Consider the following 57671-nt stretch of genomic DNA (forward strand, 5'->3'; position numbering starts at 1 on the left):
GGCCGGACATATGGACGCAAGCGATCGAAAACGACGCAAAACAACCGTTGCAGGCAGGGCGCCGTCCACATATGGATCCTAGGGTCTCCGCTACGGACGTAGCGGAGACCCTAGGATCCATGCCGTTACCGTGGCCGTGGAGTGCAGCGATCCAGGATTGCTTGCGCGCCCTCATCTCCGGCTCACCCCGCGCTGCTCTGCGGATAACAGATGATCGACAAATACCGCATCGGCAGGACGCTCAGCACTTCCGGTCCGTGCGGCGCATCGGCGTCGAAGAACAGGCTGTCGCCAGGCCTCATCGGGTAGAGATTGCTGCCGTGCCGGTAAACCACCTCGCCCTCGAGCATATAGAGGAATTCCATGCCTTCATGCTGGAAGGTCGGGAACACGTCGGAATCCTCGGTCAGCGTGATCAGATAGGGTTCGACGACGACGCCGCTGGTGTTGGAGCCGATATGGCCGAGCAGATTGTACTGGTGGCCGGCGCGCGTGCCGCGGCGTTCGACGTCGAGGCCTTCGCCGGCCTTGACGAAGACGGCACTGCGCTCTTCCTCGAAGCGGCGGAAGAAGGCGGTGACGGGAACGCCGAGCGCCCGCGACAGCGCCTGCAACGTGGTCAGCGATGGCGAGGTGATGCCGTTCTCGATCTTCGACAGCATGCCAAGCGAAATGTCGGTGGCGGCAGCCAGATCGGCGACGGTGATGCCGAGCTTCTTGCGGAAGGCCCGCACCTCGCGGCCGATCGCGACCTCCAGGACTTTTTCGCGGGTGTCGCGAATGGCGTGCGGGTTCTGGGTGAGCGGCGCGCGTATCTTGCGCGGATCGATTGCAGCGACCGACGGCTTGGCCTTGGCGGCGACGACGGCCGCAGCGGGCTTTAGACTGGATGCTTTTTTCGCCATGTTGCCACCCCGGACCTTGCCGATTCATTTCACTCACGGTGAACATATTCGGTGCCGATACAGAAGCGCAACTGCCACGGCAAGCCACCCGTGTCGAATTGCGCAATGTCTGGATTTCGCCCGAGCTACTGCGTCGCTTGGAAATCCAGCTGGGCGAAACGCGGTTTCGCGACAAGCCCTGTTGACAGCATCGAAGGGGCAATTACTGTCCTGTCAGTGAAATTTGTTTCGTTAGGGAAATGAGATCGGGAGGCCCGCAATGAAAGATCGTGTTGCCGTCATCGGAGCCGGGCCGTCCGGCATGGCTCAGCTCAGGGCCTTCAAGTCGGCTGCCGACAAGGGCGCCGACATTCCCGAGATCGTCTGCTTCGAAAAGCAGTCCGACTGGGGCGGCCTGTGGAACTACACCTGGCGCACCGGCCTCGACGAGCACGGCGACCCGGTGCACGGCTCGATGTACCGTTACCTCTGGTCGAACGGCCCGAAGGAATGCCTCGAATTCGCCGACTACACCTTCGAGGAGCATTTCGGCCGGCCGATCGGCTCCTATCCGCCGCGCGCCGTGCTGTGGGACTACATCAAGGGCCGCGTCGAAAAATCCGGCGTGCGCCAATGGGTGCGCTTCAACAGCCCGGTGCGCATGGTCACCTTCTCCGAAACGACAAAAAAATTCACCGTCACCGCGCATGACCGCACCAGCGACGTCACCTACTCGGAAGAGTTCGACCATGTCGTCGTCGCCTCGGGCCATTTCTCCGTGCCCAACGTTCCCTATTTCGAGGGCTTTTCGACCTTCAACGGCCGTATCCTGCACAGCCACGATTTCCGCGACGCCATGGAATTCAAGGGCAAGGACATTTTGATAATCGGCCGCTCCTATTCAGCCGAGGACATCGGCTCGCAATGCTACAAATACGGCGCCAGATCGATCACCTCCAGCTACCGCTCGAAGCCGATGGGCTTCAAATGGCCGGAGAACTGGAAGGAAGTGCCGCTTCTGCAGAAGGTCGTCGGCAAGACGGCGCATTTCAAGGACGGCAGCACCAAAGACGTCGACGCCATCATCCTGTGCACCGGCTACCTCCATTCCTTCCCGTTCCTCACCGAGGATTTGAAGCTGAAGACCGCCAACCGCATGTGGCCGGACGGACTCTACGAGGGCGTCGTCTGGGAGAAAAACCCGAAGCTGTCCTATATCGGCATGCAGGACCAGTTCTACACCTTCAACATGTTCGACGCGCAGGCCTGGTTCGCCCGCGACGTCATCATGGGCCGCATCAATCTGCCCTCGGCCGAAGCCATGGCCGAGCACGGCCGGAAATGGCGGGCACGCGAGGAAACGCTTGAAGACGCCGAGCAGATGATCTGGTTCCAGGGCGACTACACCAGGGAGCTGATGGAGCAGACCGACTATCCCGGCTTCGATGTCGAGGCTGTCAATCAGACCTTCATGGAGTGGGAGCACCACAAGGCGCAAGACATTATGGGCTTCCGCGACCATGCCTACCGCTCGCTGATGACCGGCACGATGGCGCCGCTGCATCATACGCCCTGGCTGCAGGCGATGGACGATTCGATGGAAAGCTATCTCGAGATGAAGGGCGTGGCGGCGGAGTAGCAGTCCGAACGGCGATTGACTTGCCTCAGACAACTTCCCGCGCCGGGTCGGCCGCCAGCGCCAGGGAATTTGCGACGTGCTCGAGGTGCTCCTCGTCCAGAATGCTGGTCGCGACGCGGACAGCGTTCGTTTTTCCGGTCGAAAACTTCGCCCCGGCATGGACCGCGATGCCGTGGGCGGCCAGCGTGACCATCGCGTAAGGTTCCGAAGCAACCGGAATGAGGACGCTGAGACCGTGTCCGGCGTCGATATCGACATTGCGTTTGGCCAGTTCGCCGGCGAGCCGTTCGCGACGGCCGCGGTATACCTCCTTCGCCTGCTCCACCAGGGCGGCCGTGGCCGGGTCGTGCAGCAGCCAGGCGGTGGCCGCCTGCAGGATGCGGCTGGTCCATCCCGAGCTGAAGCTGCGGTAGGACTGGATCTGCTCGACGATCGTCGCCGATCCGGACAGCACGGCGAGCCGCAAATCCGGGCCGTGGGTCTTGGAATAGGACAGGATATGGACGACGCGATCGGGAAAACGCCGGCCAAGCGAAATGCGCGGCGCCGAGGCAATATCGCCGACGCCGTCATCTTCGACAATCAGCACGTCGGTGCCGGCGAGCAGGTCGCCGATGACTTCCAGCCGCGCCGACGACATGCAGGCGCCGGTAACCGAATGGACGCGCGGCTGGAACAGGAGCGCGACGGGCCGCTGCCGCAGAGCGTTGGCAAGTGCATCCGGCAAGGGACCGTCGCTGTCGCAGTCTACCGGGATGATCGGCACATCGAGGTCCTCGAGGATGTCGAGCAGGCGAAGCGCCGTCGGGTTCTCGATGGCCACCGGCGCCCCCGGCGGGACCAGCGCATGCAGCAAGGTGTAGATGGCGTTGTAACCGCCATTGGTGGCCAGGAACGCGCCGGGATCGTACGGCCATGACGGGCGCACTGCCGCCTCCAGCTCGGGCAGGATGCGCACCCGCTCGTAGCTGTTGAGCTTTTCGGCGCGCGCACCATGCGCCAGCGCGATGTCGAGCGGCGGCAAGAGCATCACATCGGGCTCCGCGATCGCCAGGTTCAGAACATCCTGTCCGTAATTGCCACCGCTCATGTGGCGCTCGGGCCGGGCGGCAAAGCGGTTGCCCATGATCCAGGTGCCGTTGCGTCCGCGGCCGCCGATGATCTTGTAGCGCCGCAACTCGCTCCACGCCTGCGAGACCGTCGCCGGGCTGACGCCAAGCACATAGGCCAGATCGCGCACCGGCGGAAGCTTTGCGCCGACAGGCAGCGCGCCGCTTCTGATCAGCGCACTGGTCTCGCGCGCGATGCCGCGCATCGTGCGGTCGCCAAGGCGATCGGCGAACCATCCTGCATCGAAATCCATCGGCACCCGCGACCATTAAAGCTAATGTTCAATAACATAATAACATTTGATCGGCCAAAAATAAACATTTACCAATCGCCGGTCAAACATAGCTTTGAAGTTCATGCCGATGCCCGTCTCCATCACTATAGCCACCCGCGATTGGGACTATCTCACCCCTTTGGTGCTGGGTGACGTCACTTCGAGCCGCTTGTCGGTGAAGGTTGACCGCGTCGCCACGCTCATTCCGGATCTCGGCACCGATCCGAACTACGATGCGGCGGAGGTCTCATTCAGCCGTTATGTGTCGGCCATGGCTTCGGGCAGGGATACGGTGGTTGGAATACCGTGCTTCATCATGCGCGGCTTTCGCCATCGCTGCATCATAACGGTCGAGGCCAGCCCGTTGGAACGGCTTTCCGACCTTGCCGGCAAACGCATCGGCGTGACCGGCTGGCGCGATTCCGGCAACACATGGACGCGCGCGGCGCTTCGCCGGGAAGGCGTCGGCGTCGAGGATGCCTATTGGTTCGCCGGCAGGCTGACATCGGAGCACCCGATCGCCGACCGCCTCGACGGATTCGGCAGGCCGGGGCGCATCGAAGCAGCACCAGGCGAGCGCCCGATGATGGAGCTGCTGTCGCAAGGCGAGCTCGACGCCGTTTTCACGCCCTTCATGCCGGACGGCTTTTTCGGCCCGGCTTCCGGCTTCCGGCAAGTGCTGCGCGATTTTCGCGCGGCCGAACGCGCCTATTTCGCCGACGTCGGTTATGTCCCGGGCATGCATCTGGTCGCCGTCAAGGCCGCAGTGGCCAGGGAGCACCCCTGGCTGCCGCAGGAACTCGCCAGGCTGATCAACGAAAGCCAGCGCGTCTGGACGGCAAAGCGCCGAAAATACGCCGATACCTCGCCCTGGATCCTCGAGGAGCTGCTTCATGCGGGGCGCGACCTGCCTGCCTCCTGGAACGCCAGCGGCCTGCCGGCCAACCGGCGCATGATCGAGGATTTCGTCACCGAGCTCCATGCCCAGGGCATTCTGGCGGAACCGATTTCCGCCGAAGCCTTGTTTCCTTTCGAGGCCAGATCGCGGGCCACCGCAGCCTGACAACGTGCAACGAAGAACACGAAGGAGAATGCCATGAGGACAATCAGCTTCATATTCGCCTCGCTCGTCACCATGCTGGCGCAGGCCAGCTTTGCCCAGGATATCCAGAAGCAATCGGTGAACGAGGATTTGCGGGCCCGGCTGCCGGAAGAGATCCGCACGGCGGGAAAGATCACAGCCGTCAACAACGGCTCGTTCCCGCCCTATGAGATCGTCACCGGCACCGAACTGTCGGGGGCGACCAGGGACATTTCCGACGCCATCGGCCAGCTGCTCGGTGTCGAGATCGATCATGCCTCGGTCGCCGGCCTGCCGGCTTTGCTGAGCGGCATCAATGCCGGCCGTTATCAGTTCGCGATGGGGCCTGTCGGCGACTATCCCGACCGGCAGAAATCCAACGACTTCATCGATTGGGTGCGCGAATACGTCGTCTTCGCCGTCGAGAAGGGCAACCCGCAAGGCATCACCTCGCTCGACACCGCGTGCGGCAAGCGCATCGCGGTCATGTCGGGTGGCTCGGCCGAAAAGGTCATCAAGCAGCAGGCGCAGAAATGCACCGAGGGGGGCAAGTCGGTCGTCGAGGTGCAATCCTTCACCGACCAGCCGAGCTCGATACTGGCCGTCCGGTCGAAACGCTCCGACGCATTCTTCTCCTCGCAGGCGCCGCTGACCTATTTCGTCGAGCAGGCGAAGGGCCAGCTGGAACTCGCCGGTGTCGGCCAGGCCAACGGCTTCAAGGACATCTATCAAGGCGCCGTCGTCAAGAAGGGCTCGCCGCTGGGCGGCGTGCTGCTCGACGCCTTCAATATCCTGATGAAGAACGGCACCTACGCCGCGGTCATGAAGAAGTGGGGCCTCGAGAAGAACATGATCGACGCGCCAGGCATCAACCAGGGCCAGTAGAGGCTGCCATGACCGACGCCACCGCTGCCTACGCGGCCGGGCTGCCGCGACGTCCCGGCGACGCGCTGCGCGACGTCAAACGAGCCCACCGGCCGTTTCCGCTCGTCCGGCTGGCGCTCTGGGCGTTCACCGTCGCCGTGGCGGCCGGCTTCGCCTATATCGTCGCGGTCAACCCGAATTTCGGCTGGCCGGTGGTCGCCCAGTATTTCTTCGATCCGACGGTCATGCAGGGGCTTTCGGTGACGCTCGGCCTGACCGTCGTGGCTATGATCCTGGGCATCGTGCTCGGCCTGCTGCTCGCCATCGCGCGCATGTCGAGCGACAGGCTGGCATCCCTTCTCTCCGGCCTGTTCATCTGGTTCTTCCGGGGAACGCCGCTGCTGGTGCAATTGATCCTGTGGTACAACCTTTCGACGCTGTTTCCGCGCATTTCCATCGGCTTCGCCAGCTGGAACACCAACGACCTGATCACGCCGTTGACCGCCGCCGTTCTTGGTCTAGCGCTGAACGAGGCCGCCTACATGGCCGAGATCATCCGTGGCGGGCTGCTGTCGGTGGACAAGGGACAGGCCGAAACGGCTGAAGCCTTCGGCATGACCCGCGCGCGGGCTTTGCGGCGCATCATCATCCCGCAGGCGATGCGGTCGATCGTGCCGCCGACCGGCAATCAGCTGATCAGCATGATCAAGGCAACGTCGCTTGTCAGCGTCATCGCCATGGCCGACCTGCTCTACTCGGTGCAGTCGATCTACAACCGCACCTTCGAAATCATTCCGCTGCTGATGGTTGCAGTGCTGTGGTACCTGCTGATCACCTCGGTCCTCAATGTCGCGCAAGGCGCGATCGAGCGCCACTACAGCCGCGGCGACCGCGGCGCGCGCGAGAAGACGGCGACCGCCACCCTGGAGGCCGCCAATGAGCGCGCATGACACGCCCCTGGTCCGGACGCGCAACGTTCACAAGGCCTTCGGCCCGCTCGAGGTGCTGAAGGGCATTGATCTGGACGTCGCGCCTGGCGAGGTGGTGGTCATTCTCGGACCGTCCGGCTCCGGAAAGTCGACCTTCCTGCGATGCATCAATCATCTCGAGGCGATCGACCAGGGGTCGATCGAGGTGGACGGCGAGCAGATCGGTTACCGGTTGCACGACGGCCGCCTCGACAAACTTTCCGACCGCGCGATCGCCGCGCAGCGGCGCAAGATCGGCATGGTGTTCCAGCAGTTCAATCTCTATCCGCACATGACGACCCTGCAGAACGTCATCGAGGCTCCGGTCGGCGTTCACCGGGAGAACCGCAAGGAGGCGATCGGCTACGCCCGCGAACTGCTGACCCGTGTCGGTCTTGCCGACAAGATCGACGCCTATCCGCGCCAGCTTTCAGGCGGCCAGCAGCAGCGCGTCGCCATCGCGCGTGCGCTCGCCATCCGCCCGAAATTGATGCTCTTCGACGAGCCGACCTCGGCGCTCGATCCGGAGCTGGTCGGCGAGGTGCTCGCCACCATGCGCGATCTCGCCAGGCAGGGCTTGACCATGATCGTGGTCACGCATGAGATCGGCTTCGCCCGCGAAGCGGCGGATCGGGTGGTGTTCATGGACGACGGTAATGTGATCGAGGCCGGGCCTCCGGACGAGGTTCTCGCCAAACCCAGGCACCCGCGCACGCGGGCTTTCTTGAGCCGTTTCATCTAAAAGCAAAGCCGGCGCGGCACCTGCTCGGCCGGCAAAGGACCTTCCATGCCAAAGACCTCCAACCAGTTCGCCGATATTTCCGACTTCGCCGACAAGGCCGCCGAGCTTGCAGCGGCCCGCCAGCACCTGCACGCGCATCCCGAGCTTTCATTCCAGGAGCACGAAACGGCTGCATACGTTGCCGAACGGCTCGAAAGCTGGGGCTATGAGGTGACGCGCAATGTCGGCGGGCTCGGTGTCGTCGGTCGCCTGCGCCAGGGCAGCGGCCGCAGCATCGCCATCCGTGCCGACATGGACGCCCTGCCGATCACCGAAGCTACCAATCTCCCTTATGGCAGCCAGGCCAGCGGCAAGATGCACGCCTGCGGTCATGACGGCCACACCACGATGCTGCTCGGCGCCGCCGAATACCTGGCGCGCACACGGCATTTCAACGGCACGGTGAACCTCATCTTCCAGCCGGCCGAGGAAGCCGGCAAGGGAAGCGGGGCGCAGGCGATGATCGCCGACGGCCTGTTCGAGCGCTTTCCCTGCGATGCGATATTCGGGCTGCACAACCACCCGGGCGCGCCGACGGGTTCGTTCCTGATGCGCGCCGGGCCGCTGATGGCGGCGAGCGATACCGTCACCATCAGGATCGCCGGGCGTGGCGGCCACGCCTCGCGTCCGCACCTGACGGTCGACCCGATCGTCGCTGCCGCCAACATCGTCATGACCCTGCAGACGGTTGTGTCGCGCAACGTCAACCCGATCGAGACCGCTGTCGTCACCGTCGGCACGATTCACGGAGGCACGGCCTCCAACGTCATTCCGGAACACGCCGAAATCACGTTGAGCGTCCGCTCCTTCTCGGCCGAGATCCGCGACACGCTCGAGCAGCGTATTCGCAATATCGCAGCACTTGTGGCGCAGGCGCATGGCGCAACGGTCGAGATCGATTACGAGCGCGGCTACCCGGTGGTGGTCAATTCCGAGCGCGAGACGTCCTTTGCGACAGACATCGCTGTCGAACTCGTCGGTCAGGACAAGGTGTCCGTCTGCCCGTTGATCCCCGGCAGCGAAGACTTTTCTTATTTCCTCGAACACAAACCCGGTTGCTTTCTGCGCCTCGGAAACGGCGAGGATTCAGCCATCCTGCACAGCTCGAAATATGATTTCAACGACGGCAATCTGACCGTCGGCGCAGCGCTCTGGGCTCGTTTGACCGAGAGATTCCTGGCCGCCTGATCCATGACTGCGGCTTGGATTGTCGATCGGCCGGTCGAGCATTATTGGGGCGACCGGCCGCGCGACGATGCTCAACGAATTCTCACGCATTCCCCCTCTTCGAATGCGATAAGAGCTTCGCTTTCAGACAAACAAAAAGTCACCCGTCGTCAGCGGGCTTGTAAAGTTTGCGAGAGTAACTTGATCGACTCCTGCGGTAATGATGGTGTCGGTTCCACTTTGCGCAATTGTGAGATCATCGAACGATTGCACGCCCTCCACGCCACTAAATACAATGGTGTCGTCTTGGGTCTGGCTGAAATCGTAGATGGTGTTTTGGGTTCCGACCGTCATTGAAACATCGTCCTTGAATATGAATTGATCTCTGCCGCCCTGAGCCAGTTCGCTCAGTTGCCCGTCACCCCACATGTCGTTGATGACGGTGCAGCCGGGTGCCGCGGTCCCGGCGTACAGGGTATCGTTTCCGCCCCTGGCCGAACCGGACATCTGCAGAGCGTCGCCGCACAGGAAATTACGGACCTGGCCGCTTCCGCTGTTGAGGCCACCGGTAAGAATATCGTTGCCGCCCGCGGCGGACCCGGACATAGCGAATGTGTCGCCATACAACTCGCTTTGAACATCAGGACCAGAGCTCTTATTGCCGCCGGTTAGGATATCATTGCCGCCCACAGCATTGCCGGCCATCGCGCCAGCGTCGCCATAGGCGAAATTATGGGTGCCTTGCAGCACGGCCACGTCATCGCCCCCGCTAGCAGAGTCGGACATGATGCCGGCCGCGTCACCATAGAAACTTATCACGAACCCACCCACGCTCGTGAAGGTGTCGTCGCCGCCCTTAGCAAAGTCGGACATATGTAGGCTCGCGTCGCCAAAGAAGGTTTTGGTCTGAATCGTGCCACCAAAGTCTGTGTAATGGTCGTCGCCACCCTGAGCATGGCCAGACATGCTGCGACCGGCATCACCGTAGAAAATAGTGTTGGCGTCACTAGCGCCATTGAAAGTGTCGTTGCCGCCCTTGCTGTAGTCCGACATATCGCCGCTGGTGTCCCCGTAGAAAGCGTTGCTGGAGTCGCTCCTGGCCGTGAAACGGTCGTCGCCACCTTGAGCATGGCCAGACATGTTGTTCCCGGCGTCGCCAAAGAAAATGTTGACGGCCACGCTGGTGCCCTCGAAGGTGTCATTGCCACCCTTGCTGTGGTCGGACATATCGACGCCGGCGTCACCGTAGAAAGTGTTGAAGGAGTTGGGAAAGGCCGTGAAACGGTCGTCGCCGCCCTGAGCATGGCCGATCATGTTGCCGCCGGCGTCGCCGAAGAAAATGTTGCTGGCTTGCGCGGCGCCCGTGAAAGTGTCGTTGCCGCCCTTGCTGTGGTCCGACATATCGTCGCCCGCGTCACCGTAAGCAGTGGTGGTGGAGGAGCTCGACACCGTGAAGGTATCGTCACCGCCCCGAGCAAAATTGAACAAGCTCCGAGCCGCGTCGCCGTAGAAGGTGTAGGTCGACGGTGCGGTTTCCGTAAAGGTGTCGTTGCCGCCTCTTGAGAAATCGAGCAGGCTGCCGCCAGCGTCGCCAGTCAAGATATTGGTATTCGGATCGCCTGTGAGGGCGTCATCGATACCCCGCTGATGATCTGCTAGATCACCGGTAGTAAAGGGAACGCGTTTAGACATTATCCGCTCTCCTGTTGAGCCTGCCCGTCCCATGGCAGCCGTACGATGTGAGGCAAAAACGAGCAATAATCCCGAATGGCTATGTCTTTAGGCGTAGGGATCGGTGCCTCGTTAACGGCGCGCTTGGCGGCAGCTTCCTGAGGCCGTCCAATTCCGGACTATCCCAGCCTTGCCCGAGCCTTCGCCGTCCAGGCGTTGAACAGCCGGTCTGCGACAATGCCGATGAAGGCGATGGCCAGGCCGGCGACGATGCCGCGGCCGGAATCGGCCTTGGACAGGGCGATGAACACCTCCTGGCCGAGATCGCGCGTGCCGACCATGGCGCAGATGATGATCATCGCCAGCGCCATCAGGATGGTCTGGTTGACGCCGAGCATGATCTCGGGCAACGCCAGCGGCAGCTGCACGCGAAAGAAGGTCTGGCGCCTGGTGCAGCCCGAAACCTTCGCCGCCTCGATCAGCGCCGGCGGCACCTGCCGGATGCCGTGATTGGTGTAGCGGATCGCCGGCACCACGGCGAAGGCGACGGTGGCGATCATCGCGGTGACGTCGCCGACCCTGAACAGCATCACCACCGGAATGATGAAGCAGAACGACGGCAGCACCTGCAGCGTGTCGATGACCGGCGTGACGGTCTTTTCGAAGCGGTCGCTGCGCGATGCCATCAGCCCGATCGGGATGCCGATCAGGCAGGCGATAAAGGCCGAGATTCCACACAAATAGACGGTCGCCATGGTCTTTTCCCAAAGTCCGGTGACGGCGCAGAACGCTGTCAAAGCCGCGACCAGGGCGGCGAGGCGCAAGCCGCCGAGCTGGTAGCCGGCAAGGCCGAGGAGACACACCGCGCCCAGCCACGGAAAACCCTCGCAGAAGGCGCGCACCGGGTTCAGCACGTTGAGGATAAGCGCCACGCGGAACGCTTCGATAGTGTCGAAGAAGTTGATGGTGATCCAGTTCACCGCCGCCTTCCACAAAGGCGCGGTGGTGAAGGTGATCGCTTTCGGCACCGCGGCGAACGCCGGCACGAACAGGCCGAGCAGCGTGGCGACGGCGAGGATGGCAACAGCCAGCGCCAGATTGGGATAGCGCCGCCAGAAACTGGTGCTGGCCTGGTGGCGGACATTGCCCTTGGCGTGATTGTGCGCGATCGCCTGGCTCAGCCGGTCGAGTGCAATTGCCAGTGCGACAATGGCGAGGCCAGCTTCCATCGCCTCGCCGACCTTGAGTGCGCGCAACGCCAAAAGCACGTCATAACCGAGCCCACCGGCACCGATCATCGAGGCGATGATCACCATGTTGAGCGCCAGCATGATGACTTGGTTGACGCCGACCATCAATGTCGGCCGCGCCGACGGCAACAGCACCCGCCACAGCTTCTGCCGTGCCGTGCAGCCGGCCATCTCGCTGAAATCGTCGATCTCCGACGGCACCCGCGACAGGCCGAGCATCGTCGCCCTCACCATTGGCGGCGTCGCGAAAATTGCCGTCGCGATCATTGCCGAGACCGGGCTGTTGCCGAACAGAAGCAGCATCGGGATCAGATAGGCGAAGGTCGGGATCGTCTGCATCAGATCGAGGGCAGGGGAGATCAACAACCTCTCCGCCCAAGGCTTGCGCCATGCCCAGATGCCGGCGAACAGCCCGGTGACAATGCAAAACGGCACGGCGATCGAGATCAAGCCCAGCGTCAGCATGGCGCTGGTCCACTGCCCGAACAGCGCGATGTAGAGAAAACAGCCGCCGGCCAGCGCACCCAGCTTCCAGCCGCCGGCGGCGCGTCCGGCAAGGTAGGCGGCAGCGCAGACGCCGACCCAGGACAGGCGCGGCAAGACGATCATATCCGCGCCATGGCCGATCTTGAAATTCTTGGCCAGAAGACCGAGCGCGAAATCGAGCGGCACGCCAAGCACCGCGGTGATCGAGCGGGTCAGCCAGGAGAAGTTCGACTTCACCCAGTTCATCAGCGCACCGACCCAGTCAGCGACAGGAACGATCGCGCCGGCCGGGTAATTGACCGCCCAGGGCAGGCTTTCCTGCAGCAGAAAGACAATAAGCACGGCGGCGAGCGCACAGGCCCAGATCGCCAGCCAGGTTTGAACCGGCCGGGGCCTCGCTGCGCTGGCGCTTGCCGTGACGGTCATCCGCCGGCCCCACGACGCTCGATGCCGGCGAGAAGATCGATCACCGCCTGCGGCGTGACTTCGCCGATCGGCTTGCCGGTGCCGTTGACCACCGCGAAGGGCTTGCCGGCAGAGACGATATCTGCCGAAAAACTTGATATCTTGGCATCCGGCGCGACCGTGCCGCCGTACTCGGCGCCGTCGCAGGCGCGCATCAGGCGGCGCGCCGAGATCACCTTGGCGCGATCGACATCGCGGGTGAATTCGGCGACATAGTCGGTCGCCGGGTTGACCACCAGCTCTTCCGGCGTGCCGATCTGGATGACCTCGCCGTCCTTCATGATGGCGATCCGGTCGGCCAGCCGGATGGCCTCGTCGAAATCATGGGTGATGAAGACGATGGTCTTGTGCAGCATGGTCTGCAGCCGCATCAGCTCGTCCTGCATCTCACGGCGGATCAGCGGATCGAGAGCCGAGAACGGCTCGTCGAGGAACCAGATTTCCGGCTTCGTGGCGAGGCTGCGGGCGATGCCGACACGCTGCTGCTGTCCGCCGGAAAGCTCGCGCGGATAGAAATGCTCGCGGCCGCGCAAGCCAACCAGCTCGATGACTTCACGGGCCCGCTTCTCGCGCGTCGGCCGGTCCTGCCCCTGGATGCCCAAGGGAAAGGCGATGTTCTCCAGTACGTTGAGATGCGGCAGCAAGGCAAAATTCTGGAACACCATGCCCATGCGATGGCGTCGCAGTTCGATCAGCGCGGCATCGGAAATCTTGAGCAGGTCCTTGCCTTCAAACTCGACCTTGCCGTGGGTCGGCTCGATCAGCCGCGACATGCAGCGCACCAGCGTCGACTTGCCTGACCCCGAAAGTCCCATGATGATGAAGATCTCGCCCTGGCGGATTTCGAGATCGACGGCGCGCACCGCGCCAACCAGTCCGGCAGCGGCGATGTCCGCCAGGCTGGCCTTGCCGTCGCGCCGGCGGATGAAATTGGCCGCGTCCGCCCCGAACAGCTTCCAGACATTGCGACAGGCAAGCTTTATCGGGCGGGCATCCTTGCCCGTTGCTTTCACCGCCTGTTCAATCGTATCGCTCATGCAATCGTCCTTCTGGAATAGGGGATCGAGACCCGGCCCTGAATGGCCGGGCCGTCGCGTTTCCAGTCAGACGGTCACTCGGCCCAGGCTTTCCAGTCGGCTTCGTGGGCGGCGATCCAGGCGGCGGCGACGTCTTCCGGCGTCTTGCCTTCGAGATCGATCTCGCCGCTCATCTTGTTGAGCTCGTCGGTATCGACCGTGTAGTTTTTCGCGACCTTGTAGGCGACCGGCCATTTGTCCTTCATGCCGGCCCAGGAATATTTCCAGATCTCGCCATGCGGCTTGCCGCAGTCATATTTCGCATCGGGGTTCACACCCCATTTCGGGTCGGTGTAGCACTCGGTCGTATAGTCGGGGAATTCGACCCATTCGCCCTTGTATTTGGCTGGCGCCCAATGCGGCGAATAGATCCACAGCATGATCGGCGCCTTGCGCTGATAGGCCGAGTCCAGTTCGGCGAACATCGCCGCATCGGTACCGGCATGGATGACGGTGAAGGGCAGTTTCAGCGCCTCGACGCGTTCATCGTCAAAACCTTCCCATGTCACTGGTCCGCCGAGATAACGCCCCTTCGGCGCGGTTTCGGCCGTCGAGAACGCCTCGGCGCATTTCGGGTCTTTCAGCGCTTCCCAGTTCGGCAGGCCGGGGCATTTCTCTTTCATATATTCGGGAAACCACCATTCTTCCTTGGCCTTGGGTCCGAGCTTGCCGAGGCGTTCGGTCTGGCCCGTCGCGTCCGAGGCCTTCATCGCCTCGCCGGCAGTCGTGTCCCAGAATTCCAGGCCGACATCGATGTCGCCATTGGTCAGGCCGGTGGTCAGGCTGGAGAGATAGTCGGCGGTCGGATACTCGACGGTATAGCCGAGCTTTTCGAGGATGCCGCCGAGGATCTTGGCGTTCAGATTGACGCTGGTCCAATCGAACAGTGCGATCTTGATCGGGTCGTTGGATTCCGGCGCTGCCGCATAGGCCGAAGATGTCAGTGCGGCTGCGGCAAGTGTTAAGGCTCCCATTGAGAAATTCGAAATCATGCTCCGAAGTGACATGCTTGTTCTCCTGTCAAGCTCTGGTGGAATTATCGTTAGTTCCCTTCTTGCGTCTTTTTGATTGTGTTGGAAAAGCTGGTCGTTGCGCAAGGCCGTAGGCGCCACAATGCTGCCGAAGCGGATGCCGGCGCAAACGGGGGTGGTGCCCAAATTGGTGAAGATGTGGCGGGACCGGCCGCGTCATGACTGCCGAAGGATTGCTGCCAAAGCAGTCATCCACGGATCGATCGCCGGTCTTGAGGGGCAAACCATCAAAGTCCCATGATCTCGGCTGTTGGCTCGGCAACTCGCCCAGAGCCACTTTCATGAGATGAAATTATATATACCAACGGTCATGTCGCGCAACGAATAACGCCGGTGCCAATTTCACGGCCCGTCTTTTTACATGGACCCGCAGATCGGTTCGAAAAAAGCCAAGGTTGCCGATCATCCCGTATGCGAGCCGCAAGATAGGGTACCGATACAATGCAGCAGACCTCTTCCTTGAACAGACTGCGCATCGCCGTGCTCTTTGGCGGACGTTCCGCCGAGCATGACGTTTCGGTGCTTTCAGCAACCAATGTCATGCGTGCGCTGCTGCCCGCCAAATACGATGCCGTCCCAATCTTCGTCACGCGCGAAGGGCAGTGGCTGCTGAGCAGCTTCCAGGATGGTACGCTCGCAAAGCCTGCGGGCGGTTTGGAAGTTTGCCTGGTTCCGGGCGGGCACGGACGGATGATGGCGATCCCGGCCGACGGCACGCCCTATGACCTGCCGCAGATCGACATCCTGTTTCCGGTCCTGCACGGCCTCCACGGGGAAGACGGCTCGGTGCAGGGGATGGCCGAGGTGGCTCGGGTGCCGCTCGCCGGCTGCGGCATCCTGGGTTCGGCAACCGCGCTGGACAAGGACATCGCCAAACGGCTCCTGGAAGCGGCGGGGCTGCCAATCGCGCGCTCAGTGACGATCCATGAAGGTGCGGCGCCCGCCCTCGCCACACTGGAAGGCGAGCTCGGCCTGCCGTTCTTCATCAAACCGGCGCGTCAGGGATCGTCTGTCGGCGTCGGAAAAGTCCATGCCAGCCAGGAATTCGATGGAGCGCTTGCTGAAGCCTTCCGGCACGATTGCAAGCTGTTGGCCGAGGAATTCATTCGTGGGCGCGAGATCGAATATAGCGTGTTGGAGGACCCGGCAGGCGACCTGTTCGTCTCGCGGCCAGGCGAGATCGTGCCGGCCGAAAGCCATGATTTCTATAGCTACGATGCCAAATACATCGACGAGAACGGCGCGGCGCTAAGAGTGCCGGCCGAACTGCCGCCGGAGGTCGAGGCAGCCATGCGGGACGTGGTCGCAAGGGCTTTCAGAGCCGTCGGCTGTGACGGGATGGCGCGCGTCGACTTTTTCCTGACACCGGACATGCAGTTCTTGGTCAATGAAATCAACACCATCCCCGGCTTCACCGATATCAGCATGTATTCCAAGGCAATGGCGGCGAGCGGCGTCAGCTATTCCGAAATCATCGACCGGCTCGTGGAGCATGGATTGGCACGGGCCGGCCGACCAGTCTGAACGCAGCGAAGCGGGCTTTCAGATCCCGGTGGATGGTACGTTGGCCCGCGCCGCCGCTCACGACATGATCAGGCCGCCATCGACATTGATGGTCTGGCCGGTGATATAGGCTGCATCGTCGCTGGCCAGAAAGCTGACCAGGCCGGAGACATCCTCGCCGCTGCCGGCGCGGCCCATCGGGATGTTCTTCACCCATTCGGCCATCAGCTCGCCGGGCTTGTAGTCGCCCATCAACTTGCCCCATGCGGCGTCGTTATAGGCCCACATATCGGTGTCGATGATGCCGGGGCAGATCGCGTTGACGGTGATCTTCTCCTTGGCCACTTCCTTGGCCAGGCTCTGGGTGACGCCGACGACGCCGAATTTCGAGGCCGCATAATGCGGCGTGTAGATAAAGCCCTGCCGCGCCTGGCCGGATGCGGTGTTGATCAGCCGGCCGCCGTCGCCATGCTTGCGAATGCGCGCGATCGCCTCCTGGCAGCACAGGAACACGCCCTTGGTGTTGACCGCCATCACCTTGTCCCATTCGGCCTCGGTCATCGCCTCTATCCTGGCGATTGTGATGACACCGGCATTCTGCACGGAGATGTCGACGCGGCCGAACTGTTGCTCGGCCAGGTCATAGAGGGCGACGACTTCGTCCTTCTTCGTCACGTCCATGCGCAGCGATGCGACCCTGGCGCCCATAGCCTTGAGATCGGCGGCGACCTCTTCGACGCGCGCGTCGATGGCGCTGACGACGACCGCGGCACCTTCCGCCGCGAAGCGCCTGGCTATTGCCGCACCAATGCCGCCGCTGGCGCCGGTGATGACCGCCGTTTTTCCCAGGAATCGCTTCTGCATCTTTTCTCCTACCAGCAGACAAAGCCGCCATCGACGATCAGGTCGATGCCGGTGACGAAACTCGCGGCGCGGCTGGCCAGGAACACGGTCGGGCCGACCATCTCTTCCGGCGCCGCCATGCGGCCCATCGGCGTGTCGCGCTCAAAGATCCTGACCTGGTCGGCGACCTCCGGCCGCTTGTTCATCGGCGTCAGCGTGTAGCCGGGGCTGACGACATTGACGCGCAGGCCGCGATCGGCCCATTCCATGGCGAGGCTCTTCGACATGTGGATCACCGCGGCCTTCGACGAATTGTAATGCGCCTGGGTCAGGCCGCGATTGACGATCGAGCCCGACATCGACGCGATGTTGATGATCGAGCCCTTGCGCCGCGTCAGCATGGCACGGGCCTCGGCCTGGCAGGACAGGAACACGCCGCTGACATTGACGTCATAGAGCTTCTGCCATTTTTCCAGCGACAGCGTCTCTGCCGGCTCAGCTCCGGCGACGCCGGCATTGTTGACGGCGATGGTCAACGCGCCGAGTTCCATCTCCGTACGCTCTATCGCGGCCGCGAGATCGGTCTCTGAAGTCACTGTGCCGTTCAGCACCAGCGCCTTGCGGCCGAGTGCCGTGATCCGGTGCGCGGTCTCCTCCAGCCCGCCTTTCGAGGCGTGGCCGAAGCAGGCTATGTCGGCGCCGGCCTCGGCCAGCCCAATGGCGATTGCCTGCCCGATGCCGCTGCCGGCGCCTGTCACAAGTGCCACGTCACCATGAAGGTCGAATAATTTCATCGTCGGTCCCTCTGCTCCAACCGCCGTCCTCCGGAAATAAAGGGGCGCCAACTCTGTTGCTGGCGCCCCGCGCGGTCTGGTGCCCGGGAGGATACCACCTGCTGAGCTTTGTTTCGATGGGCGTCCTAGCTCGTGGCTAGTTCCATCACGGCGATATTGCTTGCTTCGCTGCGGTCGAGAATGCCGCGTTGCCGGCCGCGGCTCAGCACCAGCACGCGATGTGACAGGCCGAGCACTTCCTCGAGGTCGGAGCTCACCACCACCACCGCCATGCCGGAGCGGGCAAGGTCGGCAATGACATCATAGATCGCGGCGCGTGCACCGACGTCGATGCCGCGCGTCGGCTCGTCCAGGATGAACACCTTGGGCGGGCGCGACACCCATTTGGCGATGATCACCTTCTGCTGGTTGCCGCCTGAAAGCTTGCTGATCGCCTGGTTCGGCCGGCCCTTGACGCCAAGCCGGCGAATGCCGGCCTCGGCGAATTTCTGCACTGCCTTCGGAAACACCCAGCCATTCGGCGCCACATGGTCGAAATTGCCGATCGCCAGGTTCTCGCCGATCGTCTGGTCGAGCACCACGCCCTGCGCCTTGCGGTCTTCCGGTACCAGGACGACGCCGGCCTTGATCGCCGCCGCCGGGCCATTGAGATGCACCGGCTTGCCGGCGACGCGCACCGATCCCGATGAGATCGGATCGGCACCGGCGATCGCCCGCACCAGCTCCGTGCGTCCGGCGCCGATCAGCCCGGCAATGCCGAGGATTTCGCCGGCCCGCACTGAAAAGCTGACATTTTGAAAGCTGCGTTCCGGCGAGGACAGGTTCTCGACCTCGAGCAGCGTGTCGTTGCCCGGCGCCGATATCGTAGGGAACATCCGCTCGACACTGCGGCCGACCATTTGCTCGACGACGGTGCGCACCGGAATGTCGGCGCGCTCGTGCCGGGCGACGATGCGCCCGTCGCGCATCACCACCACGCGATCGGCGATCTGGGCGATCTCGTCCAGCCGGTGGCTGATATAGATGAAGGACATGCCTTCCGCCTTGAGCTTGCGGATCTGCTGGAACAGGAGCTCCGTTTCCTCGCCGCCAAGGGCTGCCGTTGGTTCGTCGAAGATCAGCAGCTCGGCATTGAGCGTCAGCGCCTTGGCGATCTCGACCTGCTGCTGGGCGGCGATACGCAGCGTGCGCACCTTGCGCTCGGGCGAGACATCGAGGCCGAGGCGCTTCAACTGGGCCGATGCCCGTGCATTCATTGCCGCGCGGTCGATGCGGCCGCCACGCATCGGCAGGCGCCCGACATAGACGTTTTCGGCGACCGACAGATCGGGCAAGAGCTTCAGCTCCTGGTGGATCATGCCGATGCCGGCGTCGATCGCCGCGGCAGGATTGGCGGGGGAATAAGGGTTCCCCCGCCAGGTGATGGTGCCGGCATCGGGTTTGGTCGACCCGGCGATGATGTTCGAGACGGTGGACTTGCCGGCGCCGTTTTCGCCAAGCAGCGCCACGACCTCGCCCGGCCGCACCTCGAAGCTCGCATCGGCCAGGACCTGCACCGGCCCGTAGCTTTTGCAGAGGCCGCTGACGACGAGCCCGTTATTGGAGCTGTGCGTGTGGCGAGGATCGGTGGACATCGTTGCGCTCGTCGATTGCCGGACTGGTCTCAATCAGGGATGCTTGGCGATGAACTGCTCGACATTGTCCTTGGTGGTCAGCGTCGCATCCTGCAGCTGTTCGGCGGGAATGGTCTCGCCGGCCACCAGCTTGATTGCTGCGTCGACGGCGAGCCGGCCCATGCCCTGGGTTTGCTGCGTCGCGGTCACGTCGAAGACGCCGTCCTTCAGTGCCTTGAGCGCCGCCACATCGCCGTCGAAGCCGGCAACCCAGACCTTATGGCCGGGATTGGCGACCTTGACCGCCTGCGCCGCACCGAGCGCCAGCGCATCGGCCTGGCCGATGACGATCGACACATCTGGATGCGACTGCAACAGATCCTGCGTCAGCTTGAAGCCTTCGTCCTGATGCCAGCCTTCGCTCCACAATTCGCCGACCACCTTAATGTCGGGATAGCCTTTCAGCGCTTCGCCGCAGCCCTTCGAGCGGTCGACCTCGGGCGTCGTGCCCTTCTGGCCGTGGATGATGATCAGCTCGCCCTTGCCGCCGGCCTGCTTGGCGATGTAGTCGCAAACCGCCTTGGCCGATGCCACGCTGTTGGTTGCGATGAAGGTATCGCCGGGCGCGCCATCGGCGTTGCGGTCGACATTGACGACTGGGATGCCGGCAGCCTTGGCGGTCTTGGTCGGCACGGTGGCGGCGGTGGCGCCGGCTGGAATATAGATCAGCGCATCGATGTTCTGCGTGATCAGGTCCTGCACCTGGCTGACCTGGGTCGCCGAATCGCCCTTGGCGTCGACGGTAACGACCTCGATGCCCTTTTCCTTGCCGTAGGCTTCGACGGACTGCTTGATCTGGTTGAAGAAGTCGGCCTGCAGATTGGCGACGGCGAGGCCGAGCTTTTTGGCCTCCTTGGCCGAGGCCATGTCGGACAGGCCAAGCAGCGGGATGACGGCCGCGGCGGCAAGCAGCAATGAACGTTTGGTCAGCATGTTTATTCCTCCGTTGATGTTCAATCTGTCCTGCCCGCGCATCGCGGCGCCCCTTGGCCGAACAACTCCCAGTTTCGGATCACCGATCCGTTTTCGCCCGAATATCGGGGCGAATCTCATTGAGCCCCATTCTTCATTGTGCCCCATTCTTCATTGTGCTCGGCGCCGCCACGTGTCGGTGGCCACCGCCAGCGCGATCACCACGCCGATAACCACTTGCTGGATGAAGGGCGAGACACCGAGCAGGTTCAGCCCGTTGCGCAGCACGCCGATGATGAGGACGCCGATGGCTGTGCCGCCGATCGAACCGACGCCGCCCGACAGGCTGGCGCCGCCGATCACCACCGCCGCGATGGTGTCGAGTTCGTAGCCAAGGCCGGAGCTCGGCTGGACGGAATCGAGCCGGGCGGCAAGCACGATGCCTGCGAGACCGGCCAGCACGGCGCAGATCGCATAGACCCAGTTTGTCAGCGACTTGACTGGTATGCCGGACAGCCGGGCGACTTCGGCGCTGCCGCCGATTGCGTACAGGCTACGGCCGGTAGCGCGATAATTCAGGAAGATCGCGAAAATGACCGCAAGCACGATCATCAGCCCGACGGTGACCGAGAGGAAGCCGAAATGGCGGATTATCGACAGGCTGGTGAACCAGTCGGGAAAGCCGACGATCTGCGAGCCGTCGGTGATCATGTTGGCGAGGCCGCGCGCCACCGACATCATCGCCAACGTGGCGATGAAGGGCGGCAGCTTGGTGACCGTCACCAGCAGGCCCGAAACCAGGCCGCAAAGACCGGCGACGACGAGGGCCGCGGCGATGCCGGCGGGCAGGCCGAGATTGAGATAGTCCGGATGGGCGACGAAGCCCATCACCATGGAAGCCAGCGCCAGCACCGAGCCGACGGACAGGTCGATGCCGCCGATCAGGATGACCAGCGTCATGCCGATCGCCATGATGCCGAGCACAGTGACCTGGTCGAGCACGTTGAGGATGTTGCGGATGGTCAGGAACGTGTCGGTAGTCAGCGAGAGCGCCAGGCACAGCAGAACCAGCCCGATCAGCGGACCCATGGTTCCGGCAAAGACAGCCGAAAACCTTGCGCCCGCCGTAGCCTGCGCGCCAGAGCCTGCCTTCAACTCGCCTGCCTTCAAATTGCTTGCGTCGTTGCTCACAGCCACTTTGTCTCCTCCACAGCAATCCGGCGCTGCATCACCGGGCCACTTTGCTCACCAGGCCCCTCCCTGTGAACAATTTATCTTTAACATGCAATTTTGTTCAGCTAAACTGTTCGTCGGAAAATTGTCAAGGCCTGCCGCTTCATTCGACGACGGGTTTGCGCTGTCCGCCGGTTTGCCTTACGCAAGGTCTCCGAAATCTTGGGCATTTCGAAGTCGCCGGATTGGAATATCATGCGCAGAGCCGGCGGCTGCGGCAAGGCAAACAGATGACGATCGTAGAGAACGAAAGAGCCCCGCGCTTCCCCGACGCCGAACTCAAGGCCCGCGCCGCCTGGCACTATTATGTCGAGGGTCTTACACAGGAGCGGATTTCCGAAATTCTCGGCGTCGGCCGCATCAAGGTGCATCGCATTCTCTCCGCCGCCCGCGAAGAGGGTGTCGTCCAGTTTCGCATCCGCGACAGCGTCGTCGAATGCGTGATTTTGGAGGAAAGCCTCAAGCAGCGGTTCGGGCTCAGCCAGGCTGTTGTGGTGCCGTCGGCGGCCGACCGAAGCAACGCGCCGCTGATGATCGGCCACGCCGCCGCCGCCTACCTGGCCGACCATGTGAATGCCGGCGATGTCATCGCACTGGGCTGGGGGCGGACACTGAAGTTCGCCATCAATGAATTGCCGCGGCGGCCCATCGCCAGGACGACGGTGGTTTCGATGCTTGGCGGCCTCACCCATGCCCAGCCGCTTAACCCGACAGAAAGCGCCTGGGATTTCGCCGAAAAGATCGGTGCGGAGTGCTTCCTGCTGCCGGTGCCGGTCTATGCCGACAGGCCGGAGCAGCGCGACGCTTTCATGAGCCAGCGCAGCGTTCAGGACGTCGTCTTCCGTGCACGCCGGGCAAACATCGCCGTGCTCAGCGTCGGCTCGTTTTCCAACGACAGCCCGATCGCCAATTACGGCTTCATCAAGCCAAGCGAACTCGAGGAACTGCAGGCGGCCGGTGCCGTCGGCGATATTCTGTGTCATTTCATCGACGCCGAGGGCCGCCCGGTCGACCACGAGGTCAACCGCCGCGTCTGCGCCTATCCGCTGCAGGATTTGTCCGATATCCCGAGCATCATCCTGGTGTCGGGAGGCAGCGAAAAGGTAGCGGTAATGCGGGCTGCGCTCGCCAACACCAAGGTATCGGTTCTGATCACCGACGAAGACGCGGCCAAGGGCCTGCTCAACCGCTAGATTTCGCCGAGAGCGCTGAGGCGGGTGTGGATGTCGCGCGTCGCCTGATAAAGGTCGCGGTAGATTTCCTTGCGGCTGCGATAGGCGGCGACAAGCCCGTCGACCGGATCGACATGCCTGGTGGGAGCGGCAGCCATTGCCTGCGCGGCGGCTTCCGGCGAGGCAAACCAGCCGACAGCCGCGGCCGCCAGCATGGCAGCGCCGCGTGCGGCGGCTTCGTGGACCGGCGAAACCGAGAGCGGCCGCTCGAGCACGCTTGCCATGATCTGCATGAGCAGCGCGCAATTGGTGCCGCCGCCGGCGGCAATCATCGCCGCCGGTCCGCCGGCCTGGGCTTCCATGGCGTCGGTGGCGACGGCCTGCTCGAAGGCGATGCCTTCCAGGACAGCGCGGAAGAGATGCTCCGGCCGGTGATCGAGCGACAGGCCGACAATGGCGCCGCGCGCGGCACCGTCCCAATACGGGCTCATGACGCCGGCCCAATAGGGCATGATGAGCAGGCCCTCGCTGCCCGCGGCAACATCCAGCGCCACTTTCTCCAGCGCTGCCGCCGAGGGCGAACCGGTGGTTCGCACGATCCAGTCGACCAGCTGCATGCCCGAGCGCAGCACGGTCTCCAGCATGAAACCGGAGCCGGTCGGCGAAACCAGCGTGCGAAAGGCGTCCGAGGTTTTCACCTTGCCGGAATAGCAGCCGCTGACCACGCCGGAGCCGAGCGAGAGATAGCTCTTGCCCTCGCCGTAGACGCCCATGCCGAGGCCCATCGCCTGGCCGTCCCCAGCGCCGGCAACGACCGGCGTGCCGGCCCTCAGGCCGGTCAGCTGCGCTATGCTTGCGGAAAGACTGCCGCAGACCACGCCTGGCGCGACCAGCTCGGGCAATTGCTCCATCTGCAGTCCGGCGGCCGCAACGAGGCGGGGATGCCAGGTACCTTTCTCGACGTCGAGCAGCCCGAGCGGATCCGCACTTGCGGTGCTGGTGACCAATCGCCCGGTCAGCCGCTGGACGAAGAAACCGTGCACGTCGACCAGTGCCGCTGCCTGGCGAAGCACTTGCGGCTGGTGCTCGGCAAGCCAGGCAATGGCGTAGAGCGCCGGCGTCGGGTCCGGCGGCTTGCCGCTCCAGTCGCGGATCGCCTCGCGGCCGAGTTCGGCCGAAAGCCTGATAACCTGCGGCCGGGCGCGTTCGTCGAGCCACAGGATCGCCGGCATGAGTGCTTTGCCGGCGCTGTCCACCAGCGTGAAGGTCTCTCGCTGGTGAGCGATGCAGATCGCCGCCACCCGCGTAGTGCCGACCGCCTCGGTGACCTGCTTCAACGCGCCAAGCAGCGCCGTCCACCATTGTTCGGCCTCCTGCTCGAAATGGCCGGGCTTCGGATTTAAAAGCGGATAGGTCTCGCGCGCCTGGAACAGCTCCTCGCCGGCGCGGGTGAAGGCAATCGCCTTCACGGCCGTGGTCGAGGCGTCGATCCCGATTACGACATCGTCCATCAGGCGGAGATCCGGCGGGGTCAGGCTGCGTTTGTAACGAACCGTCCGTCCGACTGGTCGAGACGGCGGCGGATCTGGGTTATCACCATCGAATCGTCGGGTACACAATTTTCATAGGTCAGGAAGTCGCCGGTCTTGAGCGGCTTGACCACCTTGGCGCGTTCGGCAAGGCCGAGCGGCAGGGCGCCACGGGCGCGCGCATCCCCCCAGATCATGGCGAAGCCGCGATAGTCGTTCTCGCCGATCATGCCGAGCGACTGGCCAACGCCAAGATCGCTCTTGGCGACCGCGACCGCCTCGGCCACAGGATGGTCGAGCGGCTCCATGTCGGCCCGCTTGTAGACCACGGCGCGCGCCGCCGACAGCGGCACTTCCAGGCTGGTCAGATGATAGGGCCGGAAGATCGTGAAATAGGGCCCCTTGCCGACCTTGAGGTCGATCATGCGCTCCAGCACACGCGGATGCCGGGTCTCGATGATGCAGAACACGCCGGGCGCCACACCCTTGCCGATCGAGTAATCGACCACGCCCTTGCGATGCAGCACGCCGCCATCGTCGCGCGGGCAAAGCACGCTGGCCAACTCCTCCAGCGTCGCGGTCGGGCCGTGCATGCCCGGCACGTCGGGCACCAGCCCGGTCGCATTCGCGATCGCCACCATCTCGATCGCCGTCTTCGAGCCGTCGACGAATTCGACCAGCATGCGCGCATTCATGTTGCGCTCGGCCGCCTCCTTCTCGTAGTCGGCCGGCATGGCGTCGATCTTCAGCGGATTGTTCTTGCCCTTGCCGGCGGCGATGATGTTGAAGCCGAGGCTCTTGGCAAACCCGATGATCTCCAGCGTGCAGGCCGGCTCGTCGCCGGCCGCACCGGTATATACGACGCCAGCCTTACGCGCTTCGTCCTTGAGGAAACGGCCAATGGTGATGTCGGCCTCGACATTGAGCATGACGATGTGCTTGCCGTTCTTCATCACTTCCAGCGCGAACAACGTGCCGATATTGGGATTGCCCGTCGCGTCGATGATGACGTCGATCCGGCCGGCCGCCGCCAGCGCATGCAAATCTTCGGTCACCGCGATCTTGCCGGCCTCGATGGCGCGGTCGATCGCGGCCGCATTGCCGGCCTGGACGATGTCAGAACGGTCATGGCCAGCGAGCAGCGCCGCGTCGATCGCTGCCTGCGGCCTGACTTCGGAAATAGCGCCGATCCGCATGCCCGGCATCAGCGCGACCTGGACGACGATGTCGGTGCCCATCTGCCCGGCGCCGGCAAGCCCGATGGTGATCGGCCCCTGCTGTTCAGCGCGCTGCAGAAGTTCCGCTGCAAATTGCGGATGGGACATGTCGCTTCCTCCAGTTCCTGACGCGCCGCAGCGTCCAAATCAACGTTTTGAACATTTCTATTTGCAAATGAAAAATATTTCAACCGGCAATTGGGCATTGTCGTTCTGCAATCGGCCGAAGACGATTGGATGAGCGGTCAATCCACACGGCCGTGCCTCCGCAGCCAGAAGGACGCGGCATATTCAGCTTGATTGAGTGCAGCCTTATTGCAGCTCAGCTGCCGATTTCGAAGAAGGGCGCACCAAGCAGGCCGGGAACGACATCGATGCCGAGGCCCGGCCCATCCGGAATGCCCATACGGCTTCCCGAAACCGGCGGCATGTTGGATGCGGTGCGCACCGTCACCCATTCGTGAAAGGCGATGGCGTGCAGCCGGCGCTCCTCCGGCGTCGACAGCGACAGATGCGCCATAGCCGATGTGTCGATCTCGGCGCCGCCAGTGTCCTCGACCGTGATCATGAAGCCGAGGTCGACGGCAAGGTCGCGGATCTGGCGCGTTTTGGTGACGCCGCCGAGGCGTGAGATCTTCAGCGTCAGCCCGTCGGCCGCGCCCTTGCGATGGATATCGAGCATATCATCAAGCGAGGCGACGGATTCATCGAGCACCATCGGCTTGTCGAGCGAGCGGCGCACCGACAGGCATTCGTCGATCGTCGTGCAGGGCTGCTCGAACGTGTAGTCGATGGTGCGCGTCGCATCCACGAACTGGCGCGCCTGGTAAGGCGTCCAGCCGGCATTGGCGTCGCAGAAGATGACGGTGCCCTTCGGCACCGCGGCGGCAACGGCTGTGACGCGTTCGATGTCGTCATGGACGTTGCCGCCGACCTTGACCTGCAGCCGGTGAAAGCCGTCCTTGACGATGCGCTTGGCGAGCGCAGCCATCGCGTCGACCGTGCCGTGGGTGACGACTTTGTAGAGTTCGGCCGTCTTGCTTTCGCGCCCGCCAAGCAGGGTGACCAGCGGCACGTCGGCGGCGCGCGCCGCGAGATCCGAGCACGCCATGTCGAGCGTCGACTTGACGTAGGGATGGCCCTTGAACACCGTGTCCATCAGCCTGTTGATACTGGCAAGCCCGCGTGGGTCATGGCCAATGAGATGCGGCGCGATCTCGACGACACCGGCGCGAGTACCCGCAGCGAAGGCAGGCGAATAGAAATTGCCAAGCGGCGCCATCTCGCCCCAGCCGGTGAGCCCGCTATCGGCGGTGACGGCGACGATCACCGCGTCGAACGCATCGGCGACGCGCCCCTTGGACATACGATAAGGCCCGTCAACGAAGGGCTGCACGACATGGTAGGCCTTGATGGTTTTGATCTGCACGTCTTCTGTCCGTTATCTGCGGTATTAAAGGTGGCCCGCCAAACTTATCGGGCTCATCACGCGGTTTCGGGCCGACCGCGGGTCGGGCTTGCACGACTAGCATCCTTTGAGCCGCGCTGTTCCAGCCCGCGCGCATAGGCGAGCAGTTCTTCGAAATCCAGGTCGATATGGTCCTTGGCGTGGCGCTGTGCGGCGCGCATGTCGCTGCCCTTGAGCAGCCGTACATAGGTCTCGTGAGCATCTACGGCAGGCACCGGCTCGTTGCGCGCCCGCTGGTGCAACGCGAAATACATCTGCAGCCGGCTGGTCAGCCGTTGCCACGTTTCAAGCAGCACCGAATTGTCGGCCCATTCGTGGATCAGGCCATGCAGTTGCAGCGCCGTTTCGATCTGCCGCGTCGTGTCCAGGTCGCGCGTCGCCTGCTTCACCGCCGCATGACGCCGGTCGAGTTCGTCGAAGAAGCGCTGGTCGCGAAGCGGCCAGGTCCGCGCGATGGCGAACTCGTCGAGCACCTTGTTGAGCGAATAGGCGTCGTCGATGTCCTTGGCGGTGACGTCGATGACAAAGGTTCCGGCGTAGGGAATGCTGGTCAGGATGCCTTCCTGCACCAGCTCGCGCATCGCCTCGCGCAGCGGCGCGCGGCTCACCCGCATCTGCTCGGAAATCCTGAGTTCGTTGAGCTTCTGTCCAGGTTCCAGCTGGCCGGTCAGGATCGCCCGCCGGAGCAGCCCTACGATCTCGGCCCTGCGTGTCGTATCCGCGATCGGATTGAAATCCAGCTTTGTCATTCGGCTGCTCCAGGGAACCGAAATCAAGACAAGCAGATTGTCGACAATCTAACAAGAGGCGGGTTGTGGATTTCTTGACTTCCGCTTGGCCGGCTGGCTTGCGGCGCCGGCAAGGCCGTCAGGCCGCACGGCCGCAAAGACCGACCCGTTCTTCATCGCTGAACATCACACCGGCTTCTCGAAGCCGGCGTATGTAGCGCTTTCCCCAAGGAATTGCGTAGAACGAAACATAGCAAAACGGCGCCCTTGGCGTGGGAGCCGAGGGCGCCGCGGAACTGGACCTGATGGGGGTTATCAGGTGGCCGGTTTCTCGGGCAGCGGCGAGACCGGCATTCCCGGGCCGATCTTCTGCAGATTGCCGGTAATCACCCGGTCGCCTTCGGCCACACCGCTCAAGATGGCGACCTGATCGCCACTGGTCGGTCCGAGCGAAACGATACGCTGGTCGACCGTGTTGTCCTTGCCGACGACATAGAGGTATTTGCCGAGCTGGCCTGAGCCGAGTGCCGTCTGCGGTACCATCAGCGCATCGGGCTGCTCTTTGACGTGCAGCCGGACGCGGACATATTGGCCGGGCAGCAGCGTGAACTTGCCGTTGCCGATCGTCGCCCGTGCCGTGATCGTGCCGGTCGAGCGATCGATCGTGTTGTCTATGAAGGTAAGATCGCCCTTCTGGCGCGGTTCCGTTTCACCGGGAAGCAGGACGTCGACACTGATCGGTCCCGCGGCCCGGGCTTCCTCGATCTGTGTCAGGTCCGTTTCGCTCGGATTGAAGGTGACGTAGATCGGATCGAGCTGCACCAGCGAATTGAGCACCGTGCCGGCAACGCTGACCAGCGTTCCGACGGAAGCCTGGCTGCGTCCGATGCGTCCCGCGAACGGGGCACGGATTTCGGTATAGCTCAAATTGAGCTCGGCGGTCCGCAAGGCGGCCTGGTTCACGGCAAGCGAGGCTTGAGCCTCACGCAAGGTGCTGGTGCGCTGGTCGAACACGTCCTTAGCGAGATAGCCGCTCTTGGCGAGTTCGCTGCCGCGCCCGAGATTGGAGCGCGCATAGTCGAGTGTTGCCGTGTCGCGCTGGATAAGCGCCTTCGCCTGCTCGAGGGCAGCCTGGAAATCCTCCGGCGCGATCTTGTAGAGAAGGTCGCCCTTCGCAACGTCGCTGCCGTCGGTGGCGACCTGCTCCTGCAGATAACCCGGCACGCGCGCCTGCAGCGTGATGCTGCGGATCGGCTCCACCCGGGCGGCATAGTCGAGATAGATCGGGATCGTCTTCTTGACGACGCTCACCACCGGCACCGGCATGACAAAGGCTTCCGGCTTGGGTGTTGCCGCCCCGGCTGTGCCGGCGTTGAGGCTGAGGCTGCCCATGTCGAGCAGGTGAACGCTCGCCACCGAAATCGCCCCAAGGGCGACGGCCGTTCCCAGCGCGATTTTCCATTTACGCATGATCAATTCTCCAGTCCTATTCGGCCGCTTCGGCCAATGGCTCGAAGGCGGGTTCGGCAGTTGGTTGTTCGGTCGCTTCGGAAACCGGTTCGCTCTCGCTGCGGCGCTCGCGCAGCTGCTCGATCACCGCATAGAAGACCGGCACGAACACCAGCGACAGGATCGTCGCCGCGACCATGCCGCCAAAGACGGTGGTGCCGATCGACTGCCGGCTTGCGGCACCTGCACCTGTAGCGAACATCAGCGGCAGCACGCCGAGGATGAAGGCGAAAGCGGTCATCAGGATCGGCCGCAGCCGAAGCCGCGCCGCTTCCATCGCGGCGTCGACGATGCTGAGGCCTTCTTCGCGCCGGCGCCGGGCAAACTCGACGATCAGAATCGCGTTCTTGGCCGCCAGTCCGATCAGCATGACGAAGCCTATCTGCGAATAGACGTCGATCTGCATGCCACGCAGCCACAGCACGACGAATGCACCGAACAGTGCGAGCGGCACCGCCAGCAGCACCATGAACGGCATCGCCCAGCTCTCATATTGCGCGGCGAGGATCAGGAAGACGAAGACGATCGCGAGACCAAAGACGACGGATGCGATCGATCCCGCCTTGAGCTCCTGATAGGTGATGCCGGTCCATTCGTAGCCGAAATCTCTCGGCAACGCCGTGGCAGCGGCACGTTCCATCGCCGCCACCGCCTGGCCGGACGAAAAGCCGGGGGCGGCGCCGCCATTGATCAGGGCCGACGCATTGTTGTTGTAATGCGGCACGGTCTCGGGGCCGACGATCGGCACAAGCTTGCCCAGCGTGCTCAGCGGCACCATCCCACCCGAGGCATTGCGGACATAGAGCCGCGATATGTCGGCCGGACCGGCACGAGAATCCTTGTCGGCCTGGATCGTCACCCGGAAGGTGCGGCCGAACAGGTTGAAATCGTTCACATAGAGCGAGCCGAGATAGATCTGCAGCGTATTGAACACGTCCGGCAGGTTGAGCCCGAGCAGCTTCGCCTTGGCGCGATCGAGATCGTAGTTGAACTGCGGCGTCGAGGTCGAGAACGACGAGAACAATTGCTGCGGGTTGAGCTCGGGCTGCTTGCGCGCCTCGGCAATCACGGCTTGCGTCGCATCGTTGAGCGCCACGCTGCCGCGGCCGGTCAGGTCCTCGACCTGGAACTCGAAGCCACCGGTGGTGCCGATGCCCGGGATCGACGGCGGGTCGAAACTCAGCGCAAAAGCCTCCGGAATTTGCAGCAGCTTGTTGCGCACGTCGGCGACGAGCTTAGAGGCGCTCTGGTCGGGGCCGCGTTCGTCCCATGGCTTCAGGATAGCGAATTCGACCGCCGAGTTCGACTGCGCGGCGCTGGTCAGGAAGTTCAAGCCGCTGATCGAGCCGACGATGTCGACGCCGGGCGTGTTCTGCAGGATGTCGCGTGCCTTTTGCGCCACCGCGTCGGTGCGTTCCAGCGAGGCCCCGTCGGGGAGCTGGATGACGACGAAGAAATAGCCCTGGTCCTCGACCGGAAGGAAGGTCGACGGCAGGCGCTGCCAGACGAAATAGGTCGCGACAAGTCCGGCCGCGAACACGCCAAGCATGATCCAGCGCAGGCGGATGAGAATGCGCACACCATTCGCATAGGCATGCGCCAGCCGTTCGAAGCCCATGTTGAACCAGCGGAACAGCACGAACTGCGTTTCCGGCCGGTGGCGCAGGAAGGCGGCGCTGAGCGACGGGGTAAGCGTCAGCGAGACGAAGGCCGAGATGCCGAAGGAGATCGCCACAGTCAGGGCGAACTGGTTGTAGAGCCGGCCGGACACGCCGGGAATGAAGGCAACCGGCACGAACACAGCCATCAGCACGGCGGTCGTGGCGATGATCGGGCCGGTAACCTCCGCCATCGCGGTACGCGTGGCAGCCAGCGGTTTGAGGCCGGCCTCAAGTTGGCGTTCGACATTCTCGACGACGACGATGGCGTCGTCGACGACGAGGCCGATCGCCAGCACCATGCCGAGCAGGCTGAGCATGTTCAGCGAGAAGCCAAGCATATGCATGACGGCCAGCGTCGCCACCAGCGACACCGGAATTGCGATCGTCGGGATGATCGTGGTGCGCCAGCTTTGCAGGAAGATGAACACCACGGCGACGACCAGGACCAGCGCCTCGCCGAGCGTGATCAGCACGTCGTGCATCGAGGCCGAAACGAAACGTGTCGTATCGTAATGCATGGCGTAGCTGACGCCCTTCGGGAAACGGGCCGACAGCTCCTGCATCTTGTCCTTGACGCGCTGCTGCAGATCGAGCGCGTTGGAGCCCGGCATCTGGTAGACCGCGAGCACCACCGTCGGGTCCTTGCCGAAGAAGGCCGACGACGAATATTGCAGCGCGCCGAGTTCGATGCGCGCAACGTCGCGCAGCCTGACCAGCGAGCCGTTGGCGGTATTGGCCCGCACGACGATGTCGCCGAACTCCTTGGGATCGCTCAGCCTGCCGACGGCGTTGACCTGCATCTCGAAGGCAGTGCCGGCCGGAGCCGGTGATTGCCCGATCTTGCCGGCCGCCACCTGGACGTTCTGCTCGGCGACGGCGTTCTGCACGTCGACGGCAGTAATGCCGAGATTGGCGAGCTTGTCGGGGTCGAGCCAGATGCGCATCGAATAGCGCCGCTCACCGAAGATCTGCACGTCGCCGACGCCGGGCAGGCGCTTCAGCGGATCGACCACCTGCAAGTAGGCGAGATTGCTCAGCGCGACCGGGTTGACGGAACCGTCCGGCGAGGTGAGGTCGACGATCAGGACGAAGTTCGGGTTCTGCTTCTTGATCGTCACGCCGCCCTGGTTGACGATGGCCGGCAACGAGGAAGCCGCCTGCGAAACGCGGTTCTGGACGTCGACGGCCGCCGTGCTCAGATCGTAGCCGACGTCGAAGGTGATGGTGATCGTCGAGGAGCCGTCATTGGAGCTCGACGACGACATATAGGTCATTCCCTGGACGCCGTTGATCTGCTGTTCGAGCGGCGTCGTCACCGTGTCGGCGACGACCTGCGCGCTGGCGCCCGGGTAATGGGCGCTGACCACGACCTGGGGCGGCGTGATGTCGGGAAACTGCGAGACGGGCAGGAGGAAATAACAGATCGCTCCGGCGAGCACCATGATGATGGCGATCGCCGACGCAAAGATCGGACGATGAATGAAGAAGTTTACCATGAGATGCATGCCTCGCCCGATGCTCTGGCCCGGCCAAACGCCCTGGCCACCCTGGACAGCCGCCGGCTGCGCGTTGAGCCGGAATCTTCGAGAAAGCCGAAATCTTCCACAAGGCGGCGCGGCGCATTGCGGCGCTCGGCCTGCTCATCCGCCAGCGCACGCAGCATCGCCTCGAAAGACCGCGGGTCGACGCGGTCGGCCTTCATCAGCATGCGGATCATCGGATCCCTCACGACTTCATCGATCGTCAGATCATTGCGCTGCGACATCGAAGCGGCTCCTGGTTTTTGGCGATCCGCGGCAAGCCCCGGATCGGGTGTTTTCTTGCTCGCCGGCCGAGGCCGTGAGGGTGCGGTTCGTCCCCTTGCCGATCGGGGCGGGGTTGATGGCCGGCACTTGCGAGTTTGACATGATGCAATGCGGGTGTTACAGGTAAGTAACATCTCTAACGTTACAGACCGGTAACACCCTAGTCAAGAGGTGCACCGAGGGAATTTCGGGAAACGCAATCACGGAGGTTTTGATGACAGACGGTGTTGTGGAGCGTGTTCGCCCCCGGGACAGGATCCTGGAGACGGCACGGGACATGTTTCACAAGCATGGCATTCGCGGCGTCGGCATCGATGCCATCACCGAGGCCGCCGGCACCAACAAGATGACGCTCTACCGGCATTTCGAGTCCAAGGACGACCTGATCATCGAATGTCTGCGGGCGACCGCTTGCAGCGCCAACGCGATGTGGGAAAAGTTCGAGGCTAAGAATCCGGGCGACAAGCTGGCGCAGCTGCATGCCTGGGTCCGGATGGCGGCCGATTGCCTGATGTCGGACCGTCGCGGTTGCGACATGGCCAACGCCGCCATCGAGCTGAGCGAGGCGGATCATCCGGCAAGGCAAGTGATCAAGGAACTCAAGGAAGCGCAGCGCGATCGGCTGGTCTCGCTGTGTCGCGATGCCGGCATCGGACAGGCCGAGCTTCTTGCGGACACGCTGTCGCTGTTGCTCGAGGGCGCCCGCGTCAGCCTGCAAAGCGTCGGCGCCGAGGGCCCGAGCGCGCAGTTCGTCCGCATGGCGGAAGGCCTGATCACGTCTTTCAGGGCCAGATAGTCTCGCAAGCGGCGAAACGATACGTGGCGTTTCGATTGCGGGCCGCGCCGCCGGGTGATGTCTCGTCCCATCGCGATGTGCCATCTCGCGTCTCCTGTGCCGATCCTCCGCACCATGGCCGGCGCGGCGTTGATTGCCGGTCGTGAGGCAGGATAGGGCCGCCGGCGAACCGGTGAGAGTGACAAGTGTGACAGGATTCTGCCCGACAAGCCGCGGCGGTCGCAGCGAAGCTCATCGATCCGCGGATCAGCAATCGTGTCCGGTGCCAGTCACGTTCCCAGCATCGCCCGCTATCCCGGAGCCGGAACAAAAAAAGCCCGCTGCCGGGAGGAGGTGGCAGCGGGCTCGATTTCGAATACGGCACGGGAGGAGGTGTACCGCACTCAGCGTCGGCATCGCATCTGGGAGGAGTAGATGGCCGACACCTGCGAAACTATCGATTGCCCAATGATTCGGCAACCACAAAAGTTGCATAGGTGATGTGCAGATTTGCGGTATCAACCGAATTTTAACGATCCAGGCCCGAGCGACCATCGCCTCGCGCGACATCACTGCACCGGGACATTTTCCTTGAAGATCAGGCGCGGCTCGATGAATTTCCGCGTCAGATAGGGCGCCGACGAGGCGATCGAGCCGAGCAGGCGAATGACCGACTGTTCGGCGATCAGCCGCGCATTCTGGTCGATGACGACGTCGAGCAGATCGTCGACGAGATAGCCGCGCGTCTCGCGCGTCAGATCATGGCAGATGAACACCGGCTTCGTCTGCGGCCTGACTTCGAGCAATGCTTTTGCCACGCCCGAGCGCCCGGCGCCGATACAGTAGATGCCGAGCAGCTCCGGCTCGCTGTGCAGCGCCTTCATGGTCGCGGTATAACTGGCCTCCGGCTCGTCGTTGATCTCGACGGCGCTGGTGACGGTTAGGTTGGGGAACTCCTCGCCGAGCACGGAGCGAAAGCCCATCTCGCGTTCCTCGTGGCCGCGGTAGGAGCGTGAACCGACGACCATCGCCAGATGGCCCTGGCGGCCGCCGAGGAACCGTCCCATCAGCAGCGCCGCCGTACGGCCGGCCACCCGGTTGTCGATGCCGACATAGGCCGAGCGGGGCGCGCCAGGAACATCGGACACCAGTGTGACCAGGCGGATGCCGGCCTCGACGATCTCGCGCAAGATGTTGCGCGTTCTCGGGTGATCGATGGCAATGACGCCGACACCGTTCGCCTTGAGCGAGAGGTTTTCGACGGCCGCCTGCAAGGCACTCGGCGAGATGCCGGCGAGCTTGTGGATGCGGCAGGAGGCGACCAGCGGCAGGCGCGCCGCATAATCCTCGATGTGCCTGGCCAGATCGGCCATGAAGGCATTGCTGCCGATCGGCAGGAAGAATTCGAGATGCGCCGGCCGCGAGGGCAACGCGACCTGGTCGACGACCGGCAGATAGCCGAGCTGCTTGGCCGCCTCCATGACGCGCTGCCGGTTGGCGGCACTGGCCCCCGGCCGGTTGTTGAGCACGCGGTCGACCGTCGCGGTCGACAGGCCGCAGCTCCTGGCAATATCCGAAACGGTGGCTTTCATGTCGCAACCATGTGGCGATGCGATCCAGTGCCTTGACGATCAGGCGGACCCCCGGCTGCTCAGCCGGGCCGTTGCGTGCCCTCGACCAGCGCGTCATGGATCTCCTTGTCCGACATGCCGGTGATGACGCGTTCGACTTCGGCGACGCTGGTCTTCTTCGGGTCGATATCGTCGGCGACCACCTTGCCGCGGCGCATGACGACGATGCGGTCGACCACCTGGAAGACATGATGGATGTTGTGGGCGATGAAGATGCAGGAATGGCCGGAATCGCGGGCGCTGCGCACGAAGCTCAGCACGCCTTGCGTTTCGGCGACGCCGAGATTGTTGGTCGGCTCGTCGAGGATGATGAGGTCGCTGTCGAAATGCATGGCGCGCGCAATCGCCACCGCCTGCCGCTCGCCACCGGAGAGCGAGCCGATCGGCGTCGTCGGCGGGATGTTCTTCGAGATGCCGACCTGCTTGAGCAGGTCGCGGGCAACCACGTTCATTGCCTCCTGGTCCATCCGATTGAGGAAGCGCGGCGGCTTGATCGGCTCGCGCCCGAGAAACAGGTTGCGGGCGATCGACAGCTGCGTCACCAGCGCCGAGTCCTGGTAGATCGTCTCGATGCCATGCGCGATGGCGTCGCTGGTAGTGCGCAAATTCACCTTCTTGCCGCGGATGAAGATATCGCCGCTGGTCAGCGGGACCGCGCCCGACAGCACTTTGATCAGCGTCGACTTGCCGGCGCCGTTGTCGCCGAGCAGGCCGACGATCTCCCTTTCGTTGACATGGAAAGTGGCATCAACCAGCGCCTGCACGCGGCCATAGGACTTGCGAATATTTTCCATGCGGACAAGCGGTTCGGCCATGGTTCAAGTCCCTGCCTGATGCCGGCGTTCCAGCCATGAATGGAGCGCCATCATGCCGAGGATGATGGCGCCGATGAAAATATTATAGGCAAGGCCAGGCACACCGATCAGCACGATGCCGTTGCGCATCACGCGCAGGATCAGGATACCGAGCACCGTGCCGATGATTGTGCCGCGCCCGCCTGTCAGCGCCGTGCCGCCGATCACCACCATGGCGATGACTTCGAGCTCGTAGCCGGTGCCGCTGTTGGGGTTGGCCGCCGAGGTGCGCAGCGAGGAGATGACCCCGGCAAGCGAGGCCAGGATCGACGACAGGATGAACAGGCCGATCTTGACACCGCTGACATTGACGCCGCGCGCCCTTGCAGCACTCGGGTTGCCGCCGGCTGCCTGGATCCAGTTGCCTGTCCGGCTCTGCGTCAGCACGTAACCGAGCGCGATTGCGGCGGCGATGAACCAGAACAGCGACATGTAGATACGGAACGGCCCGATGAAGAAATCGCCGACCAGCGCTTCCGCCAGCCAGCTGCCCTCGGCGCTCCAGGTCCGCTGCGGAAACCCGTTGGTGACGAACAAAGCGGTGCCGCGCACCACCAGCAGCATGCCCAGCGTCACCAGGAAGGACGGGATCTTGAGCTGCGTCACGAACCAGCCATTGACCAGTCCAATGAACGCAGCGACCACCAGCGCAATGACGAAGGCGGCTTCCAGCGAGGCGACGCCGCTGTTGAACAACGTCCACATCAGGACCGGCGAGAAGCCGAACACCGAGCCGACCGAGAGATCGAATTCGCCTGATGTCATCAACAGCGTCATCGCCAGCGCGATCAGCCCGAGCTCGACCGTAAAGGCCAGCGTGTTCGAGATGTTTTGCGGCGACAGGAAGTCGTGGTTGATGCCCCAGAACACGGCGATCTCGACGACGAGCAGCACAAACGGCCCGAACTCGGGCCGCGCGATCGAGCGTTGGATAAGAGAACGATTTTCCACCTTGGACCCGCGATAGGATTGGATTTGGCCGCGACCGCAACCGGCTTCGGCGGAATGATGAGACAGTCACGGCCGCCGAAGCGGCCGTGACCAACTCGATCGCGGATTTATTTGCCGGACAGGATCTTGTCGTAGACTGCCGCGGTGTCCTTCTCGTAGAGCGCGCCGGTGATCACGTCGAAGCCGGGCGGAATACCGCTCGCCGCCATGTTGGCGAGCGAGAGCGCGACGTAGCTGGTCGCCTGCGGATCCTGCCACTGCGCGGCATTGACGTAGCCGTTCAGCACTTCCTGGGTGGTGTCGAGCGAGTTGCCCCAGCCGACGACCGGGATTTCGCCCGGCTTGACGCCGACCTGGTCGAACACCCGCTTGATCGAACCGGTGACAAGGTCGCCGAGGCCGATAACCGCCTTGACCTTGGCCCTGTTGGCGGTGAGGTAATCGACCATGCGGTTGATCACTTCGGCCTGGTCGAGCGTCGCTTCGGTGATTTCGTAGGTGATGCCGAGCGGCTCGAACACGCTCTTGATGCCTTCCTCTTCCTGGACGCCATAGGTGGCACCGGGAATTTCGACCGGCATCCAGACGAAGTCGCCCTTCTTCACAAGGCCCTTGTCGACCAGATACTGCGCCCAATGTTTGCCGAAGGTGACGTTGTCGCCGCCGACATAGGCGTTGAAGTCCGCCTTCGGGTCGGGCGTGTTGAAGTTGATGATCGGGATGTTCGCCGCCCGCGCTTCCTTGGCGATCTCCACAAGGCTGCCCGGATCAGGGCTGGTCGTGGTGATGCCGTCGGCCTTGGCGGAAATCGCGGCGCGAACAGCCTCCTGCTGCGACGCCACGTCGCCATTGTGGAACGACGTGTTGACGGTGTTGCCGGTGTCCGCCGCCCATTGCTTGGCGCCGGCAAGGAAGTAGGTCCAGACCGGATCGGCCGGGCCGCCATGCGAAATCCAGTAGAACGTCTTGGCCTGTGCCGCGGCCGGAATGGCCAGGGCCACCACCAAGCCAAGTACAAGCAGTCTTAGCCTCGTCAGCATTTGATTTCCTCCCATTTGAACCGAACTCCTCCTCCGACGACGATCGCGGCCAAAAACCGTGCGCGGCCAAAGCCGTGATCGCATTTGCCAGCGTCGACCTGGGCGCATTAGAGCATTCCCTTTTTCGATCGATGGCAAGCCTCGATTGCCAATGGACGTTGGCGCAAGGCACCGCGCCATCAGCAATCCCATCAGATTGCATCAGTTTGGCTGATATTTTCCAGGCGGGCGACGATCGGCCTTGCGACCGTCATGCAATGCTGCGCGGCGGCGCGCCGAGCACGGATTGCTCTAGGTCGATAAGCGTCCCGGTCATCAGCCCGGAGGCGTCGCTGAGCAGGAACAGCGTTAGCTGGGCGACTTCGTCCATGGTCAGCAATCGACCAAGCGGCAGGCCGGCGGCGGCAATCTTTGCCCAGTTTTCGCCCTTGCCCAGCGTGCGCGCCTGCATCTCTTGTTCGGCCGGCGTCGCTACCCAGCCCATGTTGATGCCGTTGACGCGGATGCGATCGGAAAGATGCGCGTTGGCAATGTTTCTGGTCAGCGTCGAAAGCGCGCCCTTGGTTGCGGAATAGATGGCAAGGTCCGGCGCACCGCAATGCGCATTCACCGACAGTATGTTGACGATGGCCCCCGCCGCCCGCCGTGTCTTCATGTCGGCTACGGCCGCCTGCATGAGGAAGAACGGCGCGCGCGCATTGACGGAAAATAACCTGTCCCAGTCGTCGATTGTGCCAGTTTCCAGCGAGGCCCGGTCGGTGAGGGCCGCGGCGTTCACCAGACAATCGATGCGGCCGAGTCTTTTGATCGCTTCCGCCATGACAGCTGCAGGCGCGGCCGGATCTGCAAGATCGGCCTGGATGAAGACGACGGGCCGGCTTGGTCGTGAAAGCTCTTCGGCGATGCGTCTGCCACGCTCGGCATTGCGGCCGACAATGGCGATCCCTTCGCCGCCGTCGGCTGAGGCCAGCCGGGCGATGGTCTCGCCAAGCCCTTGCGTTCCGCCGGTAACGACAAGGGTCTTGCCCTCAAGAGCGACGATCAATGGACTCTCCCGAATGCCGACGAGCAGGTAATTTCCAATCAGAGAATTCTAGAAACTATCGGATGTTAGGCTGCGGGACTAGATGAGGTCGGCCCTGGCGAGGTCGCGCATCAGGTGGCTGGCGCCGTAGGTCCAGTGTGGGCAGTCGGGCGACAGCCGCACGCGGTTGACCAAGGCGCCGAATTTCTCCGACGAGATGGTGACGATGTCGCCGACCTTGTGGGTAAAGCCCTTGCCTGTTTCGCCCCGATCCTTCGACGGCACGAACATGGTGCCGAGATAAAGTGCCAGCCCGTCGGGGTATTGATGATGCGGCCCCATGGCGGCGGCGACCAACTCTTCCGGCGAGCGGCTGATCTCGGCCATCGAACTGGCGCCCTCCAGCGAGAACCCATCCTCGCCCTCGACCTTCAGGCGTACGATCGCCTGCTTCACGTCGCCAATGGAAAACGTCTCATCGAACAGCCGGATAAAGGGGCCAAGTGCTGCCGAAGCGTTGTTGTCCTTGGCTTTGCCGAGCAGCAGCGCCGAGCGCCCCTCGACGTCGCGCAGATTGACGTCGTTGCCGATCGTCGCCCCGACAATCCTGCCGCTGCTGGCGGCAATCATGGCGATCTCCGGCTCCGGATTGTTCCATGTCGAAACCGGATGCAGGCCGACATCGGCGCCGAAGCCGACCGAGGCCATCGGCTGGCACTTGGTGAAGATCTCGGCATCGGGGCCGATGCCGACTTCCAGATATTGCGACCAGGCGCCGCGCGCAATCAGCTTGGCCTTGATCTCCATCGCTTCCGGCGAGCCGGGCTTGAGCTTCGACAGATCGTGGCCGATCAGCCCGGCGATGTCGGCGCGAATGGCGTCGGCCTTTTCCGCCGAACCGCGCGCCTGCTCCTCGATCACCCGTTCGAGCAGGCTGACGACAAAGGTGACGCCAGACGCTTTGATCGCCTGCAGGTCGACGGGGGACAGCAGGTACGGTTTCCCCGGATCGCGCGCTGTCTCGAAACTGCTGGCGGCAATGGCATCGAGCGGGCCGATCGGCCGCCCCTTGGCCGAGCGGACGTGCCCCGCCGGATCCGGCAATTCGCAAACGTCGCGCACGGTCGGCGCCACATTTGACGTGATATCGAAGACCGTGCCGTCACGCACCGTGACCACCAGCGGATGGGAAGCATCGCTCGCCCTGGCGCGGCCCACGAAGAGGCCTTCGGCGGGCAAATGTGTGGCGTTCGTCATGGCTTACATTTCCTGTTGTCTTGTCCTTCGGCCGCGGCACTTTCAACAAATTCCCGCCAAAGGTCTATCCCGCCTGCAGGACGAGCTTTGTCAATTCTTTCAAGCGGTCTTCGCATCGCCGGACCTTGATCGAGCCTGAGGTGCGCCAACGGCGACGGAAAACGCTCTTTCAAAATAATGAAACCGTCGCTAGGGTTTTCACCTACTGAAATCTCCAGGTGACGCTTGCCCGTACGGTTTTCCGATCCAATCTGGCAGAAGCCGCGGACAGCCACCGCGTTCCAGTCGCTTTTTCCCGCCGGCCAATGCGTGGATGTCGTTATCGTCGGCGGCGGTATCATGGGGCTGTCGACAGCCTTGCACGCTGCCCGGTTCGGCCTTGCTGTCCAGGTGCTGGAGGCCGGCGAAATTGGCAATGGCGCATCCGGCCTGAACGGCGGTCAGGTCATTCCCGGCCTGAAATACGATCCGGATTGGCTGCTGGAGCATTTTGGTCTCGAACGCGGCGAAGCGCTCGTCAACTTTGCCGCCTCGACCGCTGACACCGTCTTCGAATTGATCCGCGACGAAAGACTGGCGGTGCCGTTCGTCCGCAATGGCTGGATCCAGGCCGCGCATACCGAGACCGCGCTGAAAGCGGCGGCGAACCGGGACCGGCAGTGGCGCGCCCGCGGCGCCGATGTCCGGCTGCTGAGCGCGACGGAGATCGCGACGATGACCGGCGCGCAAGGCTATCTCGGCGGCTGGCTCGATCGCCGCGCCGGTGTCATCGATCCGCTCGCCTACACGTCGGAACTGGCGCGCGTCGCTGTAGCGGCGGGCGTGAAAATCGCCGAACGCCAGAACGTGATGCAGATCAGCCAGAATGCTGGCATTTGGCACGTTTCTACAGAAAGCGGCGCCGAACTCAAGGCCAAGGCGATTGTCCTGGCGACCAACGCCTATACCGGCGGCCTGCTTCCCGGCCTCGCCGAGACGATCGTCCCGCTGCATTCCTTCCAGATCGCGACAGCACCGCTATCGTCCAATCTCGCGGCGGCTATCCTGCCGGAAGGGCAGGCAGTGTCGGATTCGCGCCGCATCCTCGTCTATTACCGCAAGAGTGCCGATGGCCGGCTGGTGCTCGGCGGACGCGGCCGCATGGCCTTGCCGAACGGCCCGGCCGACTGGGCGCATCTGGAGCGCGCGCTGCTGCGGCTTTATCCGGCGCTGTCAGACATTGCCATTGAAAAGCGGTGGTTCGGCCGGGTGGCAATGACGCCGGACCATCTCCCGCATATCCACGAGCCAGAGAAGGGTCTGCTGGCGGTCGTCGGTTGCCAGGGCCGCGGCATCGGCCTGATGACCGCGCTTGGCGAGCGCATCGCCTCCTACCTGTCGAGCGGCGACACCAGGCAATTGCCGTTCCCGGTCTCGCCGATCCGGCCGATTCCGTTTCATGCGTTTCGGCAGGTCGGCGTCGCCGCGACGATCGCCTGGTACCGGATGCTGGACGCCTTCGAACGCTGACGTTCATGCCCAAGCATGAAATAGCTTGACAATTTCACAAATATGAAAAAAGCTTAATCGATTTCAAATTTCGATGGACAGCCGATGTCGACCATCGTCGTAACGCAGTTGCTGCCGGAAACCCGGTCTTCGCCGGCCTTCCGCTTCGCCATGCTGCTGCCCGGCGGGCTGGTCACCTTCTTGCTGATCCTTTTCGCCCTTGGCCTGGTGTTCTTTCTCGCCTTTCGCGGCAATGACGGCTCGCTGCTGGGGACTGGTTTCACCCTTGCGAATTTCGTCACTGTGGCCACCGATCCGCTGTACTGGACGGTGACGCTGCGCTCGCTGGGTATCGCCGGCCTGGTGACGCTGGCAACCGTCGTCACCGCCTATCCCGTTGCCTACTATCTGGCTTTCCATGCCGGGCGGCGGCGCGGGCTGCTGTTGTTCCTGCTGACCCTGCCGTTCTGGACCAGCTATCTCCTGCGCGTCTTCGCCTGGAAGATCGTGCTTGCCTATAATGGCGTGCTGAACTCGGCGCTGATCGAAAGCGGCATCTGGTCGGAGCCGACATTGGCCTTCCTTAATACGCCGGCAGCGGTCGTCGTCACGCTTGCCCACGCTTATGCGCCGTTCGCGATCCTGCCCATCTATGTGGCGCTGGACACGATCCCGAAATCGCTGCTCGAAGCTGCTTCCGATCTCGGCGCAAAACCGTTCACCAGCTTCCGTCGCATCGTGCTGCCCAATTCGATGCCGGGCGTGCTGGCGGCTGCTCTCGTCGTCTTCGTGCCGACCGTCGGCGATTATGTGACGCCGGCGCTGGTCGGCGGCCCTGCCAGTACAATGATCGGCACGCTGATCCAGGCCGAGTTCGGCAAGGCCAATGACTGGCCGTTCGGCGCTGCACTCGCCGTCGCCGTCATGCTGGTCATTCTCGCCGTGGTGCTGGTGGTGCGCTTCGCCGACCGCCGATACGGCAGCCGCACATGAACACGGCGCGCCTGGACGCAAAGCAAGGCGGCGGCTGGCTCGGAGCGTACGTCCTTGCCTATCTGGTGTTCCTGTATCTGCCGATATTGCTGATCCCGCTGTTTTCATTCAACAATTCGATCCAGGCGGCATTTCCGCTGCAAGGCTTCACGCTGGAGTGGTACGGCACACTTTACGGCAATTCGGCGCTGTCCGGTGCGCTTGCCACCAGCCTCGTCATCGGCGCCATTGCCGCCACCGGCGCAACACTCTGCGGCATCACCGTGTCCTATATGGACCTCTACGGTCGCTCGCCGCTGGCCGCCACGATCAGTGCCATTGCGCGGCTGCCGATCCTGATCCCCGGCGTCATCGTCGGCATCTCGCTGTTGATCCTGGTCAATCTCGCCGGTTTCGGGCCGTCGCGCATTGCCATTGTGCTCGGCCACGTATTGGTGGCGCTGCCGACGACGGTGGTGGTCATGCGCAGCCGCTTCGCCGCCATCCCGAAGACCGTCCGTGAGGCAGCGCTCGACCTCGGCGCCTCGGACTGGACGACCTTCAGACGGGTGATGCTGCCGCTCAGCCTGCCCGCCATTATTTCGGCGTTCATGCTGGCCTTCCTGACCTCGTTCGACGAGTTCATCGTCGCCTTCTTCCTTGCCGGCACCGAGCCGACGCTGCCGCTTTATATCTGGAGCCAGCTGCGCTTCCCGAAATCGCTGCCGACCGTCATGGCGCTCGGCACGGCGATCCTGGCCGTGTCGTTCCTCATCGCCGCACTCGCCGAAGTCCTGCGCCATCGCGGGCTCGCTGCCACCCGGCGGTCAGCGCCCGCCAACCTGTCAAAACCAGAAGAAACCGAAAGAGGAGAACTGCAATGGCATTCGACCTGAAATCGACAACGGCAAAGATAGCGAAAGCCGGACTGGCCGCCTTGGCGCTGGCGCTTGCGTCCACTGTCGCCTTTGCCGGCGACAAGCTGCAATATTTCACCTGGTCGGGCTATGAACTGCCCGACTTCAACAAGAGCTTCCTCGCCGCGCACCCCGATGGTGTCGAAGCCTCGATGTTCGGCGACGACGATGACGCCTTCACCAAGGTCAAGGCCGGCTTCCGCCCCGATGTCGCGCACCCTTGCTATGACAAGGTGGCGCGCTGGAACAAGGAAGGCCTGCTGCAGCCGATCGACACCAGGCGCATCAAGAACTGGGATTCGATCTTCCCGGTCTTCAAGAACCTGCCCGACCTGCAGGCCGGCGACGGCAAGGTCTGGATGGTGCCGTGGGACTGGGGCAATACCTCGATTCTCTACCGCACCGATCTGGTGAAGAACCCGGAAGCCAGCTGGAACCTGCTCTGGGACAAGCAATATGCCGGGCGCATGGCGACCATCGATGCCGTCCACGACACACCGGTGGTGGCGGCCCTTCTGGCCGGCGTCAATCCATTCGACATGACACCGGAACAGATGGACAAGGTGGCGGAAAAACTGCGCGAGCAGCGCCCGCTGCTCTCGAACTACACCACCGACATGACCTCGGTCGAACAGGCACTGGCGAGCGGACAGCTGGTCGCGGCCATGACCTGGAACGCCTCGGCCACCTCGCTGAAGAAGCAGGGCGTGCCTGTAGAGTTCATGAAGCCGAAGGAAGGCATGCTGACCTGGGCTTGCGGTTTCGTCATGCTCAAGGACGCCAAGAACGTCGACCTAGCCTATGACTTCATCAACAGCCGGCTGGAAACGGATTCCGGAAAGTATCTGATCCAGGCCTACGGCTATGGCAGCTCGACCAGCTCGGCTTTCGCCGCTGTGCCGAAGGAGGAGTTGGAGAAACTGCAGCTGCCTTCCGATCCCGAGGTGATGCTGAAGACCACGATCTTCACCGGGCCGATGAAGCAGAATGACGAACTCGCCAAGATGTTCGAGAAGGTCAAGGCAGGCGGCTGAGCCTGGTTCTTCCTTCTCCCCTTGCGGGAGAAGGTGTCGCCGAAGGCGACGGATGAGGGGTGTTCCAGATGGCACCGACAGCACTCCGGCCAACACCCCTCATCCGTCTCGGCGCTTCGCGCCGATCCACCTTCTCCCACAAGGGGAGAAGGGAAAACCTAACCAAACAAGGACGAACGAATGGACATGCTGGACGAAGCGGCTGAGAAGCCGAAGGACGACGCCGACGTCAGGGTCGGCCGGCGCGTGCGGGCGCTCAGGCTGGAGCGCAATCTCTCGCTGGCCGAACTTGCCGCCAAGGCAGGTGTCTCGATCGGTGCACTGAGCCAGATCGAGCGCGGCATGTCGTCATTGCGGGTGCGAGTGATCTGGCCGCTCGCCGCCGCCCTCGATATAGAGCCGTCGGCGCTGATCGCTGACGGCAAGGATGTCGGCAACGATCTTTATTGTGTGCGCGCCAACAGCCGGCGTCAGATCCCGGTCAAATCGGAAGGCATCGCCAAGGCGCTGCTGTCGCCGCCGGCCGCCACGCTGACCGGCATGCTGGTGACCGTTGACGCCGGTGGCGGCACCGCCGAAGCTTACGCCCATGCCGGCCATGAATTCGGCTTCGTCCTGTCGGGCGAGGTCGAGCTGGTGGTCGATTCGACCAGATACGGGCTGAAGGCCGGCGACAGCTTCGCCTTCAGGAGCACGTTGCTGCATGCCTTCCGCAATCCGGGCAGGGAGCGCTGCCAGATCCTGTGGGTCAACACCACCAAGCCGTCCGAGGTTCGCGATGGCGCCTGATCCTCTCGTCCGGCTGGACAAGGTCTCCAAGATTTTCCCCGGCGGCATCGTCGGGCTCGACGCCGTCGATCTTGACATTGCCCGCGGCGAGTTCCTGACCTTGCTCGGACCGTCCGGCTGCGGCAAGACCACCAGCCTGCGTGTCATCGCCGGCTTCGAGAGCCCGTCGAACGGCAAGGTCCTGCTCGAAGGCCGCGACATCACGGCGCTCAGGCCCTTCGCCCGTCCTGTCAATACCGTGTTCCAGGACTACGCGCTGTTCCCACACATGAACGTCGCCGAAAATGTCGGCTTCGGCCTGTCGCTGCGCAAGCTCTCCGGTGCCGAACAGGCAAAGCGCGTCGGCGCAGCGCTCGACATGGTCGGCCTTGCCGAGAAGCTCGGCGCCCGCGTGTCCGAATTGTCGGGTGGCCAGCGCCAGCGCGTCGCGCTTGCCCGCGCGATCGTCTGCGAGCCGCGCGTGCTGCTGCTCGACGAGCCGCTGTCGGCGCTCGATGCGCATCTGCGCGAGCAGATGCAGGTCGAACTGAAGCGGCTGCAGTCGCGGCTTGGCACCACTTTCGTCATGGTCACTCACGACCAGACCGAGGCGCTGTCGATCTCAGACCGCATCGTCGTCATGAACAAGGGCCGCATAGAGCAGATTGCGCCGCCGGCGACCCTTTACGACCGGCCCGCCACCAAATTCGTCGCCAGCTTCATCGGCACCATGAACCTTCTGCAGTCGCGCTTTGTCGGCCGTGACGGCGAGCGCTTGCGGTTCGCCGCCGGCGCCCTGCCGCTGGAAGCGATTTCGGATAAAGGCGAACTGCCTGGCGAGGGCACGATGCGCACCATTGGCGTGCGTCCGGAGGATCTTTTGGCGACGACCGAGGCCACGGCCGGCACTGTACCGGTGCGGGTGAACAGCATCGTCTTTCACGGCCGCACCTTGCGCCTTCATGCAGAGTTGGGGCAGGGGACACAGGTGGTGATCGACGCGCCGCGCCGGACAGAGGGTTTTCAATTCAGCGTCGGCGACGTGGCGCATATCAGCCTGCGCCGTGGTGCCAACTGCCCTATGCTGCCTAGCTAGTCTCACTCATTTCCAGAAAACCGGAGCACGGCCCATGAGCAATCATCTCAATTTTTTCATCGGCGGCAAATGGGTCGGCCCCGTGGTTCCGGCAACACTGGATGTCATCGATCCGTCCACTGAAGAGGCCTACACCAAAATCTCGGTCGGCTCGAAAGCCGATGTCGACAAGGCCGTGGCTGCAGCCAAGGCGGCATTCCCGGCCTTTTCGCAAACGACCAAGGCCGAGCGCCTGAAGCTGCTGAAGCGTATCCTCGAAGTCTACAATGAGCGCTACGAGGACATCGCCCAGGCGGTCAGCCAGGAAATGGGCGCGCCGATCAGGTGGGCGCGCGAGGCGCAGGCCTGGGCGGGCAGGGCGCATATGGAAGCCACCATCAAGGCGCTGGAGGATTACGAATTCAGCGAGAAGCGCGGCACCACCATGGTGGTCAAGGAGCCGATCGGCGTCTGCGCGCTGATTACACCGTGGAACTGGCCGCTCAACCAGATAGTCTGCAAGGTAGCGCCGGCCATCGCCGCCGGCTGCACCGTCATTTTAAAGCCTTCCGAAATCGCGCCGATCAGCGGCATCATCTTTTCCGAGGTGATGGACGCCGCCGGCACGCCGAAGGGCGTCTACAATATGGTGAATGGCACCGGTCCGGATGTCGGCCAGGTCATGGCTGGCCATCCCGATGTCGACATGGTCTCGTTCACCGGATCGACCCGGGCCGGCATCATCGTCGCCAAGACGGCGGCCGAGACGGTAAAGCGCGTGGCGCAGGAGCTCGGCGGCAAATCGGCCAACATCGTGCTGCCCGACGCTGACTTCGAGACGGCGGTGCGCAAGGGTGTCAACGCCTGCTTCGGCAATAGCGGCCAGTCCTGCGATGCGCCGACCCGCATGCTGGTGCCGGCCGGCCGTCACGACGAGGCGCTGACGATCGCCAGAAAGGCCGCCGAACGGCACAAGGTCGGCGACCCGCGCTCGGAGGAGACCAAGCTCGGGCCGGTGGTCAGCAACGTCCAGTTCGACAAGATCCAGCGGTTGATCGAGGCAGGTATCGCCGAGGGTGCGACGCTGGTCACCGGCGGCCCCGGCCGGCCGGAACACCTCAACCGTGGCTATTATGTGCGACCGACCGTTTTCGGCCACGTCAGGCCTGGCATGACCATCGAGAAGGAGGAGATTTTCGGGCCGGTCCTGTCGGTCATCTCCTACGATGACGATGATGATGCGGTGAAGATCGCCAACGACACCGTCTATGGCCTGGCTGCCTATGTGCAGTCCGGGGATATCGACCACGCCCGCAAGATTGCCAGCCGGCTACGCGCCGGGCAGGTCTCGATCAACTATCCGGAATGGGACACGTTCGCGCCCTTCGGCGGCTACAAGCAGTCCGGCAACGGCCGCGAATACGCCGACTGGGCGATCCACGACTTCCTCGAGATCAAGGGCATCATCGGCTACGGCGCCTGAGCGTTCAACATTGGCATTACGCCAACCGTCAAGTTTGTTGCGAGCGTTGGTGCCTTCGGCACCGGCGTTCGGCTGAACGGCCACAACGATTGCGTGGCCGCAATGTGAGTGCGAAGCAGGGTCGCCTCAGATCGTCTTGAGATAGCCGGCCAACTGATCCGCCACCGTGCCCCAGCCGTCGTAGAAGCCCATCTCCTCGTGGCTGTTGCGCGTGGCTTCGTCGCGGTGGATGGCGGTGGCGGTGTAGCGCGTCGTCTCGCCATGCGATTGCAGCGCTATGACGGCTGTGATGAATGGGTCGCCTGACGGCCGGTAGCCGGGCAGCAGCGCATCGGTCCACACCAGCCGCTCGTCCTGGACGATCTCGAGGTAGCAGCAACGCCGATCGTTGACCTCCTTGCCGTCGGGCGACTGCATGCGGGTGCGGAACAGGCCGCCGGGCCGCAGGTCGATCTCGCAATCGGTGATGATCCACGGCTTCGGCGTGAACCATTGGCTGACATGCTCGGGTCTCGTCAGGGCCATCCACAGCAGTTCTCGCGGCGCCTCGATCGTCCGTTGGAGCACGAGGTCGAGCTTCGGATCGGGTTGGAACAACGGGACCATATTCATCTGTCTGTCTCCTTGAGTTTCAGCACGTAGTTGTCGAACTGGTCGAGACGGCGCTCCCACAGCGCACGCTGCTCGGCCAACCAGTTTTCCGCGAGCTTCAACGGCTCCGGCGCGAGCCGGTAGGTCCTGACGCGGCCGGCCTTTTCCGAATGCACCAGCCCGCAGCCTTCCAGAACCCTGAGGTGCTCGATGAAGGATGGCAGGGCCATCTCGAACGGCCGGGCAAGCTCGCTGACCGAGGCGGGGCTTCGGTTCAGTCGCTCGACCACGCGTCGCCGGGTCGGATCGGCGAGCGCCCGGAAAATGCCGTCAATGGGCGGGGGGCTTTCGGTCTGCCGGCCCGTCATGTCGTTTCCTTGCCTCGGCTATTTCGTGAGAAAATTAGCTCGGGAAATAGTTAGGAAGATTCCTTACTATTGGCAAGCGCGAAAATCGCAGACGGCCGGCGAGGCCGCTGGAAAAGTGAGAGGCGCGGTTTTAGGGTGCCGTCAGATTCGACTGGTCCGAGGACGCGTTTTGACGATCACCATGTACGGCATCACCAATTGCGATACGGTCAAGAAGGCGCGTTCCTGGCTGGCGAGCCACGATGTTGCCTATCGCTTTCACGACTACAGGGCAGACGGGCTTGAGGCGGATCGGCTGAACGGCTGGTCAGGCAAGGTCGGCTGGGAAATTCTGCTCAACAAGGCGAGCACAACGTTCCGTGAACTGTCGGACGAGGACAGACTGGGCCTGGACGAGAAGAAGGCCAAGGCGCTGATGCTGGCCAAACCGACGATGATCAAGCGTCCGGTGCTGGAACTTGGCGACAGGGTTCTCGTCGGGTTCAAGCCCGATGTTTATCAGCAGGCGGTGAGTGGGAAGTAGAACCGACCCGCCGCGATCCGTCGCGCCCCCCTCTGTCCTGCCGGACATCTCCCCCTCTGGTGGGGAGATTGGATGTCACTTCGGCTTTTGCTAGTCTCCAAAGAAGGGCGCTTTCGGCGAAGCTGCCAATCTCCCCCCTTGAGGGGGAGATGGCCGGCAGGCCAGAGGGGGGCGCTGTCCCGCCGGCGTGGCTAATTGATCCCACGTAAATAGCTCGCCAGTGCCACCGCATTGTTGTGCGCCTCGTCATGGGCGCCGTAGAGCAGCGTCACCTTGCCTTCACGGAGCAAGGCACGTAGTTCCGCCACCGCCTCGCCGTTCCGGTCGAGCTCATCGCGGTATCGCCGCTGGAACTCCGCCCAGCGCGCCGGCTCATGGCCGAACCATTTGCGCAACCCATTGCTTGGCGCGATGTCCTTTAGCCAGAGCGTCAGCGCCGCGTCCTCTTTGCGGACGCCGCGAGGCCATATGCGGTCGACGAGCACCCGCTGCCCGTCATCGGGCGCCGGCGGCTCATAGATGCGCTTGACCGCGAGCTCCATTGCCAACTCCGCATGGGCCAGCAGGCGCCGCTGCTTGCTGGCCTTCGTTTAGAGATCCCGGGCCTAAACCCACTCGCCCTTGCGCATCACCGGCACGCGGCTGCCGTCCTTATGGACACCGTCTATGTCGATCTTGTCCGAGCCGATCATCCAGTCGATGTGGATGAAACTCTTGTTGCCGCCGCGCGCCGCGATCTCGTCCTGGCTGAGCGAGGCGCCGTCGACGAAGCACTTCGAATAGCACTGGCCGAGCGCGATGTGGCAGGCGGCGTTCTCGTCGAACAGCGTGTTGAAAAACAGCAGCCCGCTCTTGGCGATCGGCGAGGAATGCGGCACCAGCGCCACCTCGCCGAGACGGCGCGAGCCTTCGTCGGTGTCGAGCACCTTTTGCAGCACATCCTCGCCCTTCGTGGCCTTGGCCTCGACAATGCGGCCCGCCTCGAAACGCACCGCAATGCCATCGATCAGGGTGCCCTGATAGGACAGCGGCTTGGTGCTGGTGACATGGCCTTCGACGCGCCTTGCATGCGGCGTGGTGAAAACCTCTTCGGTCGGGATGTTGGGGTTGCAGGTGATGCCGTTCTTGGCGGTCGAGGCGCCGCCCATCCACTCGTGGCCGTCGGCCAGCCCGACGGTCAGGTCGGTGCCGGGGCCGGTGAAATGCAGCGCGTGGAAATTGTGGCCGTTCAGCCATTCGGTGCGGCTCTTCAACGCCGCATTGTGCGCCGTCCAATTGCCGATCGGGTCTTCGACATCCACCCGCGAGGCGGCAAAGATAGCGTCAGCGAGCTTGGCCACGGCGACGTCGTCGGCGTCGTCCGGGAATACCTGCTTGGCCCAGGCCTGATCGGGATAGGCGACGATGTTCCAGTTGATGTCGAAGCCGGTGATCTTCTCCAGCGCCGGCTGGTAAGCCATCGAATTCGCCTTGTTGGCACGCGCCACCTTTGCCGGGTCCTGCGCCGAAAGCAGCGACGGATCCTCGCCGCGCACGGCGAGTCTCGCCGCATTGTTGGCGAAGGCTTTTGCCATGCCTTCGTAGAGCCAGCCGGCGGCGCGGTCGAAACCGGCGTCGGCGCCGTAGCGGAAGCGCGCGAGCGTGATCTCATCGTCGTTGAAGATCGGCGTCACCAGGCCGGCACCTGCCTTGTAGGCGTGCTCGATGATGCGCCGCGTCAAAGGCAGCGCGGCAATAGACGAGGTCAGCACCAGATCCTGCCCCGGCTGCAATTGCAGCCCGACCTTGACGGCGACCTCCGCCAGCCTGTCGAGCTTCACCGGGTCGATGCTTGCGGAAACGCCGCGCGAATGTGTGGTCATGATCCTGCCTGCCGTGATTGGGGACTGTTTCTTACATAGACCGGCGCTGCCGACCTTTCCACCGTGATGTGCCGGCAGGTCTAGCTGACGCTCTCGATCGACCTGAACTGCGCCATCGTCGCCTCGATCTCTTCGCGGATCCAGGTCTTGAAATCCCTGACTTTGCGGCTTTCGCTCTTGCTGGCCGAGGTCACCAGCCAATAGCCGAGGCCGCTCTGGGCGCGTATGCCGAATGGCGCGACGAGACGTCCGTCGGCCAGTGCGTCGGCGGCCAGCAACTGCCAGCCGAGCATGACGCCGTGACCGGCAATCGCCGATTCCAGGCACAGCATCGGATCGGTGAAGCGTGCGCCCTTCATGAAGGTGACCGGCTTCACCCCGGCCGCTTCGAACCAGCTCTCCCAACTGATCATCGATCTTTCGTCCGTGATCGCACAGGTCAAAGCAAGGTCCTCGATCGATTTCAGCTTGCTGGCGATCACCGGTGCACAGACCGGAAATACCTCCTGCGCCAGCAGCAATTCGGCGCGCCCGCCCGGCCATTTGCCGTCGCCGAGCCGAATGGCGACGTCGATGTCCGAACGATCGAGATCGGCAAGCCGCACCGAGGCATCGATGCGCAGGAGCACGTTCGGATGGCGGGCAAAATGCCGCGACAGCCGCGGCAGCAGCCATTTCGAGGCGAAAGCCGGCGCCACCGAAACCACCAGCGTGCACTCCGAGCTTTCGTCGGCAAGCGCCACCGCATGTGCGAGTTCGCGGAAGCCTGCGCTGAGCCGCGCGGTAAAGACGGTGCCGAATTCGGTCGCCACCAGGCCAGCTGGCGTTCGTTCGAACAGCGCCCGGCCGAGTTGTTTTTCTGTTCGGTTGATCTGCTGGCTGACGGCGCTGACCGAGACGTTGAGCTCGCCGGCCGCCGCCGCAACCGAGCCCAGGCGGGCAACGGTTTCCACGGCGCGCAAGCCGTTGAGATGGACGCGGTTCAGAGTAGCCATACAGTTTTTCTAAACTGGAGCGGCGGAAATCTCAATTGCCAGACGCTAACGAACGGCGGATTCTAAGTGGGTTACGCAGAGTGAGGAGGCAAATCCGATGAAGATTTTATCATGGCTCGGCGCCTTTTCTTCGATCGGAACGCAGCCGCACCAGGATGACAGCGAGGCCACCAGCTGGGTGACTGATCCGCTGTCGCATCCGGTGCTCGACACCATGTCGGAGCGCGAACTCGCCGACATGCCGTTCAGGCTGACCGCGCGTCGTACCCGCTTCGAGACCGCCCCGCCAAGGACCTGCTGCGGCTGAACAAGGACTTGCTGGCACTTCAGGTGAGCCGGCCGCCGACGCGGCTGCGCAGCCCTTCTGGCCCAATAAAAGGCGGATTGTCTCGCCGTCAGGCGCACCTATGGTGCACCGCGATGAACATCGCTTCGCCCTTGCGCCTGGCAATCGCCGGCATGATCGCCCTGGCCGTCGCCATGGGCATCGGCCGTTTCGTCTATACGCCGATCCTGCCCGGCATGATGGAAGAGCTCGGCCTGTCGCCGGCCGATGCCGGCTGGATCGCATCGGCCAATTATCTCGGCTACCTCGTCGGCGCGCTTGCCGCCACCGGCGGCTGGGCGCAAGGCCGCGAGCGCCAGCTGATGCTGGCCGGCCTTGCCGCCACCGCGATCCTCGCCGGCCTGATGGGCCTGAGCGGCACCATGCCCGGCTTTCTCCTCATCCGCTTTCTTGCCGGCCTCGCCAGTGCCTTCGTGCTGGTCTTCATGACCAGCATCGTTTTCGGTCATCTCGCCGCGGCCGGGCGAAACGACCTGCAGGCGCTGTATTTCGGCGGTGTCGGCCTCGGCATCGCGGCGTCCTCGGCGCTGTTGGCGCTCCTCGTCACCGAACATGCCGGCTGGGCGGCGGGCTGGCTGTGGTCGGCGGTGATTTCGGCCTGCGGCTTTGCCGCCGTCGCCTTGCTGGCCGGCGGCACCTCGGCCGCGAACAGCACCACCGGGAGCGAGCCGGCACTGCCGAAAGACCGGTCGCTGGTGAAGGTCATTGTCGCCTACGGCCTGTTCGGCTTCGGCTACATCGTCACGGCAACGTTCCTGGTCGCCATCGTCCGCCAGGGCGGCGGCGGCCGCGTCTTCGAGGCCGTGGTCTGGATGGTCACCGGCCTTGCCGGTTTCCCCTCGGTCTGGCTGTGGCAGAAGCTTACGGCCAGGATCGGGCTCTATGCCACCTACGCACTGGGGTGCCTGGTCGAGGTGGTCGGCGTCAGCGCCAGCGTCGCCATGGGCGGGCGCACCGGGCCGCTGCTCGGCGGCCTTCTTGTCGGCGGCACCTTCATCGCCATCACCGCGCTTGGCCTGCAGGCCGGCAGGCAGCTTGCTCCGCAAGCACCACGCCGGATGCTGGCGGTGATGACGGCCGCCTTCGGCCTCGGCCAGATCATCGGCCCGATCGTCGCCGGGCTGCTTGCGCAGGCCTCGGGCAACTTTTTCCTTGCCTCGATCGTGGCCGCCGCCGTCCTGCTCGCTTCCGGCGCGATCGCCTGGTCGGCTGCGCCAAAATCGCCATGATTATGGTCTTGCTCGGTTGCGGGCATCGGGCACGGGCATTTTCTTTCCCACTAATGTGTGACTTTATGCCCGCTGAACCCCGCTGATTTGCGCATCGACCGAGGATTTCGCCACAGTGTTCGTATCGTTTTTTCCGCAGCCGAAGCTGTTCTTCAGTTCGGTCGCCGTCTGGAGCCTCGCGGCCGTTCTGTTTTGGTTTTTTGGAGGAGAGCAACTTGGAGCAGTGTTTGGACTGCCCCCGATGGCCGCCGGCGTCGACAAGATCATTGGCGTGTCGCTCTTTTGGTCGAAGCCATTTCTCTGGTTCTATATATATTTTGCGGCTGTCGTCCTCATCTTCTACGGCTTTTGGGCCTGGTACCGACCTCATCCATGGCGGAATTGGTCGATTCTTGGCACCTCACTGATTCTCTTTGTGATCTATTACCAGGTGCAGGTAAATGTCGCCTTCAATGACTGGTATGGCCCTTTCTACGATCTTATTCAGAAGGCTTTAGGCACACCGTACTCTACGACGCCGTGGGACTTCTATATCCAACTGCTGACAATCATGTGGATTGCGCTTCTGGCTGTGACCGTTGGCGCCCTCAACCGGTTTTTTGTAAGTCATTGGATATTTCGTTGGCGCACCGCAATGAACGAATACTACATGACCAACTGGGAAAGATTGAGGCGCATCGAAGGTGCGTCCCAGCGTGTTCAAGAAGACACGATGCGCTTCTCCAGCACGATGGAGGATCTGGGCGTAAGCTTAGTCGGGTCCATCATGACACTGATAGCGTTCCTTCCCGTGCTGCTGCATCTCTCTGAAAACGTCACGGAACTGCCGATTGTCGGCACGGTGCCTTACTCCCTGGTCGTTGTAGCAATCCTTTGGTCGGCCTTCGGAACTACTTTCTTAGCTGCGGTAGGAATCAAACTGCCGGGTCTCGAATTCCGCACCCAACGTGTCGAGGCAGCCTACCGCAAAGAATTGGTCTATGGTGAGGACGATGCAGATCGCGCCCAACCGCCAACTGTCGCTGACCTTTTTAGAAGCGTAAGAAGCATCTATTTTCGTAAATATTTCCACTACTTATATTTTAACGTTGCTAGAATATTCTATCTACAGATCGACAATATATTTCCATATATTGTTCTTGTTCCTACGATGGTCGCGGGAAAGATCAAGCTCGGCGCTCTGAACCAGATTCTCAACTCCTTTGAGCAGGTCCGATCTTCATTTCAGTATCTGGTCAATGCCTGGCCGACGGTCGTGGAACTGATCTCGATCTACAAGCGCCTGCGCGCCTTCGAGGCGACGCTCGAGGGCGAGCCACTGCCCGAAATCGACCAGCGTTATCTCGAACGTGAGCAAGCCGGCTTGCGCCCTGAGGATCAGCCGGTAAGCTAAAAAGTATCGGGCGGCGATCACTTGCGGCTCAGCCGCCCACCGCCGCCTGCCTTTCGCCTCGCCGCGAAACATAATCGCGAAAGCTGATGCACTCGACGTCCGCTTTGACGCAGACCTCGCCGGCAAAGCGTTCCAGCGCGTTCCAGTAGGCGCCGTCATTCATCAGCGTGAAATGGAAGCCGAGCTCAAGCGGAATGCGCTTGCCCTGGTATTGCGCATCGAAGGCGGCGCGGAACGCGTTATAGGTCCGGTCAGCGAACTCTTCCGCCATGCTCGGCCGCTCGAAGCCGCCGGAATGTCTGACATAGAGATTGTAATCCATGGCGATCACCCGCCTTGAGCTCGGTCCTTCCGGGATCTGCGGCAGCGAAAAGCGCGTGATGCCGTTGACGGTCGGTGGCTCAACCGGCCCACGCGAGACGCCGCTTGCGTCGAGCAGGAAGCCGGCCGCGGGCAGCGCCTCGTAGAGCGCCTTGTTTGCCGACAGATAAGGCGCGCGGAACCCGACCACCGACTTGCGGGCAAAATCGCGCCAGCCCTTCGGTTCAGGAGCAATGCCGTTGATCGAATAGGCGTTTTGGAGAATATGCTTGAACGAGCCGAACTCGCTTAGCCAGTCGGCTTTGCTCCAGTCCTTGCCGTCGAAATGGCCGCAGCCATGGCTGCCGATGTCGTGGCCTTCCGAGGCGGCGAGGTTGATCTGCTCGAGCCGCTCGGCGACTTCCTGTTTGGAGGCGGCAAAGCCGATATTCGATTTGCCTTCCGTCTTGCCGGGCGCGGTGTATTCCTTGCGTGTCTCGGGCGACAACAGGAACACGCAGGAGACGAAATAGGTGAAATGCGCGCCTGTGCGCCGGGCCAGCGCCCGGCTGCGCTGCCACTGCGAAATGTCGCGGGCGCTGTCGAATGAGATGATGACGATCTGCTTCGGTTTTGCCGGCGGCGCCGGCGGGTCGGCGCAAGCCGCGCCGGCAGCAAACACGGCAATGGAAAACGTAACAACGCGGGACAAACGGGGCAAAGGCATCTGACCGGGTCAAGGAATGTAGAAGCGACGCCTACCGGTGAAATATGGCACGGGTACGATCGACCTGTCGGCCGCCGTTGGCGGCGACTGCCTCGTGAATAGGCGATTTTCCCGCCGAACCCCTTCCATGCCGGCAAAATTTCGCTAAAACGCGGGCTCATCAACCGCCCCGGCCGGGGCATGAATGGTTTTGATCCATGTCGGACGACAGTTTTATCCGCGAAGTCAACGAAGAGATTCGTCGCGACCAGGCGCATGCGCTGTGGGACCGTTTCGGTCCCGCCTTGCTCGTGCTGGCCGTGCTGGTGGTGCTCGGCACTGCTGCTTTCGTCGGCTACCGCTATTGGGACGAGACCCGCGCCAACCGCTCCGGCGATGCCTTCTCGCAGGCGCTGAAGCTTGCCAATGACGGCAAGAACGACGAGGCGCTTGCCGCTCTGGAGGCGTTGGAGAAGGACGGCTACGGCGCCTATCCGCTGCTCGCCCGCATGCGCGCGGCAACCGTCAAGGCGGACAAGGGCGACGTCGACGCCGCCGTCAAGGATTTCGACGAGGTCGCCGCCGACACCAAGATTCCCTCCGGCATTCGCGACATGGCGCGCCTCAGGGCAGCGCTGCTACTGGTCGACCACGGCACTTTCGCCGATGTGTCCAGCCGCGTCGAGGCGCTCACCGCCGACACCAACACGCTGCGCCATACGGCGCGCGAGGCGCTTGGCCTTGCCGCCTGGAAGGAAGGCAAGGCGGCGGATGCATTGAAGCTGTTCGACCAGATCGCCGCGGATGACGGCGCCCCGCGCAACACGCGCGAGCGGGCGACTTTGATGTCCGAGCTGATCCGCGGCTCGGGCGGCGTGTCGTGATAGTCCATGACCTTCAAAGTCGCCATCATCGGCCGGCCTAACGTCGGCAAATCGACCCTTTTCAATCGGCTGGTGGGAAGAAAGCTGGCGCTTGTCGACGATACGCCCGGCGTCACACGCGATCGCCGCGTCCATGCCGCAAAGCTCTACGACCTGCATTTCGACGTCATCGACACCGCCGGCTTCGAGGATGCGGCCGCCTCGACGCTGCCCGGCCGCATGCGCGCCCAGACCGAGATCGCCATCCGCGAGGCCGACCTGATCTTTTTTACGATCGATGCCAAGTCCGGGCTGATGCCCGACGACAAGACGTTCGCCGAGATCGTGCGCAAGTCCGGCAAGCCGGTTGTCGTCGTTGCCAACAAGGCTGAGGCACGCGGCGCCCAGGGCGGCATGCTGGAGGCCTGGGAG

52 protein-coding genes (1 of these 52 running past the window's edge) are annotated in these 57671 nt (G+C 63.1%); 22 read left to right on the forward strand and 30 right to left on the reverse strand.

Translation table 11 applies throughout. The annotated features are described in order from the left end of the window. Positions 1-182 precede the first annotated feature (182 nt). Positions 183-905: a helix-turn-helix domain-containing protein gene (locus NKI72_RS20020; RefSeq protein WP_352473419.1), complete on the reverse strand. Its 723-nt coding sequence runs from the start codon at positions 903-905 to the stop codon at positions 183-185. Positions 906-1164: 259 nt separating this feature from the next. Between NKI72_RS20020 and NKI72_RS20025 the strand changes: the two genes are divergently transcribed. After that, positions 1165-2523: a trimethylamine monooxygenase gene (locus NKI72_RS20025; RefSeq protein WP_352473418.1), complete on the forward strand. Its 1359-nt coding sequence runs from the start codon at positions 1165-1167 to the stop codon at positions 2521-2523. Between the two features lie 25 nt (positions 2524-2548). On the opposite strand, the gene NKI72_RS20030 is transcribed toward NKI72_RS20025, so the two are convergent. Continuing rightward, the gene (locus NKI72_RS20030; RefSeq protein WP_352850611.1) at positions 2549-3886 is read right to left on the reverse strand and encodes an aminotransferase-like domain-containing protein; all 1338 of its coding nucleotides are present in this window, start codon (positions 3884-3886) and stop codon (positions 2549-2551) included. Positions 3887-3995: 109 nt separating this feature from the next. Between NKI72_RS20030 and NKI72_RS20035 the strand changes: the two genes are divergently transcribed. The 5 genes from NKI72_RS20035 (at position 3996) to NKI72_RS20055 (ending at position 8789) form a co-directional block, all read left to right on the forward strand. Further along, complete coding sequence (locus tag NKI72_RS20035; RefSeq protein ID WP_352850613.1) at positions 3996-4970, forward strand: substrate-binding domain-containing protein; 975 nt, start codon at positions 3996-3998, stop codon at positions 4968-4970. 72 nt (positions 4971-5042) lie between these two features. Continuing rightward, complete coding sequence (locus tag NKI72_RS20040) at positions 5043-5873, forward strand: ABC transporter substrate-binding protein (RefSeq protein WP_502908972.1); 831 nt, start codon at positions 5043-5045, stop codon at positions 5871-5873. Positions 5874-5881: 8 nt separating this feature from the next. Beyond that, entirely contained in the window at positions 5882-6802 is a 921-nt protein-coding gene (locus NKI72_RS20045; protein ID WP_352850616.1) for an amino acid ABC transporter permease, read from the forward strand. Beyond that, a complete protein-coding gene (locus NKI72_RS20050) occupies positions 6789-7562 on the forward strand; it encodes an amino acid ABC transporter ATP-binding protein (protein ID WP_352850617.1) in 774 nt (257 codons plus the stop codon). Before NKI72_RS20045 ends, NKI72_RS20050 begins: the two co-directional genes overlap by 14 nt. Before the next feature lie 45 nt (positions 7563-7607). Continuing rightward, positions 7608-8789 (forward strand): M20 aminoacylase family protein, encoded by a 1182-nt coding sequence (locus tag NKI72_RS20055; RefSeq protein WP_352821868.1) that lies wholly within the window; start codon positions 7608-7610, stop codon positions 8787-8789. 123 nt (positions 8790-8912) lie between these two features. Here the strand turns inward: NKI72_RS20055 and NKI72_RS20060 are convergent, their stop codons facing one another. The 4 genes from NKI72_RS20060 to NKI72_RS20075 form a co-directional block, all read right to left on the reverse strand. After that, positions 8913-10460 carry an autotransporter outer membrane beta-barrel domain-containing protein gene (locus NKI72_RS20060; protein WP_352850618.1) on the reverse strand — a complete coding sequence of 516 codons (1548 nt, stop codon included), beginning with the start codon at positions 10458-10460 and terminating at the stop codon, positions 8913-8915. 158 nt (positions 10461-10618) lie between these two features. Then, complete coding sequence (locus tag NKI72_RS20065) at positions 10619-12601, reverse strand: ABC transporter permease (protein ID WP_352473410.1); 1983 nt, start codon at positions 12599-12601, stop codon at positions 10619-10621. Continuing rightward, positions 12598-13677 (reverse strand): quaternary amine ABC transporter ATP-binding protein, encoded by a 1080-nt coding sequence (locus tag NKI72_RS20070; RefSeq protein ID WP_352850619.1) that lies wholly within the window; start codon positions 13675-13677, stop codon positions 12598-12600. The genes NKI72_RS20065 and NKI72_RS20070 overlap by 4 nt, the downstream gene beginning before the upstream one ends. Before the next feature lie 74 nt (positions 13678-13751). After that, positions 13752-14723, reverse strand: a complete 972-nt coding sequence (locus NKI72_RS20075; RefSeq protein ID WP_352473408.1) for an ABC transporter substrate-binding protein — start codon at positions 14721-14723, stop codon at positions 13752-13754. Positions 14724-15188: 465 nt separating this feature from the next. Between NKI72_RS20075 and NKI72_RS20080 the strand changes: the two genes are divergently transcribed. Beyond that, positions 15189-16271 carry a D-alanine--D-alanine ligase family protein gene (locus tag NKI72_RS20080; RefSeq protein ID WP_502908969.1) on the forward strand — a complete coding sequence of 361 codons (1083 nt, stop codon included), beginning with the start codon at positions 15189-15191 and terminating at the stop codon, positions 16269-16271. Positions 16272-16328: 57 nt separating this feature from the next. Here NKI72_RS20080 and NKI72_RS20085 read toward each other — a convergent pair whose 3' ends face one another. From NKI72_RS20085 to NKI72_RS20105, 5 genes are all read right to left on the reverse strand, one after another. After that, positions 16329-17114, reverse strand: coding sequence for an SDR family oxidoreductase (locus tag NKI72_RS20085; RefSeq protein WP_352850621.1), 786 nt, complete (start codon positions 17112-17114; stop codon positions 16329-16331). A gap of 8 nt (positions 17115-17122) precedes the next feature. After that, on the reverse strand, positions 17123-17887 hold the full coding sequence (locus tag NKI72_RS20090) for an SDR family oxidoreductase (RefSeq protein ID WP_352835169.1): 765 nt from the start codon (positions 17885-17887) through the stop codon (positions 17123-17125). A 125-nt stretch (positions 17888-18012) separates the two neighbouring features. Next, the gene (locus NKI72_RS20095) at positions 18013-19521 is read right to left on the reverse strand and encodes a sugar ABC transporter ATP-binding protein (protein ID WP_352850622.1); all 1509 of its coding nucleotides are present in this window, start codon (positions 19519-19521) and stop codon (positions 18013-18015) included. Positions 19522-19554: 33 nt separating this feature from the next. Next, positions 19555-20493: a sugar ABC transporter substrate-binding protein gene (locus NKI72_RS20100; protein ID WP_023674026.1), complete on the reverse strand. Its 939-nt coding sequence runs from the start codon at positions 20491-20493 to the stop codon at positions 19555-19557. Positions 20494-20643: 150 nt separating this feature from the next. Beyond that, positions 20644-21627 (reverse strand): ABC transporter permease, encoded by a 984-nt coding sequence (locus NKI72_RS20105; RefSeq protein ID WP_198023514.1) that lies wholly within the window; start codon positions 21625-21627, stop codon positions 20644-20646. A 308-nt stretch (positions 21628-21935) separates the two neighbouring features. Between NKI72_RS20105 and NKI72_RS20110 the strand changes: the two genes are divergently transcribed. Next, positions 21936-22898, forward strand: a complete 963-nt coding sequence (locus NKI72_RS20110; RefSeq protein ID WP_352473400.1) for a sugar-binding transcriptional regulator — start codon at positions 21936-21938, stop codon at positions 22896-22898. Here NKI72_RS20110 and NKI72_RS20115 read toward each other — a convergent pair. The 7 genes from NKI72_RS20115 to NKI72_RS20145 form a co-directional block, all read right to left on the reverse strand. Then, entirely contained in the window at positions 22895-24388 is a 1494-nt protein-coding gene (locus NKI72_RS20115; protein WP_352850624.1) for a xylulokinase, read from the reverse strand. The two genes, NKI72_RS20110 and NKI72_RS20115, sit on opposite strands and share 4 nt — an antisense overlap. Before the next feature lie 20 nt (positions 24389-24408). After that, on the reverse strand, positions 24409-25731 hold the full coding sequence (locus NKI72_RS20120) for an NAD(P)H-dependent oxidoreductase (protein ID WP_352850625.1): 1323 nt from the start codon (positions 25729-25731) through the stop codon (positions 24409-24411). 214 nt (positions 25732-25945) lie between these two features. Further along, positions 25946-27052 (reverse strand): mandelate racemase/muconate lactonizing enzyme family protein, encoded by a 1107-nt coding sequence (locus tag NKI72_RS20125; RefSeq protein WP_352850626.1) that lies wholly within the window; start codon positions 27050-27052, stop codon positions 25946-25948. Between the two features lie 56 nt (positions 27053-27108). After that, a complete protein-coding gene (locus NKI72_RS20130) occupies positions 27109-27840 on the reverse strand; it encodes a GntR family transcriptional regulator (RefSeq protein WP_352850627.1) in 732 nt (243 codons plus the stop codon). A gap of 294 nt (positions 27841-28134) precedes the next feature. Then, positions 28135-29289 (reverse strand): efflux RND transporter periplasmic adaptor subunit, encoded by a 1155-nt coding sequence (locus NKI72_RS20135; protein WP_352850629.1) that lies wholly within the window; start codon positions 29287-29289, stop codon positions 28135-28137. Positions 29290-29305: 16 nt separating this feature from the next. Then, a complete protein-coding gene (locus NKI72_RS20140) occupies positions 29306-32485 on the reverse strand; it encodes an efflux RND transporter permease subunit (protein ID WP_352473392.1) in 3180 nt (1059 codons plus the stop codon). Next, complete coding sequence (locus tag NKI72_RS20145; protein WP_352489531.1) at positions 32479-32754, reverse strand: hypothetical protein; 276 nt, start codon at positions 32752-32754, stop codon at positions 32479-32481. The genes NKI72_RS20140 and NKI72_RS20145 overlap by 7 nt, the downstream gene beginning before the upstream one ends. 254 nt (positions 32755-33008) lie before the next feature. On the opposite strand from NKI72_RS20145, the gene NKI72_RS20150 reads away from it, so the two are divergent. After that, entirely contained in the window at positions 33009-33590 is a 582-nt protein-coding gene (locus NKI72_RS20150; RefSeq protein WP_352850630.1) for a TetR/AcrR family transcriptional regulator, read from the forward strand. A gap of 548 nt (positions 33591-34138) precedes the next feature. On the opposite strand, the gene NKI72_RS20155 is transcribed toward NKI72_RS20150, so the two are convergent. From NKI72_RS20155 to NKI72_RS20180, 6 genes are all read right to left on the reverse strand, one after another. Next, positions 34139-35161 (reverse strand): LacI family DNA-binding transcriptional regulator, encoded by a 1023-nt coding sequence (locus NKI72_RS20155; RefSeq protein ID WP_352473391.1) that lies wholly within the window; start codon positions 35159-35161, stop codon positions 34139-34141. A 59-nt stretch (positions 35162-35220) separates the two neighbouring features. Next, on the reverse strand, positions 35221-36015 hold the full coding sequence (locus tag NKI72_RS20160) for an ATP-binding cassette domain-containing protein (protein ID WP_352502015.1): 795 nt from the start codon (positions 36013-36015) through the stop codon (positions 35221-35223). 3 nt (positions 36016-36018) lie between these two features. Then, positions 36019-37005, reverse strand: coding sequence for an ABC transporter permease (locus tag NKI72_RS20165; protein ID WP_023674041.1), 987 nt, complete (start codon positions 37003-37005; stop codon positions 36019-36021). Between the two features lie 107 nt (positions 37006-37112). After that, positions 37113-38045, reverse strand: a complete 933-nt coding sequence (locus NKI72_RS20170) for a substrate-binding domain-containing protein (RefSeq protein WP_352473388.1) — start codon at positions 38043-38045, stop codon at positions 37113-37115. A 250-nt stretch (positions 38046-38295) separates the two neighbouring features. Continuing rightward, on the reverse strand, positions 38296-39090 hold the full coding sequence (locus NKI72_RS20175; RefSeq protein ID WP_352830780.1) for an SDR family oxidoreductase: 795 nt from the start codon (positions 39088-39090) through the stop codon (positions 38296-38298). A gap of 78 nt (positions 39091-39168) precedes the next feature. Then, positions 39169-40326 carry a fumarylacetoacetate hydrolase family protein gene (locus NKI72_RS20180; protein ID WP_352473385.1) on the reverse strand — a complete coding sequence of 386 codons (1158 nt, stop codon included), beginning with the start codon at positions 40324-40326 and terminating at the stop codon, positions 39169-39171. A 225-nt stretch (positions 40327-40551) separates the two neighbouring features. On the opposite strand from NKI72_RS20180, the gene NKI72_RS20185 reads away from it, so the two are divergent. From NKI72_RS20185 to NKI72_RS20215, 7 genes are all read left to right on the forward strand, one after another. Continuing rightward, a complete protein-coding gene (locus tag NKI72_RS20185) occupies positions 40552-41835 on the forward strand; it encodes an NAD(P)/FAD-dependent oxidoreductase (RefSeq protein WP_502908971.1) in 1284 nt (427 codons plus the stop codon). 84 nt (positions 41836-41919) lie between these two features. Continuing rightward, a complete protein-coding gene (locus tag NKI72_RS20190; RefSeq protein ID WP_352850632.1) occupies positions 41920-42807 on the forward strand; it encodes an ABC transporter permease in 888 nt (295 codons plus the stop codon). Then, entirely contained in the window at positions 42804-43682 is an 879-nt protein-coding gene (locus NKI72_RS20195) for an ABC transporter permease (protein ID WP_352850633.1), read from the forward strand. The genes NKI72_RS20190 and NKI72_RS20195 overlap by 4 nt, the downstream gene beginning before the upstream one ends. Beyond that, positions 43667-44737 carry an ABC transporter substrate-binding protein gene (locus NKI72_RS20200; protein WP_352850634.1) on the forward strand — a complete coding sequence of 357 codons (1071 nt, stop codon included), beginning with the start codon at positions 43667-43669 and terminating at the stop codon, positions 44735-44737. Before NKI72_RS20195 ends, NKI72_RS20200 begins: the two co-directional genes overlap by 16 nt. 180 nt (positions 44738-44917) lie before the next feature. Next, complete coding sequence (locus tag NKI72_RS20205; RefSeq protein WP_352850636.1) at positions 44918-45526, forward strand: cupin domain-containing protein; 609 nt, start codon at positions 44918-44920, stop codon at positions 45524-45526. Next, positions 45516-46601: an ABC transporter ATP-binding protein gene (locus NKI72_RS20210; protein WP_352850637.1), complete on the forward strand. Its 1086-nt coding sequence runs from the start codon at positions 45516-45518 to the stop codon at positions 46599-46601. The genes NKI72_RS20205 and NKI72_RS20210 overlap by 11 nt, the downstream gene beginning before the upstream one ends. Before the next feature lie 34 nt (positions 46602-46635). After that, a complete protein-coding gene (locus NKI72_RS20215; protein WP_352850638.1) occupies positions 46636-48063 on the forward strand; it encodes an aldehyde dehydrogenase family protein in 1428 nt (475 codons plus the stop codon). 126 nt (positions 48064-48189) lie between these two features. Here NKI72_RS20215 and NKI72_RS20220 read toward each other — a convergent pair whose 3' ends face one another. Both NKI72_RS20220 and NKI72_RS20225 read right to left on the reverse strand, forming a co-directional pair. Beyond that, the gene (locus NKI72_RS20220) at positions 48190-48675 is read right to left on the reverse strand and encodes an SRPBCC family protein (RefSeq protein WP_502896663.1); all 486 of its coding nucleotides are present in this window, start codon (positions 48673-48675) and stop codon (positions 48190-48192) included. Then, the gene (locus NKI72_RS20225) at positions 48672-49022 is read right to left on the reverse strand and encodes an ArsR/SmtB family transcription factor (RefSeq protein WP_352850640.1); all 351 of its coding nucleotides are present in this window, start codon (positions 49020-49022) and stop codon (positions 48672-48674) included. Before NKI72_RS20225 ends, NKI72_RS20220 begins: the two co-directional genes overlap by 4 nt. A gap of 169 nt (positions 49023-49191) precedes the next feature. Between NKI72_RS20225 and NKI72_RS20230 the strand changes: the two genes are divergently transcribed. Next, positions 49192-49545: an ArsC family reductase gene (locus tag NKI72_RS20230; RefSeq protein WP_352615203.1), complete on the forward strand. Its 354-nt coding sequence runs from the start codon at positions 49192-49194 to the stop codon at positions 49543-49545. A gap of 191 nt (positions 49546-49736) precedes the next feature. On the opposite strand, the gene NKI72_RS20235 is transcribed toward NKI72_RS20230, so the two are convergent. From NKI72_RS20235 to NKI72_RS20245, 3 genes are all read right to left on the reverse strand, one after another. Beyond that, positions 49737-50093, reverse strand: a complete 357-nt coding sequence (locus NKI72_RS20235; protein ID WP_352569431.1) for a DUF488 domain-containing protein — start codon at positions 50091-50093, stop codon at positions 49737-49739. A gap of 57 nt (positions 50094-50150) precedes the next feature. Then, positions 50151-51407 carry an aminopeptidase gene (locus NKI72_RS20240; RefSeq protein WP_352850641.1) on the reverse strand — a complete coding sequence of 419 codons (1257 nt, stop codon included), beginning with the start codon at positions 51405-51407 and terminating at the stop codon, positions 50151-50153. An 80-nt stretch (positions 51408-51487) separates the two neighbouring features. Then, on the reverse strand, positions 51488-52402 hold the full coding sequence (locus NKI72_RS20245; RefSeq protein WP_352850642.1) for a LysR substrate-binding domain-containing protein: 915 nt from the start codon (positions 52400-52402) through the stop codon (positions 51488-51490). A gap of 97 nt (positions 52403-52499) precedes the next feature. On the opposite strand from NKI72_RS20245, the gene NKI72_RS20250 reads away from it, so the two are divergent. From NKI72_RS20250 to sbmA, 3 genes are all read left to right on the forward strand, one after another. Next, on the forward strand, positions 52500-52709 hold the full coding sequence (locus NKI72_RS20250) for a hypothetical protein (protein ID WP_352850645.1): 210 nt from the start codon (positions 52500-52502) through the stop codon (positions 52707-52709). Positions 52710-52822: 113 nt separating this feature from the next. Then, positions 52823-53977 (forward strand): YbfB/YjiJ family MFS transporter, encoded by a 1155-nt coding sequence (locus NKI72_RS20255; RefSeq protein WP_352612339.1) that lies wholly within the window; start codon positions 52823-52825, stop codon positions 53975-53977. A 115-nt stretch (positions 53978-54092) separates the two neighbouring features. After that, positions 54093-55370 (forward strand): peptide antibiotic transporter SbmA, encoded by a 1278-nt coding sequence (sbmA, locus tag NKI72_RS20260; protein ID WP_352496676.1) that lies wholly within the window; start codon positions 54093-54095, stop codon positions 55368-55370. Between the two features lie 28 nt (positions 55371-55398). On the opposite strand, the gene NKI72_RS20265 is transcribed toward sbmA, so the two are convergent. Continuing rightward, positions 55399-56391, reverse strand: coding sequence for a polysaccharide deacetylase family protein (locus tag NKI72_RS20265; RefSeq protein ID WP_352850649.1), 993 nt, complete (start codon positions 56389-56391; stop codon positions 55399-55401). A 203-nt stretch (positions 56392-56594) separates the two neighbouring features. Between NKI72_RS20265 and NKI72_RS20270 the strand changes: the two genes are divergently transcribed. Together NKI72_RS20270 and der are read left to right on the forward strand one after the other, a co-directional pair. Further along, positions 56595-57260, forward strand: a complete 666-nt coding sequence (locus NKI72_RS20270) for a tetratricopeptide repeat protein (protein WP_352501999.1) — start codon at positions 56595-56597, stop codon at positions 57258-57260. Positions 57261-57266: 6 nt separating this feature from the next. Continuing rightward, positions 57267-57671, forward strand: the 5' end (the start) of a protein-coding gene (der, locus tag NKI72_RS20275) for a ribosome biogenesis GTPase Der (RefSeq protein WP_352501998.1). 1029 nt of this gene lie beyond the right edge of the window; the window shows 405 of its 1434 coding nt (coding positions 1-405); its start codon is at positions 57267-57269; its stop codon lies beyond the right edge, outside the window.

This window comes from Mesorhizobium sp. M0437 (assembly GCF_040321335.1).
Taxonomy (GTDB): domain Bacteria; phylum Pseudomonadota; class Alphaproteobacteria; order Rhizobiales; family Rhizobiaceae; genus Mesorhizobium.

Coding starts and splice junctions, on each gene's coding strand:
- NKI72_RS20220 (WP_502896663.1), bottom strand. CDS start 48,675: ATGAATATGGTCCCGTTGTTCCAACCCGATCCGAAGCTCGACCTCGTG.
- NKI72_RS20100 (WP_023674026.1), bottom strand. CDS start 20,493: ATGCTGACCAAACGTTCATTGCTGCTTGCCGCCGCGGCCGTCATCCCG.
- NKI72_RS20215 (WP_352850638.1), top strand. CDS start 46,636: ATGAGCAATCATCTCAATTTTTTCATCGGCGGCAAATGGGTCGGCCCC.
- NKI72_RS20240 (WP_352850641.1), bottom strand. CDS start 51,407: ATGACCACACATTCGCGCGGCGTTTCCGCAAGCATCGACCCGGTGAAG.
- NKI72_RS20195 (WP_352850633.1), top strand. CDS start 42,804: ATGAACACGGCGCGCCTGGACGCAAAGCAAGGCGGCGGCTGGCTCGGA.
- NKI72_RS20020 (WP_352473419.1), bottom strand. CDS start 905: ATGGCGAAAAAAGCATCCAGTCTAAAGCCCGCTGCGGCCGTCGTCGCC.
- NKI72_RS20080 (WP_502908969.1), top strand. CDS start 15,189: ATGCAGCAGACCTCTTCCTTGAACAGACTGCGCATCGCCGTGCTCTTT.
- NKI72_RS20135 (WP_352850629.1), bottom strand. CDS start 29,289: ATGCGTAAATGGAAAATCGCGCTGGGAACGGCCGTCGCCCTTGGGGCG.
- NKI72_RS20145 (WP_352489531.1), bottom strand. CDS start 32,754: ATGTCGCAGCGCAATGATCTGACGATCGATGAAGTCGTGAGGGATCCG.
- NKI72_RS20255 (WP_352612339.1), top strand. CDS start 52,823: ATGAACATCGCTTCGCCCTTGCGCCTGGCAATCGCCGGCATGATCGCC.
- NKI72_RS20095 (WP_352850622.1), bottom strand. CDS start 19,521: ATGTCCACCGATCCTCGCCACACGCACAGCTCCAATAACGGGCTCGTC.
- NKI72_RS20055 (WP_352821868.1), top strand. CDS start 7,608: ATGCCAAAGACCTCCAACCAGTTCGCCGATATTTCCGACTTCGCCGAC.
- NKI72_RS20210 (WP_352850637.1), top strand. CDS start 45,516: ATGGCGCCTGATCCTCTCGTCCGGCTGGACAAGGTCTCCAAGATTTTC.
- NKI72_RS20270 (WP_352501999.1), top strand. CDS start 56,595: ATGTCGGACGACAGTTTTATCCGCGAAGTCAACGAAGAGATTCGTCGC.
- NKI72_RS20155 (WP_352473391.1), bottom strand. CDS start 35,161: ATGAAAGCCACCGTTTCGGATATTGCCAGGAGCTGCGGCCTGTCGACC.
- NKI72_RS20205 (WP_352850636.1), top strand. CDS start 44,918: ATGGACATGCTGGACGAAGCGGCTGAGAAGCCGAAGGACGACGCCGAC.
- NKI72_RS20040 (WP_502908972.1), top strand. CDS start 5,043: ATGCTGGCGCAGGCCAGCTTTGCCCAGGATATCCAGAAGCAATCGGTG.
- NKI72_RS20200 (WP_352850634.1), top strand. CDS start 43,667: ATGGCATTCGACCTGAAATCGACAACGGCAAAGATAGCGAAAGCCGGA.
- NKI72_RS20190 (WP_352850632.1), top strand. CDS start 41,920: ATGTCGACCATCGTCGTAACGCAGTTGCTGCCGGAAACCCGGTCTTCG.
- NKI72_RS20035 (WP_352850613.1), top strand. CDS start 3,996: ATGCCCGTCTCCATCACTATAGCCACCCGCGATTGGGACTATCTCACC.
- NKI72_RS20075 (WP_352473408.1), bottom strand. CDS start 14,723: ATGTCACTTCGGAGCATGATTTCGAATTTCTCAATGGGAGCCTTAACA.
- NKI72_RS20115 (WP_352850624.1), bottom strand. CDS start 24,388: ATGGACGATGTCGTAATCGGGATCGACGCCTCGACCACGGCCGTGAAG.
- NKI72_RS20050 (WP_352850617.1), top strand. CDS start 6,789: ATGAGCGCGCATGACACGCCCCTGGTCCGGACGCGCAACGTTCACAAG.
- NKI72_RS20090 (WP_352835169.1), bottom strand. CDS start 17,887: ATGAAATTATTCGACCTTCATGGTGACGTGGCACTTGTGACAGGCGCC.
- NKI72_RS20060 (WP_352850618.1), bottom strand. CDS start 10,460: ATGTCTAAACGCGTTCCCTTTACTACCGGTGATCTAGCAGATCATCAG.
- NKI72_RS20180 (WP_352473385.1), bottom strand. CDS start 40,326: ATGACGAACGCCACACATTTGCCCGCCGAAGGCCTCTTCGTGGGCCGC.
- NKI72_RS20250 (WP_352850645.1), top strand. CDS start 52,500: ATGAAGATTTTATCATGGCTCGGCGCCTTTTCTTCGATCGGAACGCAG.
- NKI72_RS20140 (WP_352473392.1), bottom strand. CDS start 32,485: ATGGTAAACTTCTTCATTCATCGTCCGATCTTTGCGTCGGCGATCGCC.
- NKI72_RS20130 (WP_352850627.1), bottom strand. CDS start 27,840: ATGACAAAGCTGGATTTCAATCCGATCGCGGATACGACACGCAGGGCC.
- NKI72_RS20065 (WP_352473410.1), bottom strand. CDS start 12,601: ATGACCGTCACGGCAAGCGCCAGCGCAGCGAGGCCCCGGCCGGTTCAA.
- NKI72_RS20025 (WP_352473418.1), top strand. CDS start 1,165: ATGAAAGATCGTGTTGCCGTCATCGGAGCCGGGCCGTCCGGCATGGCT.
- NKI72_RS20085 (WP_352850621.1), bottom strand. CDS start 17,114: ATGCAGAAGCGATTCCTGGGAAAAACGGCGGTCATCACCGGCGCCAGC.
- NKI72_RS20120 (WP_352850625.1), bottom strand. CDS start 25,731: ATGTCCCATCCGCAATTTGCAGCGGAACTTCTGCAGCGCGCTGAACAG.
- NKI72_RS20070 (WP_352850619.1), bottom strand. CDS start 13,677: ATGAGCGATACGATTGAACAGGCGGTGAAAGCAACGGGCAAGGATGCC.
- NKI72_RS20030 (WP_352850611.1), bottom strand. CDS start 3,886: ATGGATTTCGATGCAGGATGGTTCGCCGATCGCCTTGGCGACCGCACG.
- NKI72_RS20225 (WP_352850640.1), bottom strand. CDS start 49,022: ATGACGGGCCGGCAGACCGAAAGCCCCCCGCCCATTGACGGCATTTTC.
- NKI72_RS20110 (WP_352473400.1), top strand. CDS start 21,936: ATGACGATCGTAGAGAACGAAAGAGCCCCGCGCTTCCCCGACGCCGAA.
- NKI72_RS20170 (WP_352473388.1), bottom strand. CDS start 38,045: ATGCTGACGAGGCTAAGACTGCTTGTACTTGGCTTGGTGGTGGCCCTG.
- NKI72_RS20245 (WP_352850642.1), bottom strand. CDS start 52,402: ATGGCTACTCTGAACCGCGTCCATCTCAACGGCTTGCGCGCCGTGGAA.
- NKI72_RS20160 (WP_352502015.1), bottom strand. CDS start 36,015: ATGGCCGAACCGCTTGTCCGCATGGAAAATATTCGCAAGTCCTATGGC.
- NKI72_RS20045 (WP_352850616.1), top strand. CDS start 5,882: ATGACCGACGCCACCGCTGCCTACGCGGCCGGGCTGCCGCGACGTCCC.
- NKI72_RS20150 (WP_352850630.1), top strand. CDS start 33,009: ATGACAGACGGTGTTGTGGAGCGTGTTCGCCCCCGGGACAGGATCCTG.